The sequence below is a fragment of the Thiomonas sp. DCM-2 genome (assembly GCF_056820905.1).
The window spans coordinates 1,849,886-1,907,556 of record NZ_CM165962.1 but is presented as its reverse complement, the minus strand read 5'-3'; the positions used below and the strand labels follow the sequence as shown (position 1 = coordinate 1,907,556).

General features: G+C 64.8%; 44 protein-coding genes (2 of these 44 running past the window's edge). 26 read left to right on the top strand and 18 right to left on the bottom strand.

What is annotated here, in order from left to right; genetic code table 11:
* Together AC1ZQA_RS09140 and AC1ZQA_RS09135 are read right to left on the bottom strand one after the other, a co-directional pair.
* Window positions 1-954, bottom strand: the 5' portion of a protein-coding gene (locus AC1ZQA_RS09140; RefSeq protein WP_482676664.1) for an efflux RND transporter periplasmic adaptor subunit. 54 nt of this gene lie to the left of the window's left edge; the window shows 954 of its 1,008 coding nt (coding positions 1-954); its start codon is at window positions 952-954; its stop codon lies beyond the left edge, outside the window.
* A 6-nt stretch (window positions 955-960) separates the two neighbouring features.
* Window positions 961-2,379, bottom strand: coding sequence for a TolC family protein (locus AC1ZQA_RS09135; protein WP_482676663.1), 1,419 nt, complete (start codon window positions 2,377-2,379; stop codon window positions 961-963).
* Window positions 2,380-2,540: 161 nt separating this feature from the next.
* Here AC1ZQA_RS09135 and AC1ZQA_RS09130 point away from each other — a divergent pair, with 161 nt between their 5' ends.
* The gene (locus AC1ZQA_RS09130; protein ID WP_482676662.1) at window positions 2,541-3,218 is read left to right on the top strand and encodes a heavy metal response regulator transcription factor; all 678 of its coding nucleotides are present in this window, start codon (window positions 2,541-2,543) and stop codon (window positions 3,216-3,218) included.
* Window positions 3,208-4,743: a heavy metal sensor histidine kinase gene (locus tag AC1ZQA_RS09125; protein ID WP_482676661.1), complete on the top strand. Its 1,536-nt coding sequence runs from the start codon at window positions 3,208-3,210 to the stop codon at window positions 4,741-4,743. The genes AC1ZQA_RS09130 and AC1ZQA_RS09125 overlap by 11 nt, the downstream gene beginning before the upstream one ends.
* Before the next feature lie 32 nt (window positions 4,744-4,775).
* Here AC1ZQA_RS09125 and AC1ZQA_RS09120 read toward each other — a convergent pair whose 3' ends face one another.
* Window positions 4,776-5,324: a hypothetical protein gene (locus AC1ZQA_RS09120; RefSeq protein WP_482676660.1), complete on the bottom strand. Its 549-nt coding sequence runs from the start codon at window positions 5,322-5,324 to the stop codon at window positions 4,776-4,778.
* A 138-nt stretch (window positions 5,325-5,462) separates the two neighbouring features.
* Between AC1ZQA_RS09120 and AC1ZQA_RS09115 the strand changes: the two genes are divergently transcribed.
* The 3 genes from AC1ZQA_RS09115 (at window position 5,463) to AC1ZQA_RS09105 (ending at window position 9,118) form a co-directional block, all read left to right on the top strand.
* Window positions 5,463-6,977: a bifunctional hydroxymethylpyrimidine kinase/phosphomethylpyrimidine kinase gene (locus AC1ZQA_RS09115; protein ID WP_482676659.1), complete on the top strand. Its 1,515-nt coding sequence runs from the start codon at window positions 5,463-5,465 to the stop codon at window positions 6,975-6,977.
* Window positions 6,978-7,280: 303 nt separating this feature from the next.
* On the top strand, window positions 7,281-8,573 hold the full coding sequence (locus tag AC1ZQA_RS09110; protein WP_482676658.1) for an NAD(P)/FAD-dependent oxidoreductase: 1,293 nt from the start codon (window positions 7,281-7,283) through the stop codon (window positions 8,571-8,573).
* 20 nt (window positions 8,574-8,593) lie between these two features.
* A complete protein-coding gene (locus AC1ZQA_RS09105; RefSeq protein WP_482676657.1) occupies window positions 8,594-9,118 on the top strand; it encodes a helical membrane plugin domain-containing protein in 525 nt (174 codons plus the stop codon).
* A 34-nt stretch (window positions 9,119-9,152) separates the two neighbouring features.
* Here the strand turns inward: AC1ZQA_RS09105 and AC1ZQA_RS09100 are convergent, their stop codons facing one another.
* From AC1ZQA_RS09100 to fabI, 3 genes are all read right to left on the bottom strand, one after another.
* Window positions 9,153-10,793, bottom strand: coding sequence for a 3-(methylthio)propionyl-CoA ligase (locus tag AC1ZQA_RS09100; RefSeq protein WP_482676656.1), 1,641 nt, complete (start codon window positions 10,791-10,793; stop codon window positions 9,153-9,155).
* A 71-nt stretch (window positions 10,794-10,864) separates the two neighbouring features.
* Complete coding sequence (locus AC1ZQA_RS09095; RefSeq protein WP_482676655.1) at window positions 10,865-11,701, bottom strand: hypothetical protein; 837 nt, start codon at window positions 11,699-11,701, stop codon at window positions 10,865-10,867.
* Window positions 11,702-11,753: 52 nt separating this feature from the next.
* Complete coding sequence (fabI, locus tag AC1ZQA_RS09090; RefSeq protein ID WP_482676654.1) at window positions 11,754-12,563, bottom strand: enoyl-ACP reductase FabI; 810 nt, start codon at window positions 12,561-12,563, stop codon at window positions 11,754-11,756.
* A 56-nt stretch (window positions 12,564-12,619) separates the two neighbouring features.
* Between fabI and AC1ZQA_RS09085 the strand changes: the two genes are divergently transcribed.
* From AC1ZQA_RS09085 to AC1ZQA_RS09010, 16 genes are all read left to right on the top strand, one after another.
* A complete protein-coding gene (locus AC1ZQA_RS09085) occupies window positions 12,620-14,470 on the top strand; it encodes an extracellular solute-binding protein (RefSeq protein ID WP_482676653.1) in 1,851 nt (616 codons plus the stop codon).
* 97 nt (window positions 14,471-14,567) lie between these two features.
* On the top strand, window positions 14,568-15,626 hold the full coding sequence (locus AC1ZQA_RS09080) for a microcin C ABC transporter permease YejB (RefSeq protein WP_482676652.1): 1,059 nt from the start codon (window positions 14,568-14,570) through the stop codon (window positions 15,624-15,626).
* On the top strand, window positions 15,623-16,690 hold the full coding sequence (locus AC1ZQA_RS09075) for an ABC transporter permease (RefSeq protein WP_482676651.1): 1,068 nt from the start codon (window positions 15,623-15,625) through the stop codon (window positions 16,688-16,690). The genes AC1ZQA_RS09080 and AC1ZQA_RS09075 overlap by 4 nt, the downstream gene beginning before the upstream one ends.
* A complete protein-coding gene (locus AC1ZQA_RS09070) occupies window positions 16,687-18,300 on the top strand; it encodes an ABC transporter ATP-binding protein (RefSeq protein WP_482676650.1) in 1,614 nt (537 codons plus the stop codon). The genes AC1ZQA_RS09075 and AC1ZQA_RS09070 overlap by 4 nt, the downstream gene beginning before the upstream one ends.
* Window positions 18,301-18,671: 371 nt before the next feature.
* Window positions 18,672-19,244 carry a ribosome maturation factor RimP gene (gene rimP, locus AC1ZQA_RS09065; RefSeq protein ID WP_482676649.1) on the top strand — a complete coding sequence of 191 codons (573 nt, stop codon included), beginning with the start codon at window positions 18,672-18,674 and terminating at the stop codon, window positions 19,242-19,244.
* The gene (gene nusA / locus AC1ZQA_RS09060) at window positions 19,241-20,719 is read left to right on the top strand and encodes a transcription termination factor NusA (protein WP_482676648.1); all 1,479 of its coding nucleotides are present in this window, start codon (window positions 19,241-19,243) and stop codon (window positions 20,717-20,719) included. Before rimP ends, nusA begins: the two co-directional genes overlap by 4 nt.
* A 73-nt stretch (window positions 20,720-20,792) precedes the next feature.
* Complete coding sequence (gene infB, locus AC1ZQA_RS09055) at window positions 20,793-23,708, top strand: translation initiation factor IF-2 (protein ID WP_482676647.1); 2,916 nt, start codon at window positions 20,793-20,795, stop codon at window positions 23,706-23,708.
* A gap of 19 nt (window positions 23,709-23,727) precedes the next feature.
* Window positions 23,728-24,090 (top strand): 30S ribosome-binding factor RbfA, encoded by a 363-nt coding sequence (gene rbfA / locus AC1ZQA_RS09050; RefSeq protein ID WP_482676646.1) that lies wholly within the window; start codon window positions 23,728-23,730, stop codon window positions 24,088-24,090.
* Between the two features lie 33 nt (window positions 24,091-24,123).
* The gene (truB, locus tag AC1ZQA_RS09045; RefSeq protein WP_482676645.1) at window positions 24,124-25,140 is read left to right on the top strand and encodes a tRNA pseudouridine(55) synthase TruB; all 1,017 of its coding nucleotides are present in this window, start codon (window positions 24,124-24,126) and stop codon (window positions 25,138-25,140) included.
* Entirely contained in the window at window positions 25,137-26,963 is a 1,827-nt protein-coding gene (gene typA / locus AC1ZQA_RS09040; RefSeq protein ID WP_482676644.1) for a translational GTPase TypA, read from the top strand. The genes truB and typA overlap by 4 nt, the downstream gene beginning before the upstream one ends.
* A 39-nt stretch (window positions 26,964-27,002) precedes the next feature.
* The gene (locus tag AC1ZQA_RS09035) at window positions 27,003-27,905 is read left to right on the top strand and encodes a DMT family transporter (protein WP_482676643.1); all 903 of its coding nucleotides are present in this window, start codon (window positions 27,003-27,005) and stop codon (window positions 27,903-27,905) included.
* A 37-nt stretch (window positions 27,906-27,942) separates the two neighbouring features.
* Entirely contained in the window at window positions 27,943-28,839 is an 897-nt protein-coding gene (locus AC1ZQA_RS09030) for a spherulation-specific family 4 protein (protein ID WP_482676642.1), read from the top strand.
* 17 nt (window positions 28,840-28,856) lie between these two features.
* Window positions 28,857-30,443: a GMC family oxidoreductase gene (locus AC1ZQA_RS09025; RefSeq protein ID WP_482676641.1), complete on the top strand. Its 1,587-nt coding sequence runs from the start codon at window positions 28,857-28,859 to the stop codon at window positions 30,441-30,443.
* A gap of 246 nt (window positions 30,444-30,689) precedes the next feature.
* A complete protein-coding gene (locus AC1ZQA_RS09020; protein ID WP_482676640.1) occupies window positions 30,690-32,096 on the top strand; it encodes a TIGR03013 family XrtA/PEP-CTERM system glycosyltransferase in 1,407 nt (468 codons plus the stop codon).
* 21 nt (window positions 32,097-32,117) lie between these two features.
* Window positions 32,118-33,398: a nucleotide sugar dehydrogenase gene (locus tag AC1ZQA_RS09015; RefSeq protein WP_482676639.1), complete on the top strand. Its 1,281-nt coding sequence runs from the start codon at window positions 32,118-32,120 to the stop codon at window positions 33,396-33,398.
* A gap of 6 nt (window positions 33,399-33,404) precedes the next feature.
* Window positions 33,405-34,445 (top strand): SDR family oxidoreductase, encoded by a 1,041-nt coding sequence (locus tag AC1ZQA_RS09010; protein WP_482676638.1) that lies wholly within the window; start codon window positions 33,405-33,407, stop codon window positions 34,443-34,445.
* Window positions 34,446-34,505: 60 nt separating this feature from the next.
* Here AC1ZQA_RS09010 and AC1ZQA_RS09005 read toward each other — a convergent pair whose 3' ends face one another.
* From AC1ZQA_RS09005 to AC1ZQA_RS08995, 3 genes are read right to left on the bottom strand one after another with little or no spacing between them, the layout of a single operon-like run.
* A complete protein-coding gene (locus tag AC1ZQA_RS09005) occupies window positions 34,506-36,146 on the bottom strand; it encodes an NAD(P)H-hydrate dehydratase (RefSeq protein ID WP_482676637.1) in 1,641 nt (546 codons plus the stop codon).
* Between the two features lie 10 nt (window positions 36,147-36,156).
* Window positions 36,157-36,690 carry a chromate transporter gene (locus AC1ZQA_RS09000; RefSeq protein ID WP_482676636.1) on the bottom strand — a complete coding sequence of 178 codons (534 nt, stop codon included), beginning with the start codon at window positions 36,688-36,690 and terminating at the stop codon, window positions 36,157-36,159.
* Complete coding sequence (locus AC1ZQA_RS08995) at window positions 36,690-37,274, bottom strand: chromate transporter (protein ID WP_482676635.1); 585 nt, start codon at window positions 37,272-37,274, stop codon at window positions 36,690-36,692. Before AC1ZQA_RS08995 ends, AC1ZQA_RS09000 begins: the two co-directional genes overlap by 1 nt.
* 277 nt (window positions 37,275-37,551) lie before the next feature.
* On the opposite strand from AC1ZQA_RS08995, the gene aceA reads away from it, so the two are divergent.
* Entirely contained in the window at window positions 37,552-38,859 is a 1,308-nt protein-coding gene (gene aceA, locus AC1ZQA_RS08990) for an isocitrate lyase (RefSeq protein WP_482676634.1), read from the top strand.
* A gap of 81 nt (window positions 38,860-38,940) precedes the next feature.
* Here aceA and AC1ZQA_RS08985 read toward each other — a convergent pair whose 3' ends face one another.
* The 8 genes from AC1ZQA_RS08985 to AC1ZQA_RS08950 form a co-directional block, all read right to left on the bottom strand.
* Entirely contained in the window at window positions 38,941-39,387 is a 447-nt protein-coding gene (locus AC1ZQA_RS08985; RefSeq protein ID WP_482676633.1) for a DUF3617 domain-containing protein, read from the bottom strand.
* A 32-nt stretch (window positions 39,388-39,419) separates the two neighbouring features.
* On the bottom strand, window positions 39,420-40,721 hold the full coding sequence (locus tag AC1ZQA_RS08980; protein ID WP_482676632.1) for an MFS transporter: 1,302 nt from the start codon (window positions 40,719-40,721) through the stop codon (window positions 39,420-39,422).
* A 152-nt stretch (window positions 40,722-40,873) separates the two neighbouring features.
* Window positions 40,874-41,233 carry a hypothetical protein gene (locus tag AC1ZQA_RS08975; RefSeq protein WP_482676631.1) on the bottom strand — a complete coding sequence of 120 codons (360 nt, stop codon included), beginning with the start codon at window positions 41,231-41,233 and terminating at the stop codon, window positions 40,874-40,876.
* Window positions 41,234-41,235: 2 nt separating this feature from the next.
* Window positions 41,236-41,727, bottom strand: coding sequence for a dihydrofolate reductase (locus AC1ZQA_RS08970; RefSeq protein ID WP_482676630.1), 492 nt, complete (start codon window positions 41,725-41,727; stop codon window positions 41,236-41,238).
* Window positions 41,724-42,563 carry a thymidylate synthase gene (locus tag AC1ZQA_RS08965; protein ID WP_482676629.1) on the bottom strand — a complete coding sequence of 280 codons (840 nt, stop codon included), beginning with the start codon at window positions 42,561-42,563 and terminating at the stop codon, window positions 41,724-41,726. Before AC1ZQA_RS08965 ends, AC1ZQA_RS08970 begins: the two co-directional genes overlap by 4 nt.
* Window positions 42,564-42,630: 67 nt before the next feature.
* The gene (locus AC1ZQA_RS08960) at window positions 42,631-44,436 is read right to left on the bottom strand and encodes an ABC transporter transmembrane domain-containing protein (protein ID WP_482676628.1); all 1,806 of its coding nucleotides are present in this window, start codon (window positions 44,434-44,436) and stop codon (window positions 42,631-42,633) included.
* Window positions 44,437-44,494: 58 nt separating this feature from the next.
* The gene (locus AC1ZQA_RS08955) at window positions 44,495-44,989 is read right to left on the bottom strand and encodes a bactofilin family protein (protein ID WP_482676627.1); all 495 of its coding nucleotides are present in this window, start codon (window positions 44,987-44,989) and stop codon (window positions 44,495-44,497) included.
* A gap of 9 nt (window positions 44,990-44,998) precedes the next feature.
* Window positions 44,999-45,970, bottom strand: coding sequence for a M23 family metallopeptidase (locus AC1ZQA_RS08950; RefSeq protein ID WP_482676626.1), 972 nt, complete (start codon window positions 45,968-45,970; stop codon window positions 44,999-45,001).
* 195 nt (window positions 45,971-46,165) lie between these two features.
* Here AC1ZQA_RS08950 and uvrA point away from each other — a divergent pair, with 195 nt between their 5' ends.
* The 4 genes from uvrA to clpA all read left to right on the top strand — a co-directional run bounded on the left by uvrA (window position 46,166) and on the right by clpA (window position 56,278).
* The gene (gene uvrA, locus AC1ZQA_RS08945; RefSeq protein WP_482676625.1) at window positions 46,166-52,006 is read left to right on the top strand and encodes an excinuclease ABC subunit UvrA; all 5,841 of its coding nucleotides are present in this window, start codon (window positions 46,166-46,168) and stop codon (window positions 52,004-52,006) included.
* An 85-nt stretch (window positions 52,007-52,091) separates the two neighbouring features.
* Window positions 52,092-53,342 carry an NADP-dependent isocitrate dehydrogenase gene (icd, locus tag AC1ZQA_RS08940; RefSeq protein WP_482676624.1) on the top strand — a complete coding sequence of 417 codons (1,251 nt, stop codon included), beginning with the start codon at window positions 52,092-52,094 and terminating at the stop codon, window positions 53,340-53,342.
* A 289-nt stretch (window positions 53,343-53,631) separates the two neighbouring features.
* The gene (gene clpS, locus AC1ZQA_RS08935) at window positions 53,632-53,958 is read left to right on the top strand and encodes an ATP-dependent Clp protease adapter ClpS (RefSeq protein WP_482676623.1); all 327 of its coding nucleotides are present in this window, start codon (window positions 53,632-53,634) and stop codon (window positions 53,956-53,958) included.
* A gap of 10 nt (window positions 53,959-53,968) precedes the next feature.
* On the top strand, window positions 53,969-56,278 hold the full coding sequence (clpA, locus tag AC1ZQA_RS08930) for an ATP-dependent Clp protease ATP-binding subunit ClpA (RefSeq protein WP_482676622.1): 2,310 nt from the start codon (window positions 53,969-53,971) through the stop codon (window positions 56,276-56,278).
* 215 nt (window positions 56,279-56,493) lie between these two features.
* Here the strand turns inward: clpA and AC1ZQA_RS08925 are convergent, their stop codons facing one another.
* On the bottom strand, window positions 56,494-57,671 hold the 3' portion of the coding sequence (locus tag AC1ZQA_RS08925) for a phosphoheptose isomerase (RefSeq protein WP_482676621.1). The gene runs 331 nt beyond the window's last position; the window shows 1,178 of its 1,509 coding nt (coding positions 332-1,509); the start codon falls outside the window, past its right edge; it ends in the stop codon at window positions 56,494-56,496.

Below are 57,671 nucleotides of genomic sequence, written 5' to 3'. Positions count from 1 at the left end.
GAGCACCAGCCCGGCGCCTTGTGTCACCACGTCCAGCGCTGGCCAGCCCGGCTGCACATAGCCGCCGTGCAGCGGCCAGGCGGTCGAGACCTTGCGGGGTGTGAACCGCAGCGCGTGGCTGGCCGTGGATGTGGCGACGAACACCCCCGCCTGCCCGCCGCTCCACACCACCGCGCTGGCGGGCAGCCAGACGCCGGCCTGCGCCTGCGCCGATTGCACCGACGCCTGCAGACTCAACCCCGGCATCAGACCGTTCGTCGCGGGGGCGACGAGCACTTCGCGCAAGCCCTGCAACTGGCTGGATGCCGCCGCAGCCGGGCCGATCACACGGGCCGACACGGTGTGTGCGCCGCCCGGAATCTGCAGCCGTACTTGTGCCGCTGGGGGCAGCGTGCGGCCGGGTGGCAGACTGAGATCGACGATCAGCTCGCGCCCGTTCAGGATGGACTGACGCAGGCGCGCATCGTGCTGCAGCAGCAAAGTCAGGGCCGGGCCGAGATCGGCGGTGATCTGGGCCTGCGCCACACCGAAGGCCGCCTGCGCGCCGCCCACCTCGGCCCTGGCCTGCACCGCGCCGGCCTGCGCCTGCTGCACGGTGGCGAGCGCGACATTCTGCCCGGCGTCATACAGCCCCTCGGCACGCTGTGTCTGCAGTGTGGCGAGCTGAAGACGGCTTTTTGCGACCGCAATCTGCGCCTGCGCCGCCTCCAGTGCACTGAAGTCGCGCAACAGCGCAGCCGTGCTCCGCACCGTGGCGCTGGCGGTGAACTGCGGGCGATACGCCGCAGAAGCGCAGTGCTGAATCTGCAAACCCGCAGAGGCGCGTTGCGCCGCGGTCCACACCACCTCTTGCGGCAAGGCGGCATGCACCACAGCGGTGAGCAGCCCGGCGAGGAGCAGACCTGCCGTGAGCAGGACGCTTGTACGGGACAGTCGTTTGAAACACGCTTGCATTCGGATTCACTCCGTGCGCCAGACGACGCGGGACAGGTGGGTGGGGTTGGTCTCGGGGAGGGCGCCGGGTCGCCGTGTCTGCGTGGACGCAATGCGCAGCTGCAATGCGGCCTGCAGGGCCGAGAAGGCCTGCCATTGCGCGGCGTGCGCCTGCAACGCGGCCTGTTCCGTCTTCAGCAGCCGCATTTGCGCACGCAGCGTATGTACCGGGCCGATCAGCCCTTTGGCCTGTGCGGCGTTGTCGGCGGCCCACAGGGCGCGGTTCACGGCCATCAACTGTGCACTCTGGCGAGCCTGCTGCCGTGCCGCGCTCAGTGCGGCTTCGGCCTGCTCGATGTGGGCGAGCGCCTGCGCCTGTGCCTGCTGCAGCAGAGCCTGCTGCTGCGCGAGCCGGGCGCGTGCGGCGGCAATCTGTCCCTGATGCTGGTTGAACAGCGGCATCGGCACGCGCACGCCAACCATCAGCCGGTTCACCCCCTGATCGCGCTCGGCGCCCGGAGCGATGGAGGGCGGCACGCCATCGCGCAAGGCCTGCGCCACCTGCAAGGCAGCCTGCGCTGCCTGCACGCGCTGCCAGGCGGCGCGCACATCGTCGCGGCGTTCCAGCGCCGCGCGGCGCAGGCGGTCCAGGCGAGCGGCGTCGGGGTCTGGCGGGGCGGCGTGCAGCTCGAAAAAATCCAGGCGCGCGTGCTGCAAGGCGGTCTCCGGCACGCCGATGGCCGCAGCCAGCGCAATCTGCGCGGCATGGGCGATGCCGCGATCGCGGCTGACCTGCAGCGCGGCATCCTGCGCGGCCTGCTGTGCCAGTGCGGCGGCCAGCGGCGCGTCCAGGCCGGCCTGCGCCCGCGCCGCAGTGCGGCCCTGCAAGGCCAGCGCGGTGTCCAGCACCTGCTGTTGCAGGCGGAGTTGCTGGCGTGCGGCCCAGAGCGCGATGCCCGCCCGTTGCACTCTTGAGCGCACCTGCCAGCGCACCGCGTGCAGCAGCAGCTGCGCGGCGTGCACACCCGCCTGGGCCTGCGCCGTCTGCGCCGCGCGCTGGGCATGCGACTCCAGCAGCAGGCCAATGGCGGCACCCACCGTCCACGGGCTGGGCGCCATCAGCGTTGCGGCGCTGCCGTATTTCAGCCCGAGCTGCAGGCTGGGGTTGGGGCGCTGCCGGGCGATGCGCAGATCGGCTTCGGCCAGCTGCACACTGGCGCGTCCCACCCGCAGGCTGGGGTGGAAATACAGCGCGGCCAGACTCAGGCGCTGCAGCGTCCAGGCTTGCCCGGCCGCTTGTGGCGCTCCGGCCTGCGTGGCGAGAAAGCGCTGCAGGCCGGGATCGGACAGGCTGCGCTGCTCCAGCGCCTGCGCGCTCGCCAGCGGCGTGATCGCGGGCCGCGCGGGCGGCGCACTGGCGCAGCCACCCAGCAGGGCTGCGAGCATCACAGCCAGCAGAGGTTTGCGGTATGCAGGCCGGCAAGGGGGTGTTTCCATGCGCTCATGCTGCGCCGCAAAGTCTGGCGCCGACATGAACGGCGCATGACGATTCCGTCATGTTGCAGACGGATACGCCAGGTTGCCGCGCATCGATCGACAATCGCGCCATGCGCATTTTGATTGTCGAAGACGAAGCCAAGACCGCTGCCTATCTGAAGCGCGGTCTCGGGGAGAATGGTTTTGTCGCAGACGTCGCGGCCGACGGCATCGACGGCCTGCATCTGGCGCTGACCCATCCCTACGACCTCATCATCCTCGACGCCATGCTGCCCGGGCGTGACGGCTGGAGCGTGCTGCGTGAACTGCGCGCGCGCCAGACCACGCCAGTGCTCATGCTCACCGCGCGCGACGGCGTCGCCGACCGTGTCCGCGGCCTGGAACTGGGGGCCGACGACTATCTGGTCAAGCCCTTCGCGTTTTCGGAATTGCTGGCGCGGGTGCGCAGCGTGCTGCGGCGCGGCCCGGCGCGGCTTCCCGATGTGGTGGACGTGGCCGATCTGCGCATCGACCTGCAGCGCCAGCGCGCCGAGCGTGCGGGCCAGCGGCTGGCACTCACGCCCAAGGAATTCGCGCTGTTGTCGCTGCTGGCACGGCGTGCCGGCGAGGTGCTGTCGCGCACGTTGATCGCCGAGCAGGTGTGGGACATGAATTTCGACAGCGACACCAATGTGGTGGACGTCCACATCCGGCGCCTGCGCAGCAAGCTCGACGACCCGTTCACCGCGCCATTGCTGCACACCGTGCGCGGCGTGGGCTATGTCCTGGAGGCACGCGATGCGCAGTGAGGCAGGAGGAGACGCCCCTGCCTTCGCTCCCGCCCCGCTGGCGGGCAGGGCCGGGCAGGGGAGCGGCGCAGCGCGCTGGACCGAGTTTGCGCTGAACCGTCTGCGCCAGTACGGCCTGCCGCCGCGTTCGCTTGCGGCGCGCATGGCCAGCACCTTCGCGCTCACACTGGCGCTCATCCTGCTGGTCGCCAGCAGCTGGGTGTACTGGGGCCTGAGCGCGCGCATGATGCAGGAGGACCGTGAATCGGTGCAGCGCAAGCTCGACACCGTGGCCGCCCTGCTGCAGAACCTGCCGGTGCAAAGCGATGCGCTGCGGCAGGAGGCCGATCTCAAGCTGCCGCCGGATGCGCCACGCGATCTGTTCTTGCGGCTGCGCACTGCCGGTGGTGCGGTGCTGCTGCAGACGCCGGGGTTCAATCCGGCCCTGACCGCTGCAGACTTTCAATGGCCCGACGCGCAGGGTGTGCCGCAACTGCACAAGGCGCATCTGCCGCACGACCTGCATTTCCTTACCGCCATGCTGCCGCTGACCGCCCGCACCACGCCGGGCGCGGCGCCCGAGGCCATGCGCCTGGAGGTGGCGCTCAACCGCACGGCGGAGTCGCGCATTCTGGCTGATTACCGCTTGCGCCTTGCCGTGGTGTTGCTCGCTGCCATCGTGACTGCGGCGGCGGCGGGCTACGGCATTGCCTGGCGGGGCCTGCGCCCACTGCGCCACATGGCCGACGCGGCCCGCGACATCGGCGCGCAGGATCTGCACCGACGGCTGGACACCCGCCAGCTTCCCGATGAGCTGCAGACCTTGGCGCTGGCGTTCAACGCCACGCTGCAGCGGCTGGAAGAGTCATTCGGCCGCATTTCGCAGTTTTCCGCCGACATCGCGCATGAATTGCGCACGCCGCTCTCCAATCTGTGGGGCGGGCTTGAGGTGGCGCTGGGCCGTCCGCGCGAACCGGCGCAGTACCACGAGGCGCTGGAATCGGCGGTGGAGGAATGCGCGCGGCTGTCGCAGATGATCCAGGCCCTGCTGTTCCTGGCGCAGACCGAGCACCCCGATACCGCGCTGCGTCTGGAGTCGCTGGATGTGGAGCGCGAGCTGCGCGCGCTGGCCGAGTTCTTCGACGCCACGGCAGCCGAAGCCGGTGTGCGCCTCGCAGTTCACGCCGCGCCACAATGCATCCTGCAAGCCGACCGCATGTTGTTGCAACGCGCGCTGGCCAACCTCATCGGCAATGCGCTGGCGCATACCCCGCGCGGCGGAACGGTGACGCTGAGCGCCCATCCGCAGGACAGCAGCGTGCGCTTCGAGGTGGTCGACACCGGCTGCGGCATCGCCCCCGAGCACCTGCCGTTTCTGTTCGATCGGTTCTACCGCGCCGACCCGGCGCGCAGCCGAAGCCGCGGCGGACTTGGATTGGGTCTGGCGCTGGTGCGCAATATCGTGCGTCTGCACGGCGGCGAGGTTGGCGTGGAAAGCCGCCCCGGCCACGGCACCCGCATCCTGCTGGACTGGCCCCTGCGCTGAGGCGAGCGGCAACGGGCTGAGGCAGCCCTCACTCAGTGGTCATCACGGTCGTGACCGTGGCCGTGACCTTTTCCGTGGTCGTCGCCGTGACCCTTGCCATGCCCCCGGTCATGGCGATCCGGGCCGTGTCCAGGTTTGGGGCCTTCGGCCCTGAAGCGCCTCCACTGCGGATCACGGTCGTAGCGGTAGGCACGGTCTTGTGCGCGCTGCCAGTCGCGATCGTGGAACTTGCGCAGACCCGGGGGTATGCGCTCGGCAGGGTGCCACGGGCCACCATAGCCCGGGCCGACGTACCAGCGGCCGCCGCTGTTGTAGTAATACACGCCGCCCAGATAGAACAGAGGCTGGGCAATGCCCAGAGCGACATAGCCGCCAAATTCGGGCAGCCAGATCATGGTCGGCGGTGCCGACACGACCACCGGAGGCGGCACATAGACCGGCTGCGGCGCGACATAGACCGGCGGCGGTGGCGGCGTGCCGATGCTGAACTGGATGCTGACGGGTGGGCCTTCAGCATGCGCTGGCAAGGCCAGCGCACCGGCGCCGAGCAGAAGTGCGGAAAGGATCAGATTGGGTTTCATGAGGGCTTGAACGTCTTTGGGGTGAGAACGTTGACAGCAGGGCAAGGGCAAGACGCATGCACAGCCTACTTCAGTGCTGCCCAAGCCCGACGCAGCGCACGGCTTCCTTACACTGCGACAAACCGGGAGAAATGCGCCATGACAACGACACCCTATCTTCTGACCATTGCCGGGCACGACCCGACCGGCGGCGCGGGCCTGACAGCCGATCTGGCCACCTGGAGCGCGCTGGGCTGGCGTGGTGCCAGCATCACGTCGGCGCTGACCGCGCAAAATTCCTATGGCGTTCAGGCCGTGCAGGCAATCGATGTGGAGTTGCTGCGCAGCAGTCTGCGCACCCTGCTGGCCGACGGTGAGCCCGCTGCGATCAAGATCGGCATGCTGGGCAACGCGGCAGTGGCCGAAGAAGTGGCGCAGTTCATCGAGGCACGTGCGTGCCCGGTGGTGTGGGACCCGGTGCTGGCCGCCAGCGACGGCACGCCGCTGTGGACGCAGGCGCACGGCGGCGGGCTGGCCATGCGGCTGGCGCACCGCGCCGAACTCATCACCCCCAACCGGGTGGAGGCCAGCGCGCTGCTCGATCTGCCGGCCTGGGACATGGGGCCACCGCCGGCTGCGTGGATCACCGCGATCCGCAGCCGTTGGCTGGAGCCCGGTGCGCCGAACCGGGCGGTGGTGGTGAAGGGCGGACATGCCTGGGGAGCGCACAGCACTGACTGGTACATCTCCCGCAGCACCGTGCTGCCGCTGGTCAGCCGTCGCCTGCCGCGCAGCGCGCATGGTTCGGGCTGCGTGCATTCCAGCGTGTGCGCCGCCAGGCTGGCCGAGGACTGGAGCATGCTCGACGCCGCGACCGAGGCGCAGCTGCGTGTGCATGCCGGAATCGATCAGGCCGTCACCATCGGCCCGGGTCGTCCCAATACCCGCAGCGATGCGCAACCGAATTGCGATGATCTGCCCTGGCAGCCGCTGCCCGGCCAGGCAGAGGATGCCCCGCCCGAGTTCGCCCGACTGATCGGCCATCTGGGCTTCTATCCCGTGGTCCCGGATGTGGACTGGGTGCTGCGCCTGCTGGAGTGGGGTGTGTGCACCATTCAGCTGCGCATCAAGGATGTCGAGGGCGCTGCCCTGCGCATGCAGATCCGCACTGCGGTGCAGGCGGCACGCGAGGTGCCAGGCACGCAGCTGTTCATCAACGATCATTGGCGCGAGGCGCTGGACGTGGGTGCCTACGGCGTGCATCTCGGGCAGGACGATGTGCATACCGCCGACCTGCCCGCCCTCAACGCGGCGGGGCTGCGGCTGGGCCTGAGCACCCATACCCCGGCCGAGATGTCCCGCGCGCATGCACTGCGGCCCTCGTACATCGCACTTGGACCGGTGTTTCCCACCACGCTGAAGGTCATGCCTTATCGTCCGCTGGGTTTGGAGCGCCTGACGATGTGGCGGCAGTGGCTGTCACCGCGCTACCCGGTGGTGGCCATCGGCGGCATTGCGCTGAACCAGATGCCGGAGGTGCGCGCCACGGGGGTGTCGGGTGCCGCGGTGGTCAGCGCGGTGACGCAGGCCGCCAACCCGCGGCTGGCCGTGCGCGAGGCACTGCACATCTGGCCCGCCTGTGCGGACGAGGCGGTGGCGCAGGCGATGGTGTAGCCGCGTCGCAGGCCGACTGCCTGATGGGGTGTCTTTGTGGTGGCCTTCGGAAAAGTTCGCGCGATTCTGCTGTCAAAAAATGAAATCTCTCTGAAATCTTGCGTCTTCTTTCATCAAAAATGTGAAGCAACGTCGCTGATGCAAACAAATGCAATAGTTTGAATGTTTCGTTTGAAATGACATACCCGCAGGACTATGGTCGATTCAAGACCGGTTGCGACAAGGGTTGTCTGATTGGCGTTTCTGGTCCCCAGGGCGCGGAGGGTTCCGTCCTGGATCACCAACTCACTTCAGGAGAACGCCATGAGCACAAACAAGCCACGGGTTTTGATTCTGGGCGGCAATTTCGCCGGTCTGGGCAGTGCGCAGGAAATCCGCAAATATGCGGGTGATAGCGTCGACATCACCGTGATCGACCGCAAGCCCTATTTGCTGTACGTCCCCAACATTCCGGCTGAGGTGTTCGAGAACCGCAACCCGCAGCTCACCATGACCATGGACATCCTGGAGCCGCTGCACGACATCGGCGCACGCTTCATCCAGGGAGAAGTCACCGCGCTCGACGTGGATGCCAGGCGCGTCGACTATGTGCCGAGTGAGCGCCCGGGTGCGGCGCCCACGTCCACGACCTACGACTATCTGGTGGTCGCGCTGGGCAACCGGCTGGCCTTCGACAAGATCGAAGGCTTCGCCCAGTTCGGCCACACCGTCACCGACAACACCTACGGCGAAGCGCTGCGCCAGTACCTGATGCACGACTACAAGGGCGGGCCGATCGCCATCGGCTCGGCGCGCTTCACCCAGGGCGATGGTGCCAAGGGGCTGGCACCCTATCCTGGCGGCAGCATTCCGTCCGCCGAGGCCGCCTGCGAAGGCCCGCCGGTGGAAACCATGCTGGCCTGTGCCACCTGGCTTGGGCAAAACGGCAAGGGCGGGCCGGACAAGATCACCGTGTTCACTCCGGCAGCGCTGATTGCGGAAGACGCGGGTGAGAAAGTGGTGGGTCAGTTGCTCGACATCGCCAGCGGCATGGGCTTTCACTACATGAACAAGACGCACGACATCAAGCGGTTGACCAAGGAGGGCGTGGAGTTCGCCAACGGCCAGTCGGTCGAGGCCGAGCTGAAAATCATTTTCCCCGACTGGACGCCGCATGCCTTCCTCAAGGGGCTGCCAATCAGCGACAGCGAGGGCTTCATCATCACTGACCTGCTGATGCGCAACCCAAAATACCCCACCGTGTTCGCCGCTGGAGACTGCGCTGCCGTCACTGTGCCCAAGCTCGGCGCCATCGGCCACCAGCAGACCGAGATCGTCGGCAAACAGATCGCCAAGGACATGAAGCGCCTGACTCCGGAGCAAGCCGATGGCAAGCTGGAGCCGGTGGTGTACTGCATCGGCGACATTGGCAACAACCAGGCGTTCTATATCCGCTCCAACTCCTGGTTTGGCGGTGACACCCAGGTGCTCAAGCTCGGCCACATCCCCTATCTGCTGAAGATGCAGTACAAGAACCTGTTCTTCCGGTCCAAGGGAAAGATGCCGCCCTGGGGGCTGGATGCCGCGCGCATCATGGCGGAAAAAATCGCGGGCTGAGCCGCGCACGGGAGACCAAGATGAACATGACCGACACCCCGAACACGGCGCTGGCACCGGCAGCGCCGCAACTCAGCGCCACCCAATGGGCCGCGCTGGGCCGCATGGCCGACCGGTATGCCCAGGCGGAAGAACTGGGCAGCTTCGCAGTGAAGAACCTCGGCGCAGAAATGACCGAGGCGGTGCTCACTCTCACCGAACTCGTGCAAGACCCCAAGCTGTTACCCGCCGTGCGCGAGCTGCTCGCCACGCTGGTGACCTTGTACGAGGTGGGGGCGCTGCGCCAATTGCGCGACAACGCCATCCTGGCGGCAGAAGGCTTGCGCGATACCGATCTGAATTCCACCATGACTCAGATGCTCAAGCTGCCAGACAAAATCAGCGCGGTGATCGACCAGGCGGCGCAGGGCGCCTCGGACAAATCACTCGGCGGCTTCGGCGGCTTGATGCACATGCTGCGCGACAGGGAAGTGCAGCACGGCATCCAGACCCTGGCGCGCATGGCGGGGGCGTTGAATACGCCGACCACAAAAGAGGCGCACTGAACACGCGCACCGAGCGCGCCCGTCGTGTGCGGGTTCAGGCGCCTGGCTGCGCTGGGGGCGTCGCCTGCGCAAGCTGCTCGCGCAGCCGGTTCTTGAGCATCTTGCCCGTGGCCCCCAGGGGAATGGCCGGGACGAACACCACGTCGTCCGGGATCATCCATTTGGCCACCTTGCCCTGGTAGAACTGCAGCAGCTCGGCACGGTCGAGGGCGCTGCCCTCGCGTCGCACCACGACCAGCAACGGGCGCTCGCCCCATTTCGTGTCGGGCCGGGCGATGCACGCGGCCATGGCCACGCCAGGGTGCGCCATGGCGATGTTTTCCAGTTCGATCGAGCTGATCCACTCCCCGCCCGACTTGATCACGTCCTTGGTGCGGTCGGTGATCTGGATGTAGCCGTCGGGATCGATGCTGACCACGTCGCCAGTCGGAAACCAGCCGTCATGCAGCGGGCTGGGGTCGTCGCTGCGGTAATAGTTGCTGGCGATCCACGGGCCGCGCACCAGCAGGTTGCCGGTGCTCTTGCCATCCCAGGGCAGATCAGTGCCGTTGCCATCCACCACGCGCACGTCCACGCCAAAAATCGGCCGCCCCTGCTTGACCTGAATGGCGAATTGCGCCTCCTTGCTCAGTGCCAGGTGCTTGTTCTTCAGGCTGCACAGTGTGCCCAGAGGGCTCATCTCGGTCATGCCCCAGGCGTGCAGCACATGAATGCCCAGTTCCTCTTCGAACGCGCGGATCATCGCCGGGGCGGCCGCCGCACCGCCGATGATGGTGCGCTGCAGCGCGGGCAGCCTGAGCGCGTTGTCGCGCATGAAATTCAGCAGCCCAAGCCAGACCGTGGGCACGCCAGCAGCCAGGGTCACGCCTTCGGCCTGCATCAATTCAAACAGCGATTTGCCGTCCAGCGCCGGCCCGGGAAACACCAGCTTGGTTCCGGTAAGCGCCGCAGCGTAAGGCACCCCCCAGGCGTTGACGTGGAACATGGGCACCACGGGCAGCACGCTGTCGCGCGCGGACAGGTTCATCACATCCGGCAGCGCAGCGGCATAGGCATGCAGCACCGTGGAGCGGTGGCTGTAGAGCACGCCCTTGGGATTGCCCGTGGTCCCGCTGGTGTAGCAAAGCGAGGAGGCGGTGTTCTCGTCGAACACCGGCCAGGTGTACTGCGCGCTCTGCGCAGCGAGCAGGGCTTCATAGCTGAGCAGGCCGGGCAGGGCGGACAACTCTGCCGGCAGGGCTTCTGGCGCGCAGAGTGCAACCCAGTGCCCGACCCCTGGGCAACGTGGGGCGATGGCCGAAATGATGGACGCAAAGCTGAGATCGAAGCACACCACGCGGTCGTCGGCATGGTTCACGATCCAGGCGATCTGATCGGGATGCAGTCGTGGGTTGATGGTGTGCAGGATGCGTTCGCTGCCCGATACGCCGTAGTACAGCTCGAAATGCCGATAGCCGTTCCACGCCAGCGTGCCCACCCTGTCCTGCGCCTGCAGTCCCAGGGCGTCGAGTGCATTGGCGCATTGCGCGGCGCGGCGTTGCACCTGTGCATAGGTGGTGCGATGCACATCGCCTTCCACCCGGCGCGAGACGATTTCGGTATCACCGTGGTAGCGCGCGGCAAAGTCGAGCAGGCCGGAAATCAGCAGTGGATGGTCTTGCATCAAACCCAGCATCGGAGTCTCCTGTTGTTGTGGTAATGCATTGTGACACCGGATGACATTGCCTTGCCAGCCGGGCGCAGCGCTCAGGGCCGGGCTTCCACCAGCCACATCGAGCCGTTGGCCCGGACGCTTTTTTTCGACGACCACTGCGGGTCGAGCACCGTGCCCGCCGCGCCGACTCGAATCCAGGCATAGGCACCCGAGCACTGGTTGTAGCCGTTGTCGTTCTGTCCGCCCAGCGTCCAGCCCGGCGGGGCGAAATAGGGGTTGAGCGGATCGCGCGCCGAACCGCTGTAGTCTGCTGGCCCCCAGAACGACACCACCACGCTGTTCGCGGCCGTGGTGGTCAACGGGGTGCGCAGACCGTAGGGCGCGGTGTTGCTGAAGTCCCAGGCGCCGATGCCTCTGGCACCGCTGAGCACCACGACATACAGGCTGGCTTCGTCCGCACCATGGCCCTGCGCCTTGACCAGGCTCCAGGTCAGCGCAGGACCACCCTGAACGTGTTCGCTGACGTACAGAACGCTGCCCGCCTTCTGATCGGAATAGGTCTGCACCGCGCCGATGCGGCGGTAGACATTGCCGGAGCTGTCGTGGATGGCCTGCAGCGTGGCCGGGGTCTGGGTGAGCGCCTGCACCAGAACCAAAGCGTCTGGCGGCACCGGAAGCGGTGGCGTGGTCAGCACTGGCGAATCGGTGCCTGCCGAGTTGGCCACGAAAGCATGCGCCGCAACGGCGACCCGCCTTGCCGTGTCGTCCTGCGCTGTCGGCCTTTGCGGGCTGTAGGCCGTTGCGCCCACCATGATGTCGGGAACTCCCGTGGTGGCCGCGATGGAGGTGGCGTCGTGCCGCGGACTGCAGGCAGACAGCAGCAGTGCCGCCAGGGCCAGGGTGCCGCAGTGCAGCGGGTTGCATCTCATCCGCACGATCCCACCTCCTGCGCGGCGCGCAAGGGACTTGTTCAGTGTTGCCCTAATCGCCCAGCGCCGCCATGCCACCGACCACGGCGTGCATGCCGGCATCCACATGCAGGATTTCCGCAGTGATTCCAGCCGCCAGGTCGGACAGCAAAAATGCCGAGGCGTTGCCGACCTGCTCGGTGTCCACATTGCGGCGCAGCGGGGCGTTGGCCTCGTTGAACTTCAGCATCTTGCCGAAGTCGGCAATGCCAGATGCCGCCAGGGTCTTGATCGGCCCGGCGCTCACGCCGTTGACCCGCATGCCGCGCGGCCCGAGCGACTCGGCCATGAACCGCACCGTGGCTTCGAGCGCGGCCTTGGCCACACCCATGGTGTTGTAGTTGGGTACCACGCGCTCGGCGCCGAGATAGGTCATGGTGATCAGCGACGGCATGTTGCCAGCCTCGACCGACTTGCTCAGCAGCGGCAGAGCGGCCTTGGCCAGCGCCGGAAAGGAATACGCCGAGATGTCGTGCGCGACGCGGAAGCCCTCGCGCGACAGGCCGTCCATGAAATCCCCGGCAATCGCCTCGCGCGGCGCGAAGCCGATGGAATGCACCAGACCGTCGAGCTGCGGCCAGTGACTGGCCAGATCGCGGAAGGTCGCGTCGATCTGGTCGTCGCTGCTCACATCGCACTCGAACACCAGGCTGCTGCCGAACTCGGCGGCGAAATCGGTGATGCGTTGCTTGAAGCGTTCGCCCACATAGGTAAAGGCCAGTTCGGCGCCCTCGCGGCGGCAGGCCTGGGCGATGCCGTAGGCGATGGAGCGGTTGGACAGCAGGCCGGTGATGAGAATGCGTTTGCCTTGGAGGAATGCCATGATGGGGCGCTTTCGTGAGGATGTCTTGCAGGGCTGCCGCAGGGCTGCGGCAAGTCATGCAGAATTCTCGCATGGCCCATGCCCTGTCTCGTCCGCTGTCTGTCGCCCGCCGCCGTCTGCTGCAAAGTCTGCCGATGGGCTTGTTTGCATTCGCAGACGTCAGGGCCAATCCGCCGGAGCATCCCGCCTACGCGCTGTACGACCAGCCGAAGTATCCGCCGGGTTTCACCCATTTCGACTATGTCAACCCGCAGGCGCCGGTGGGCGGCAGTCTGGTGCTCACCCCGCCGACCGTGGGTGGCAGTTTCGACAAGCTCAACCCCTTCACCCTCAAGGGCAATGCCGCGCCGGGGCTGAACACCCTGGTGTTCGAAAGCCTGATGACCCCGAGCTGGGACGAGCCCAACACCATGTACGGGCTGCTCGCCGAAGACATCGCCGTGGCTGCCGACGGCTTGTCGGTGCAGTTCCGGCTCGACTCCCGCGCGCGGTTTTCCAACGGCGATGCGGTCACCGCGCACGACGTGGTCTACAGCTTCACCACCCTCACCAGCAGCGAGGCCGCGCCGCAGTTCGCCAGCCTCTACGCCGATGTCGCGCAGGTCTTGGCGCCGGATGCGCGCCATGTGCGCTTTACCTTCAAGCGACGCAACCACGAGTTGCCGCTGCTGCTTGCTGGGCTGCCGGTGTTCTCTCCCAAATGGGCGGCGGGGCGCGCGTTCAGCAGTGTGATCGACGCGCCGATCGCCAGCGGCCCGTACCGCATCGCGCGCACCTCGCAGCAGCGCGACATCACTTACGCGCGCCGCGCCGATTACTGGGGCTGGCAGCTGCCCACGCGTCGTGGCCAGTTCAACCTTGCCGAAATCACCTACAAGCTCTACCTCGACGGCACCGCGCGGCTGGAGGCGTTCAAGGCGGGCGAGTTCGACCTGCTGCAGGAATTCATCGCGCGCAACTGGGCGCGGCAATACCGCGGCCCAGGGTTCGACAGCGGCGCGCTCGTCAAGCTCGAGCTGCCCAATCACAACCCGGCCGGGTTTCAGGGATTCGTCGTCAATCTGCGCCGGCCGCAGTTCCAGGACGTGCGGTTACGGCGGGCGCTGGCTTTGGCGCTGGATTTCCAGTGGCTCAACCGCATGCTGTTCTACGGCGCCTACAAGCGCATCGAGGGGTATTTCGCCAATTCGCCGTTCGAGGCGCACGGCGCTCCCGCTGCGGACGAACTCGCGTTGCTCGACCCGCTGCGCGCGCAGTTGCCGGCCTGCGTGTTTGGCGCGCTGCCGCGCATGCCCAGCTCCGACCCGCCGGGCAGTCTGCGCGCCAATCTGCTCAAGGCGCGCGCGCTGCTCGAGCAGGCCGGTTGGCACTGGCGCGACGGCGCGCTGCGCAATGCGCAAGGTCAGGCGCTGGTGATCGACTACCTCGACACCCAGGGCGCGATGTCGCGCATCATCTCGGTGTACGCGCAGGCGCTGCAACGGCTGGGCATCACGCTGAACTACCGCCAGGTGGACTTTGCGCTCTACCAGCAACGCATGGATACCTTCGATTTCGACATGACCACCATCCGCTACGGCGGCAGCACCAGCCCGGGCAACGAATTGTTCGACCGCTTCGGCTCGCGCGCCGCCGGGGTGCAGGGGTCGGACAATGTCTGGGGGCTGCGCGACCCGGCGGTGGACGCGCTGATCGAAAAAGTCGTCGCGGCCACCACGATGCACGAGCTGCAGGCCGCGTGCCGCGCGCTCGACCGCGTGCTGGTGTGCGGCTGGTATTCGGTGCCGCAGTGGTACAGCGACACCTTCCGCGTCGCGATCGCCGCGCACAAGTTCGCCTGGCCGAAGACTCTGCCGCTGTACTACCAGCCCGAGTCCTGGGCGGTGCAGTGCTGGTGGGCTGTATGAAAGCCCTCACGCTCCAGCTTCGCCTGCGCTGCACCCCGCCTTGGGGCGGCCCTGCGGCGGGGTGGTTCTCCATCACAGTGGCGACAAGGGAGCACGCATGAACCTCTGGGCCTACATCCTCAAGCGCGTGCTGCTGATGATTCCCACGCTGCTGGGCGTGCTGACCCTCACCTTCGTCGTGGTGCAGTTCGTCCCGGGCGGGCCGGTGGAACAGATGGTGTCGCAGCTGCGTGGCAAGGACGGCGGCACGGCGGGCGAGGCGGCGACCGCGCAGGGCATCTATCGCGGCGCGCAGGGCATTTCGCCCAAGCAGCTTGCCGAGCTGCGCCAGCTCTACGGCTTCGACAAGCCGCCGCTGCAGCGTTATTTGGACATGCTGTGGCAGTTCGCACATTTCGACCTGGGGCGCAGCTACTACCACCACGAGGCGGTGTGGACGCTGATCAAGGAGCGGCTGCCGGTGTCGATCTCGCTGGGGATGTGGAATTTCCTGCTGACCTACCTGATCTCGATTCCGCTGGGCATCGCCAAGGCGGTGCGACATGGCAGCCGGTTCGACGTGGCCACCAGCATCGCCGTGCTCGTGGGGTATGCCATTCCGGGATTCGTGCTCGGCGTGCTGCTGCTGGTGCTGTTTGCCGGCGGCACCTGGCTGCAATGGTTTCCGCTGCGCGGGCTGGTGTCGGACGGCTGGTCGCAGTTCTCGCTCTGGCACAAGATCACCGACTATCTCTGGCACATCACCCTGCCGGTGGTCGCGTCCACCGCCGGCAGCTTTGCGGTCATCACCATGCTGACCAAAAACGCGTTTCTCGAGGAAATCCGTAAGCAGTACGTGCTGACCGCGCGCGCCAAGGGATTGAGCGAGCGCACCGTGCTGTGGCGGCATGTGCTGCGCAACGCGCTCATTCCCCTGGTCACCGGGTTTCCGGCGGCGTTCATCGGCGCGTTCTTCGCCAGCTCACTGCTGATCGAAACGCTGTTTTCGCTGCCCGGGCTTGGCTTGCTGTCGTATGAGGCGGTGATGCGGCGCGACTATCCGGTGGTCATGGGGTCGCTGTATCTGTTCACCCTGATCGGTCTGTTCACCAAGCTGGCCGCCGACTTGAGCTATGTCTGGGTCGATCCGCGCATTCAGTTCGGAGCGCTGCGGTGAGCGCAATCCTGCCGGCATCGGTGCCTGCGCCGCGCCATCCGTTTTGGTCGCAGGGCTGGGCGCGGTTCAAGGCGCATCGCCTGGGGCGTTGGAGTCTGTGGCTGTTTGCCCTGCTGTTCGGCCTGAGCCTGCTGGCTCCTGTGCTGAGCAACGACAAGCCGCTGCTGGTGCGGTATGACGGGCGGTTCTACCTGCCGCTGCTGCACGACTATCCCGAAACCACTTTCGGCGGCGATTTCCACACCCCGACCGACTATCTCGACCCCTACATCCGCGCCCGGCTGTCTGCACCTGGCAACTTCGCGATCTACCCGCCGATTCCCTATGGCCCCGACACCATCGACTACTTCGCGCAGCGGCCGTTTCCGTCCTCGCCGTCGGCGCGGCACTGGCTGGGCACGGACGACCGCGGCCGCGACGTGCTCGCGCGGCTGATCTATGGCTTTCGGCTCTCGGTCCTGTTCGCGCTGGCGCTCACCGTCACCGGCACCGCGCTGGGGCTGCTGATCGGCGCGGTGCAGGGCTATTTCGGCGGGCGCATCGATCTGACAGTGCAGCGCGTCATGGAGGTCTGGGGGGCGATGCCGGAGCTTTACCTGCTGATCATCTTTTCCGCGGTGTTCGCGCCAGGGCTGGCGCTGCTGCTCATTTTGCTGTCGCTGTTTGGCTGGATGGGTCTGGCCGACTATGTGCGCGCCGAATTCCTGCGCAACCGGCAGATGGACTATGTGCGCGCGGCGCAGGCGCTCGGCCTGTCGCACGGGCGCGTCATGTGGCGGCACATCCTGCCCAACAGTCTGACGCCCGTGGTGACGTTTTTGCCGTTTCGTATGAGCGGCGCGCTGCTGGCGCTGACCAGCCTGGACTTTCTCGGCCTGGGCGTGCCGCCGCCCACGCCCAGCCTGGGCGAGTTGCTCGCGCAGGGCAAGGCCAACCTCGATGCGTGGTGGATTTCGGCAGCGGCCTTCGGTGCGCTGGTGACCATTTTGCTGCTGCTGACCTTCATCGGCGAGGCGCTGCGCGACGCGCTCGATCCGAGGCAGTCTGGAGCGCTTGCCAGATGAGTGGCCAGACGGCAGAGCCTCTGCTGCGGGTGCGCGATCTGCGCGTGCGCTTTGGCGCGCAGACCGTGGTGCAGGGGGTCGATCTGGACATCGCCGCCGGAGAAAAGGTCGCCCTCGTCGGGGAATCGGGCTCGGGCAAGACCGTTTCCGCGCTGGCCCTGCTGCGCCTGCTCGACGGCGCGCAAGTCAGCGGCAGTGTGCAGTTCGACGGCCGCGATCTCGGCAGCTTGAGCGAGCGGCAGATGCGTGCGCTGCGCGGCAGGGACATCGCGATGATCTTCCAGGAGCCGATGACCGCGCTCAACCCGCTGCACCCGGTGGGGCGGCAGATCGCCGAGGTGCTGGAGCTGCACGAGGCGCTGCCCCGCCGCGCCGCATGGGCGCGTGCGGTGGAACTGCTGGCGCAAATGGGCATTGCCGATCCGGCGCGGCGCGCGCTCGACTATCCGCACCAGCTCTCGGGCGGCCAGCGGCAGCGGGTGATGATTGCCATGGCGCTGGCCTGTCGCCCGCGGCTGTTGCTCGCCGACGAGCCGACCACCGCGCTGGACGTGACCGTGCGGCACCAGATTCTCGACCTGCTCGATGCGCTGCAGGCCGAATACGGGCTCGCGCTGCTGTTCATCACCCACGATCTGCACCTGGTGCGCCGCTACGCCCACCGGGTTGCGGTGATGCAGCAGGGCAGGGTGGTGGAAGCTGGCAGGGTGGATGCGGTGTTCGACGCGCCGCAACACCCGTACACCCGCATGCTGCTGCAAAGCCGCCCGCGACGTCTGGTGTCGGCGGCGGCGACCGACGCGCCGCAACAAGCCCCGGTGCTGCGCGCGCGCGATCTGGATGTGCGCTTTGCGCAGAGTGCGGGATTTTTGCGCAAGCGCTGGCACCCGGTGCTGCAGGAGGTGTCGCTCGAACTGCCGGCACAGCAGACGCTGGGTGTGGTGGGCGAGTCGGGCAGCGGCAAATCCACCCTGGCGCTGGCGCTGCTCGGGCTGCTGCGCAGGCAGGACGGGGCGGTCGAGCTGCTCGGCAGCGACCCCGCCACGCTCGACCCCAAGGCGTTGCGCGCATTGCGCGCACGGGCACAGATCGTGTTCCAGGACCCGTTTTCCAGCCTGTCGCCGCGGCGCACCGTCGCGCAGATCGTCGAGGAGGGGCTCGAAATCCACCGCCCCGACCTCGGCGCGGCGCAGCGTCAGCAGCGCGCGCAGGACATGCTGGCCGAAGTCGGGCTGCCGCTGTCGCGCGCCGAAATGCAGCGCTATCCCCATGCATTTTCGGGTGGACAGCGCCAGCGCATTGCGATCGCCCGTGCGCTGATCCTCGAGCCGAACATCCTCATCCTCGACGAACCGACCAGCGCGCTCGACGTGTCGGTGCAGCAGCAGGTGCTGGAAATGCTCGCCGCGCTGCAGCGTCGGCATGGCCTGGCCTATGTGCTGATCAGTCACGATCTGGCGGTGATCGCCGCGCTGGCGCACCGCGTGCTGGTCCTGCACCAGGGACGGGTGGTCGAACAGGGACCGGTGGAGACGGTGCTGCACGCGCCGCAGCAGCCCTACACGCAGGCGCTGCTCGCCGCGTCGGATCTCGCCATTTCGGCACTGTGAGAGTCCTGCTGTTGCGAAAACACAAAGTTTTTCATACAATCCGCTTTTTCGCTGACAGCAATAAAACAGCAGAAATGCGGCAGAGATGTGCAGCAGGAATGAAAGCGTGAAAAAGAAGAGCAGTCGCTTGGTCGTGGTTTACAAGGCACAAAAATGCCTATTTTGATCGTTGCGTTGATCGCTGCGCGGACAGATCGGTGCTGTCCGAGGTGGTGAAGATGCTGAGGACGATGGAGTAGGTTTTTTATGCTGCGGGGCAACAATGCCCCGACGCGGCAAAGAGCACCAACTGGGCGACATCATCGCCCTTTTTTTTTGCGCGTTTTTGGCGGTGGGCGGTTGATGATGCAGGCGGAGTGGTTTGAACAGGCATGAGTGCAACACAGGCTATTGAAACGGCGGTCGCCAGTCTTGGGCTGGAACTCGTGGAGGTGGAACACCTTCCGCGCGGCTTGCTGCGCGTCACCATCGACCACACCGACGGCGCGCCGGTCACGGTCGAGGATTGTGAACGGGTGACGCGTCAGTTGCAGTATGTGTTCGAGGTGGAAAACGTCGATTACGGACGCCTCGAAGTGTCGTCGCCGGGGCTGGACCGGCCGCTGCGCAAGCCGCAGGACTTTGTTCGCTTCGCCGGGTCGGAAATCGACATCGTGCTGCGGGTGCCGTTCCAGGGACGAAAAAAATATCGCGGCGTACTGCTCGAAACCGCAGAGGGTGATGCGCAGGGACGATTTTCCGTGGTGTTGTCAGCGCCTGAGCCGACCACCCAGGCCAAGGGCAAGCCGGGTGCGGCCAGCAGGAAGAAGGCGAAGGCCGCGCGTTTGGCCGACGGGGTGAATCCGGACGCAGAAGACGCGCAGTCCGTCATGAATTTCAGTCTGGCCGAGGTGCGCGATGTGCGCCTCGTGCCTGTTGTCGATTTTGGGAGTGGTCGAAAATGAGTCGCGAGATTTTGATGCTGGTGGATGCCCTGGCGCGTGAAAAGAACGTCGATCGCGACGTGGTATTCGGTGCCGTCGAGGCCGCTTTGGCTTCTGCCACCAAGCGCCTGTACGAAGGCGAGGCCGACGTGCGGGTCCAGATCGACCGCGACACTGGCGAATACGAGAGCTTCCGCCGCTGGCACGTGGTCCCGGACGAAGCCGGGCTGCAACAGCCGGACAGCGAAATCCTGTTGTTCGAGGCCCGCGAGCAGATCCCGGACATCGAGGTGGGTGACTACATCGAGGAGCCGATCGAGAGCATCGCCTTCGGCCGGATCGGCGCGCAGGCGGCCAAGCAGGTCATCCTGCAAAAGATCCGTGATGCCGAGCGCGAGCAGATTCTCAACGATTTCCTGGCGCGCAACGACAAGATTTTCAATGGCACGGTCAAGCGGCTGGACAAGGGCGATGTGATCGTCGAATCCGGCAAGGTCGATGCCCGGTTGCGCCGCGGCGATCTGATCCCGAAGGAAAATCTGCGTGTCGGCGACCGGGTGCGCGCCGTGATCACCAAGATCGACCGTACCGCGCGCGGGCCGCAGATCGAGATTTCGCGGACCGCGCCCGAATTCATGATCGAACTGTTCCGCATGGAAGTCCCGGAGATCGAGCAGGGGCTGCTGGAAATCAAGTCCTGCGCCCGTGAGCCGGGTGTGCGCGCCAAGATTGCCGTGATTTCACACGACCGCCGGGTCGATCCCATCGGCACCTGCGTGGGCATCCGTGGCTCGCGCGTCACCGCCGTGACCAATGAACTCGGGGGCGAGCGGGTGGACATCGTGCTGTGGTCGGAAGACCCGGCGCAGTTCGTCATCGGTGCGCTGGCTCCCGCCAATGTGTCATCCATTGTGGTGGACGAAGAAAAGCATGCGATGGATGTGGCGGTCGACGAGGAAAACCTTGCGCTGGCCATCGGGCGCACCGGACAGAATGTGCGCCTGGCGTCCGAACTGACAGGCTGGAAGATCAATATTCTCAGCGCGGAAGAGTCCGACGCCCGCCTCACACAGGAGGCCGAAGGCATGCGCCGCCTGTTCGTCGAAAAACTCGACGTCGATCAGGAAGTGGCTGACATTCTCATCGCCGAGGGTTTCACCAGCCTGGAAGAACTGGCCTATGTGCCGATCAATGAAATGCTCGAGATCGAAGCCTTCGACGAGGACACGGTCAACGAACTGCGCGAGCGCGCCCGCAACGCCCTGCTCACGCAGGAAATCGCGCGCGAACAGAAGCTGGACGAAATGGACGCGGGACTGAAAGCGCTCGACGGGCTGAGCACCGATGATCTGGCGCTGCTTGCCGAGGCCGGAGTGCTCACGCTCGACGATCTCGGTGACCTCGCCACCGACGAACTTGCAGCCATTCTTCACGCCGACGACGCCCGCGCCGCCGATCTCATTCTGAAGGCGCGCGCGCACTGGTTCAACGCCTGACGGGTGTTCCACGATTCAAGCGCTCCACAGCCCGCCTTCACACGATTCAAGCCGTACCTAGGACACACCATCAATGGCCAGTCATACCGTCGCACAACTCGCAGCAGAACTCGGCAAACCCCTGACCCTCTTGCAGGAGCAACTGCAACAGGCGGGTGTCGGGCCGCGTGCTGCGGACGATGTCATCAGCGAGGGCGATAAGGCCCGCTTGCTCGACTACCTGCGCGCCACGCACGGAGGCGCGGCCAGCGGCGAGCGAAAGAAAATCACCCTGACGCGCAAGCAGACCAGCGAAATCAAGCAGGCAGACGCCACGGGCAAGGCGCGCACCATCCATGTGGAAGTCCGCAAGAAGCGCGTGTTCGTCAAGCGTGACGAGACGGCGCCCGCAACCGAGGCGCATGCACCTGCCGAGGCGGCAGAGGCCGTCATTGATGACGCAGAACTCCAGCGGCGCGAAGCCGAGGCGCAGCGCCAGGCCGATCTGCTGGCGCGTCAGGCCGAAGAACTGGCTGCGCAGCGCGCGGCCGAGCAGGAACGCCGGGCCGCCCAGGAATTGCGCGAGCAGCAGGCACGCGAGCAGGCCGAGCGTGAAATGCGGGAGGCACAGGCTGCCAAGGCGGCACAGGCCGTGACCGTGTCAGCCGACGCGCAGGCGACCCAGGTGACTTCCGAGCAGTCGCAAGAGGCCGACAAGGCAGCGCAGCAGGCCAGTGAGGCCGCCGCAACCCAGGCCAAGGCAGCGAGCGAGCGCATCGCCGCGCAGAAGAAGCAGGACGCCGAAGAGGCGGCCAAGCTTGCGCAGATTCAAAAGCGTCGTTCCGCCGCAGAGGCCGAGGCTGCCGCGATTCGCGACATGATGGCGCGACCGCGCACGGTGCTGCGGGCGGAGAAGCCTGCGCCGAAGACCACCGAGGCGGCCCCGGCGAGCGGCACCATCAAAGGCACGATTCACAAGCCTGCCGCAGGCACGGCGAAGCCCGCTGGTGCAGCAACCACGCCGGGCGCCGGTGCAGCGAAGAAGGACGACAAACAGGTCAAATCCGAGAAGCTGTCCTCGTCGTGGGCGGACGATGCCGCGAAGAAGCGTGGCGCCGCCATCAAGCCGCGCGGCAATCCGACCGGCAGTCCCGGCGGCTGGCGGGGCCCCAAGGTGGCCGCAGGCCGCCGCGGTGGGCGCAACGACCGTGGTGGCGAGCAGCAGGTGCAGGCCGCACCCGCGGAGATGATCGTGCGCGAGGTGCATGTCCCCGAGACCATCACCGTGGCTGAACTGGCGCACAAGATGTCGGTCAAGGCGGCGGAAGTGATCAAGAGCCTGATGAAACTCGGCCAGATGGTGACCATCAATCAGGTGCTCGATCAGGAAACCGCCATGATCGTGGTCGAGGAGCTGGGTCACAAGGCGATCGCGGCCAAGCTCGACGATCCTGAAAACTTTCTCACCGAAGACGGCGAAGCCGCGCACTCCAATGCGGAGCAGCTGCCGCGCGCGCCAGTCGTCACCGTCATGGGGCACGTCGATCACGGCAAGACCTCACTGCTCGACTACATCCGTCGCGCCAAGGTGGCGGCGGGTGAAGCCGGCGGCATCACCCAGCACATCGGGGCGTACCACGTCGAAACCCCGCGCGGCATCATCACCTTCCTCGACACGCCGGGTCACGAGGCGTTTACCGCCATGCGGGCACGCGGTGCCAAGGCGACCGACATCGTGATTCTGGTGGTCGCGGCCGACGATGGCGTCATGCCCCAGACCAAGGAGGCCATCGCCCATGCCAAGGCGGCCGGCGTGCCGATCGTGGTGGCGCTCAACAAGATCGACAAATCGGGCGCCAACCCCGATCGGGTGCGGCAGGAACTGATTGCCGAGGGCGTTGTGCCCGAGGAATACGGCGGCGATTCGCCCTTCGTGCCGGTTTCTGCCAAGACCGGGCAGGGCGTCGATGAATTGCTGGAGCAGATTCTGCTGCAGGCCGAGGTGCTGGAGCTCAAGGCGCCGATCGACGCGCCGGCCAAGGGACTGGTGATCGAATCGCGCCTGGACAAGGGGCGTGGCCCCGTGGCGACCATTCTGGTGCAGTCGGGCACGCTCAAGCGCGGTGACGTGGTGCTCGCAGGCTCGTCCTACGGGCGGGTGCGCGCCATGCTCGACGAAGTGGGCAAGGCTGTGACCGAGGCCGGGCCGTCCATCCCGGTGGAAATCCAGGGGTTGACCGAGGTGCCCAGCGCGGGTGAGGAGATCATGGTGTTGCTCGACGAGCGCAAGGCGCGCGAAATCGCGCTGTTCCGCCAGGGCAAGTACCGAGACGTCAAGCTGGCCCGCCAACAAGCTGCCAAGCTCGAAAACATGTTCGAGCAATTGAACGAAGGTGCGCAGAACCTGCCGCTCATCATCAAGGCCGACGTGCAGGGTTCGCAGGAGGCGCTGATCCACGCGCTGACCAAGCTCTCGACGTCCGAGATCAAGGTGCAGGTGGTCCACGCGGCTGTGGGCGGCATATCCGAAAGCGACGTCAATCTGGCGATCGCGTCGAATGCCGTGATCATCGGTTTCAACACCCGAGCCGATGCGGGCGCGCGCAAGCTGGCCGAGAACAACGGCATCGACATCCGCTACTACAACATCATTTACGAAGCGGTGGACGAGATCAAGGCAGCCATGTCGGGCATGCTCACACCGGACAAGAAAGAGGAGACCCTGGGTCTCGTCGAGATTCGTCAGGTGTTCCGCATTCCCAAGGTGGGCGCGGTGGCTGGCTGCATGGTGCTTTCCGGGCTGGTGCGGCGTTCGGCGCAGGTGCGCGTGCTGCGCAACAACGTGGTCATCCACACCGGCGAGCTCGACTCGCTCAAGCGCTTCAAGGACGATGCGCGCGAGGTCAAGGAAGGCTTCGAGTGCGGTCTGTCACTGAAGAACTTCCAGGACATCGAAGTGGGCGATCAGCTCGAAGTCTTCGAGATCAAGGAAGTGGCGCGGACCCTGTAAGGGCAACGGCCAGACCGAGATGAAGCGCGCAACGCCCAACCGTACCCAGCGCATCGCCGATCAGATCCAGCGCGATCTGGCGGAGTTGATCCAGCGCGAGCTGCGCAACCCGCAGCTCGGCCTGGTGACCCTCACCGATGTGCAGCTCACGCCGGACTACGCCCATGCCAAGGTGTATTTCAGTGTGATCGGTGCCGAGCCGGAAACTGCGCGCCAGTTGCTCAGCGACAAGGCAGGCTACCTGCACAGCCTGCTGTTCAAGCGCCTGCAGATCCACACCGTGCCCACGCTGCATTTCCTGTTCGATCCCACCACCGAAAAGGCGGCGGAGATGGACGGGCTGATCCGCCAGGCCTTGTCGCAACAGGCCAAAGACGACTGACCCGGCGCGGCGCGCGCGGGTTGTACCACCACGATGAATTCCAACAAAACGCCCTGGGAGGCGGTCAACGGCGTGCTGTTACTCGACAAGCCGCGCGGCCTGACCTCGCAACAAGCCCTGTTCCGCGTGCGCCGTGTGCTGCGTGCGGCCAAGGCCGGGCACGGTGGCACGCTCGATCCGCTGGCTGATGGGCTGCTGATGTTGTGCTTCGGCGCGGCGACCAAGTTCGCCCAGCGCCATCTCGAAGCGGACAAGCGCTACACCGCCGTGCTGCAGCTTGGCGTGCGCACCACAACCGATGATGCGGAGGGCGAGGTCGTGACGGCACAACAGCCAGTGCAGGTGGAGCGCAGCCAGGTCGATGCCGTGCTGCCCCGCTTCATCGGCGCCATTCTGCAGACTCCCCCGATCTACAGCGCGCTCAAGCGCGAGGGCAAGCCGCTCTATGCCTACGCCCGCGCAGGAGAGGCCATCGAGATCGCGCCGCGCTCGGTGCAGATTTTTTCCATCGAGGTGCTGGCCCTGCAGGACGGCAGGCTCACCCTCGACGTGCACTGTGGCAAGGGCACCTACATCCGCGCGCTGGCGCGTGACATCGGTGACGCGTTAGGCTGTGGCGCGCATCTGGCTGCGCTCACCCGGACCGCCAGCGGTGGTTTTGCGCTGTCGCAGGCGCTGGGTCTGGAGGCGGCCGAAGCGATGGGAAAGTCGGCGCTGTGCGACAGGCTGCTGCCGCCCGACGCGCTGCTGCAGGCTTTGCCGCGACAGACTCTCGATGCCGTGCAGGCACAGAGGTTTCTGCATGGCGGACGTCTCAGCGGCCTGCCTGTTCCGGCGCACGCGGACCGAGGCGAGGATGTGCGGGTGTATGGCCCGCTCGCCGAGGGCCAGTCCGCCGTGCTGCTGGGTCTCGGCGCCTGGGACGGCAACGTGCTGGCGCCGCGTCGTCTGCTTTGCGCCGATGAACTCTCCACCCCGGTTGTGCCGCAGGCATGGCCCCCGATTTCACAACTCCGAACCCAATTGATCCATCAGGACGCAACACCATGAGCAAATCCATTCGCAATATCGCCATCATCGCCCACGTCGACCATGGCAAGACCACCATGGTGGACCAACTGCTGCGCCAGTCGGGCACCTTCGCCGAGCACGAGAAAGTCGTGGACACGGTGATGGACAACAACGCGATCGAACGCGAGCGTGGCATCACCATTCTGGCGAAGAACTGTGCGGTGAGCTGGGAGGGCACGCACATCAACATCGTCGACACCCCGGGCCACGCGGACTTCGGCGGCGAGGTCGAGCGCGCCCTGAGCATGGTGGATGGCGTCGTGCTGCTGATCGACGCGCAGGAAGGCCCGATGCCGCAGACGCGCTTCGTCACCAAGAAGGCGCTGGCGCTGGGCCTCAAGCCCATCGTCGTGGTCAACAAGGTCGACAAGCCGGGCGCCAAGCCGGATGCCGTGGTGAATGCCGCGTTCGACCTGTTCGACAAGCTGGGCGCCACTGACGAGCAGCTCGATTTTCCTGTGGTCTATGCCTCGGGCATCAACGGCTGGACCTCTCTGGAAGAAGGTGCGCCGGGTGAGCAGTGGGGGCCGGACATGTCGGCGCTGTTCAACACCATTCTCAAGCATGTGCCGCCCCACAGCGGCGATCCGGCAGCGCCTCTGCAGCTGCAGATCTCTGCACTCGACTACAACAATTTCGTGGGCCGCATCGGCGTGGGTCGCATCAATGCCGGCACCGTCAAGCCCGGCATGGATGTGCTGGTGATGGAAGGCCCTGAGGGCGCGTCCTACAAGGGCCGGGTCAATCAGGTGCTGACTTTCCAGGGTCTCGACCGTGTGCAGGTGACCGAGGCCGGTCCGGGCGACATCGTGCTGGTCAACGGCATTGCCGATATCGGCATTGGCGTGACCCTGACCGACCCGCTCAATCCCACGCCCCTGCCCATGCTGAAGGTGGACGAACCCACGCTGACCATGAATTTCTGCGTCAACACCAGCCCGCTGGCGGGACGCGAAGGCAAATATGTCACCAGTCGCCAGATCTGGGATCGACTGCAGAAGGAGTTGCAATCCAACGTGGCCTTGCGCGTCAAGGAGACCGACGAGGACGGCGTGTTCGAGGTGATGGGCCGCGGCGAATTGCATCTGACCATCCTGCTGGAAAACATGCGCCGCGAAGGCTATGAGCTGGCCGTGTCCAAACCCCGCGTGGTGTTCAAGGACGTGAACGGCGTGCGCCATGAGCCGATCGAGCTGGTGACGGCCGACATCGAAGAGCAGCATCAGGGTGGTGTGATGCAGGCGCTGGGCGAGCGCAAGGGTGAACTGGTCAACATGGAGCCGGATGGCCGTGGTCGTGTGCGACTGGAATACCGCATTCCGGCGCGCGGTCTGATTGGTTTCACCAACGAATTCCTCAACCTGACCCGTGGTTCCGGCCTGATCTCCAATATCTTCGATGGCTACGAGCCGCACAAGGGCGAGATCGCCGGGCGCAAGAACGGCGTGCTCATCTCGATGGACGATGGTGAAATCTTCACCTACGCCCTGGGCAAGCTCGATGACCGCGGCCGCATGTTCGTCAAGGCGGGCGATCCGGTGTATGAAGGCATGATCGTGGGCATTCACAGCCGCGACAACGATCTGGTGGTCAACGCCACCCGCACCAAGCAGCTCACCAACTTTCGCGTCTCCGGCAAGGAAGATGCGATCAAGATCACGCCGCCGATCGACCTCAACCTGGAATACGGCGTCGAGTTCATCGAGGACGACGAACTGGTGGAAATCACCCCCAAGAGCGTGCGACTGCGCAAGCGCTACCTCACCGAACAGGAGCGCAAACGCGCTGGGCGTTCAGCCTGAGCGTTCGACCTGATCTGCTGCTGAACGCTGCTGCCCAGCATGGCTGCCGCAACGCATTCGCGCGCCGTGTTCGCCATGATCGGTGCCACGCTGCTGTGGAGTGTCGCAGGCGTGGTCACGCGCCACCTGCATCACCAGGACGGACTCGGTCTGGTGTTCTGGCGCAGCAGTTTTGCCGCCCTCGGTGTGCTGGCCTGGCTGCTCTGGCGGCAGGGGCCGTGTGTGCTGGCGCGTGATGTGCAACAGGCGTCCGGGCTGCTGTGGCTCTCGGCCGTGCTCTGGGGGGTGATGTTCACTGCCTTCATGGTTGCGCTGACCCTCACCACGGTGGCGCAAACCCTGATCGCGGAGAGTCTCAGTCCGTTGATTGCCGCGGTGCTGGGCTGGCTCGTCCTGCGTCAGGTCTTGCCCGGGCGCACCTGGGTGGCGATCGCTCTTGCGCTGTTCGGCATGGGCTGGATCGTCTGGCAAAATCTGCATCACCTCAGCGGCTCCACACAATTGCTGGGTCTTCTCGTGGCACTGGCGGTGCCATTCAGTGCAGCGGCCAACTGGGTGAGTCTGCGGCGCGCTGGAGCCCAGGTGCCGATGCAGGCCGCCGTGATGCTCGGTGCCGTGTTCTCGGTTCTGGTGGTGGTGTTGCCCGCATGGCCGGTGCGCGTGGATTTGCACGATCTGCTGTGGCTGGCTTTCTTGGGCGTGTTTCAACTGGCTCTGCCTGGGCTTCTGGCCGTCTGGGCGGCGCAGCGTCTGGCTCCGGCCGAGGTGGGCCTGCTCGGCCTGCTCGAAATTGTGTTCGGCATTTTCTGGGCCTGGATTGGCGCGGGTGAGCAACCGAGCAGCGGTACGCTGATCGGCGGAGTGCTCGTGCTTTCGGCGCTAGCGGGAAATGAACTGTTCGGTTGGCGCAGTACGCGTCAGGGAGTGCGGGTCGATGCATGAAACGAGATTCCTCTGGGGCGTTGCCCTTGTGGCAAGCATGCTGCTTTCTGCCTGCGGGGGTGGCGGTGCAAGCACTGCTGTCACGGCGGCCAGTCCAGCCAATGCTCAACCGGCCACCGCAGCGCCGAACACCCAATCGCCGACAGTTGCGCTCCAGCGCATCACCCCGATGGGGGTGCTCATTCCCCTGTATGGCTATCCGCTGGTGAGCAGCGGCAGCGGTCCCACGCGCACCACATCACCCAATCCGGCATGGACCACTGTTGCAGCAAATGCTGCCTTGGTGCCAACCATTGCGGTTGTCAACCCGAGCAATGGCCCGGTCGCCTGTACCACCCCGCCGTCGGTCACTCTCAGCGCGTTTCAGCAGGGCATCGCGCAATTGCATCAGGCGGGGGTGACCGTGCTGGGTTATGTCCACACGCTCTATGGACTGCGCGACCCGGCACTCGTCAGCCAGGACGTGCAGACCTATGCACAGTGCTATGGCGTGGATGGGGTGTTCTTTGACGAAGTGTCCAACCAGGCGGGGCTGGCGGCTTACTACTCCGCTGCTGCCGCTGTGGTGAGGCAGAACATCCTGCCCGCCAGCGGCAAGTCGGCCCTGGTGGCGATCAATCCAGGGACTTATCCCGCTGTGTCGATTGCCAACGCAGCAGACATCACGGTGATGCATGAGAGCGCCGACCTGAATCTGTCTCCTGTTCCACTCGCCCTGAGCAGTTATGCCCCCAGCAAGTTTGCCTATCTGGCTCTGGGTATTGGCAATTTGCCGCAGACCCAGACCGCTGCGCTGACCCGTCTGTTCCAACAGGGCGTGGGCTTTGTGGATCTCACCGATCAGGGCAATGGCACCGACCCCTGGGCGAACCTCAGCACAGAATATTCCAGCCTGATTCAGACAATTCAGACCTTGAATCAGACCCTCAACTGAGTTCCACTGATGGTGCCATGCAGTTCGACATCATCATCGTCGGTGCGGGGTCAGCAGGATGCGTGCTGGCAAACCGCCTCAGCGCCAACCCGGCGTGCCGGGTGCTGCTGATCGAAGCCGGCGGATCGGACTGGCATCCCTATATCCGCATGCCGGCCGGCATTGCCAAGCTGGCGGGACACAAGCGCTTCAATTGGGGCTACACCACCGAGCCCGAGCCCCAGTTGAACAACCGCCGCTTGTGGTGGCCACGCGGCAAGGTGCTGGGTGGGTCCAGCGCCATCAATGCCATGTGCTATGTGCGCGGCGCCCCCCAGGACTATGACCGCTGGGCAGAAGCCACCGGCGAGCCAGCCTGGTCCTGGGAGGCGGTGCTGCCGCTGTTTCGCACGATGGAGCGCAACACGCGCGGTGCAAACGCCTTTCATGGAAGCAGCGGCGAGCTTGGAGTCAGCGACCTGCGGCACCACAGCGTGCTGACCGACGCCTTCATCGACGCCGGAGTGTCCTTCGGCCTCGATCGCAACCCGGATTTCAACGGCGCTGCTCAGACCGGGGTTGGGCTCTATCAGGTGACGCAGCAAGGCGGTCTGCGCCACTCCAGTGCAGCCGCCTTTCTGGCTCCGGTGCGCCATCGGCCCAACCTGACCGTCTGGACACAGACCCTGACCGAGCGCGTCCTCATCGACAACGCGCGCGCGATCGGCGTTCAGGTGCGCACCCGCGGTGGCGCATCCCGCCGCATCGAGGCGGGAGAGGTTGTTCTCTGCGGGGGAGCGATCAATTCGCCGCACTTACTGTTGCTTTCCGGAGTTGGCCCGGCAGACCATCTGCGCGAGATAGGCGTCCCCCTTGCGCACCATCTGCCGTCCGTTGGAGAGAACCTGCAGGATCATCTCGACATCTGCACGCTGACGACCTGCACCCAGCCCATCACCTACGACAAAGTCAGCGTACTGGCAGCGGGCCTGCAATTCTGGCTGACGCGGCAAGGAATCGGCACCTCGAACGCGGCGGAAGGCGGTGGCTTCATGCGCTCGCGCTACGCCACAGACGACCGGTGCGATCTGCAATTTCATTTCGTGCCCGCCTTGCTGGATGACCACGGCCGGGGACGCCTGCCTGGGTATGGCTACACCCTGCATGCCTGTGTGCTCCATCCGAGAAGCCGAGGCCAGATTCGCCTGCGCAATGCCGATCCCACTGTGCATCCGCGCATCTTCGCCAACTACCTCTCGGACCAGGACGGATTTGACTTGCAGCGCATGGTCGAGGCTGTGCGCGTTTCGCGTGCAATCCTGGGGCAGTCGGCATTCCAGCCATGGCGTGGGCCAGAGATTTTCCCTGGGCAACACGTCAGCTCCGAGGCCGAGATCATCGAGTTCCTGCGCCAGAAGGCTGAAACCGTCTATCACCCGGTGGGCAGTTGCCGCATGGGGCAGGACGCCGACAGTGTGGTCGACCCACATCTGCGTGTGCGCGGCATTGCTGGGTTGCGCGTCGCCGATGCCTCCATCATGCCCGAGGTTCTGAGTGGCAATACCAATGCTGCCACCATGATGATCGGTCTCCAGGCAAGTCAATGGGTGGGCGCGAAGACCTGACAGCCCCTTTGAATTGGGGGGATCGCCCGGGCTCGGGGATAGACCTGTCACAGCGGATTGAGAACAATTCCGCAAGCCTTTCTCGAATGACCGCGATTCGTGGAAACTGCCAAAAATTTCACAGCACGATTTCAGGCGCCCGTTGCAGAATCGCCATCATGGATGGTTGTTAATGTCGATTCACTGCGCTTGGTTCCAGAGTCTTTGCGTCCTTGCAGCATGTGCCATTTGAGCTGAAAGCAAAAAATGTTCAAGATATTCAATCTTTACATTCCTGCGAGGGCGACGCTCGAACTGTTGATCGATATGGTCATTTCGGCATTGTCTTTCTCCCTGGCAACCTGGACGGTTTATCTCATCACAACGGGTCAACAGGGATTTTCTTACTGGGCAGGGCAGGCGATTTACCCTCTGATTCTTTATGTAGCGTTGAATGCAATCCTCTATACAGCCCTCGGCGTTTACAGAATCGAGGCAGAAAACAGCCTGAAAGACTTTCTGGGGCGAACATCGGTTGCCTTTGCTTTCACATTTTTCCCTGTCTACTGGTTCACACTGATGTTCACAGAGGCAGGCAGCTCATTCAGAGTGCTCGGCTTTGCCTATCTGTTTCAGATGGGATTCCTGATTTTCATACGCTACATCCTGTTGCGTCAGAGCGTCTTGTCGAGCATGACAAGAAAAATACTGATCGTCGGAAATGGTCGCGAGGCGCAGGCGCTTGCCAGACAGATCATCGAAAGACATAGCTCGGCATATTCAATTTCCGGGTTTTATCCCACGGAAAGTGCAGACCAGAATGCCATTCAGCTTCCGGGCAAGGTGTTTGATTCCAGCATGTCACTGGAGCAGGTTGTTCTCGATACCAAGGTCGATGAAATCATCGTCGCCGTGAAGGAGCACCGAGGCGGCGTGCTGCCGATACGCCAGTTGCTCGAATGCCGCATTCTGGGTACGCCTGTTCACAATCTGACGACCTTTTACGAAAGACTCAAGGGCGAAGTTCCGCTCGAGAGCATGAAGGCCAGTTGGCTGATTTACGGCACTGGTTTTACGCAAGGTCATTTGCGTTCCTTGGCAAAGCGCTTGTTTGACATTTTCAGCGCAGGCCTATTGCTGTTGCTCCTCTGGCCGATCATGCTGCTCGCAGCACTCGCCATCAAAATCGAGGATAGAGGGCCCGTTTTTTTCCAGCAGGAACGTGTCGGGCTCTTTGGAAAGACCTTTCTTTGCCTGAAGTTCCGCAGTATGCGCACAGACGCGGAGAAAGACGGGGTTGCGCGCTGGGCCAGCACGAACGATACCCGAATCACACGCGTCGGAAGCTTCATCAGAAAGACGCGTATCGACGAATTGCCGCAGCTCATCAATGTCCTGCGTGGAGAAATGAGCATGGTCGGTCCCCGCCCGGAGCGGCCGACCTTCGTGGACATGCTTGAGAAAGACATTCCTTTTTACGCCATACGGCACAGCGTCAAGCCTGGGGTGACGGGCTGGGCTCAGGTGCGTTATGCCTACGGCGCATCCATCGAGGATGCCAAGAGAAAACTTCAGTTCGATCTTTACTATGTGAAGAACAACAGCGTTTTTTTGGATTTCTTTATTTTGTTCGAGACGGTGCGTGTCGTGATTTTCGGCGAAGGCGCAAGATAATTTCATTTCAGGAAAAGAAAAATGACAGTCGTTGCAGTGGTCGGTTTGGGGTACGTTGGTCTGCCTTTGGCTGTGGAGTTTGGCAAGAAATACCGCACGATCGGTTTTGATCTTTCGGTAGAAAAAATCAACGCCTATTGCCGGCATGTCGATCCCACCGGAGAAGTCAGCCAGGAAAGCCTGAAACAAGCCGTCCTGCTAGAGCCCACGACAGACCCGACCAAGATCAAGGAAGCGGACTTTGTCGTTGTCGCCGTGCCGACTCCCGTGGATGAAGCGCACAACCCCGATTTCAGTCCCTTGATCGGGGCCAGCAAATCGGTTGGAAGGAACCTCAAGTCCGGCGCGATCGTTGTTTATGAATCGACCGTCTATCCCGGGGCAACAGAAGAAATCTGCGTGCCCATTCTTGAAAAGGAATCCGGTCTGAAATGGCAGAAGGACTTTTTTGTCGGCTACTCACCCGAGCGGATCAACCCAGGTGACAGGGAGCATACGCTGACCCGTATCGTGAAGGTTGTTTCTGGTGATACTGATCGCACACTGGATGTCGTCGCGGACACCTACGGGTCGATCATTACGGCAGGGGTTTACCGTGCGAGTAGCATCAAGGTGGCCGAAGCTGCAAAAGTCATTGAAAATACCCAGCGCGATTTGAACATTGCGCTGATGAATGAGCTCTCGCTGATTTTCCACCGGATCGGCATCGACACCCTCGAGGTGTTGAAGGCTGCAGGAACGAAATGGAATTTTCTCCCTTTCCGCCCTGGCCTTGTCGGTGGTCACTGCATTGGAGTCGATCCCTACTACCTGACCCACAAGGCGGATATGCTTGGATATCATCCGCAAGTCATTCTTGCTGGGCGTCGTATCAATGACGGCATGGGTAAATATATTGCTGAACAGACGATCAAGCAGATGAGTCAGGCGGGGATGCCAATCAAGGGAAGTCATGTGATCGTGCTGGGCCTGACATTCAAGGAAAATTGTCCTGATTTGAGAAACTCCAAAGTGATCGATGTCATCCGGGAATTGGACTCATATGGCGTCAACGTCGTCGTGCACGACCCCATAGCAGAGCCAAGCGAAGCCATGCATGAATATGGCGTGAAACTGGTTTCCTGGGATGATCTTCCGCAGGCGCATGCCATTGTTGCTGCTGTCGCACATAACGCCTACAAGGAGCTGCCGACCGAGGAGACTCTTCGAAAACTTCATTCAGGTGGCATTTTCATGGACATCAAGTGCCAGTACGATGCCGCCCAATTGCAGGCGCATGGCGCCCAGGTTTGGAGGCTATGAGGCATCATGCAAATTGACCAACTTCTATCCTCCAATCCGCGATGCTGGCTTGTGACCGGCAGTGCCGGGTTCATCGGCTCGCATCTGATCGAGACACTGTTGAGAAATGGTCAGTCCGTCGTGAGTCTGGACAATTTTTCCACTGGCCATCAATCGAATCTCGATGAAGTGCGGCAGCTCGTGGGAGAGCAAGCCTGGGCGCGTCACCGATTCATCCGGGGAGATATCGTCAACCTCGAGGACTGTCAACGGGCCTGCGAAGGTGTGGACATTGTTCTCCATGAGGCGGCGCTGGGTTCGGTCCCGCGTTCCATCGAAAACCCCTTGGGCACACACGCAGTCAACGCCACCGGTTTCTTGAATATGCTGGTTGCTGCACGCGACGCGGGTGTCGGCCGTTTTGTCTATGCAGCATCCAGTTCGACTTATGGCGATCATCCCGGCTTGCCCAAGGTGGAAGATTTGATTGGCAAGCCCTTGTCGCCCTATGCCGTGACCAAGTATCTCAATGAGCTGTATGCGGATGTGTTTTCTCGAGTCTATGGTCTGCAGACCATTGGACTGCGTTATTTCAACGTCTTTGGCACCCGACAAGATCCGAACGGGCCGTACGCCGCAGTCATTCCGAACTGGGCGAAGGCGATTCGCATGAATCAGCCTTGCATGATCAATGGAGATGGTGAAACAACACGGGATTTCTGCTATGTCGACAACGTCGTGCAGGCCAATATTCTGGCTGGCATGACATCTAACCCGGATGCAATCAATCAGGTTTACAACGTTGCCTATGGTGAACAGACCAGTCTGAATACCCTGCATCAGTTGCTGACGCAGGAAATCATGGCCCTCGATTCAAGTGTCACGGCAAAGGCGCCTGTCTACCGTGACTTTCGCAAGGGGGATGTCCGCCATTCCCTGGCCGATATTTCAAAGGCCAGGCGACTGCTTGGCTATCGGCCGGAATTCAGTGTGCGCGCTGGTCTGAATATCGCCATGAAGTGGTATGTCAAGCAGGATGTTGATGTCGCTGAAGTTCCAGCGCTGTAAGCGGGATCGCTCGGCGATAGATCGGTCAGTCGTGGCGGGGCAGAGTCAACAGGGGGCAAATCAGATCGGTGAGAGAGCTCCTGTGTGTTCCGTCCAGCAGTTTGCCATCCATCCGGCAAGTGTTTCTGCGCTCAGACCAATGGCGCCGCACCTGGTGGCATAACAATCTGCCGCTCGCCCATGCAGCCAGACTGCGGCCAGGATGGATTCCATTCCGGCGGTCGGGCTCTCTGGGCTATGCGGGGCTGCGGCCAGCCCTCTTGTGTCTTGCGGTAGGCGGCCAGGGCGCTGCCCTGCATTGGAAGCGCTCAACAGCGCGGCAATCGCGCCTGCCAACACGTCGCCACTTCCTGCGGTTGCCAGCAAACCATTGCCAGTGGAGTTGATCCAGATGGCTTGCTGCGGCGAGGCGATGACACTTCCAGCCCCTTTGAGCACGACCCAGGCGGAAAGGATTTGCGCAAGGGTTCGTGCGGCCTGCATGCGGTCGGCCTGAACCTGTTCCACAGCGATGCCAAGCAGGCGCGCCGCCTCCAGCGGATGTGGGGTGACGACGGTCGGTGCCGCGCGTTGCCGCAGGGCGATCTGCAGCGCGGAGCCTGGCCCGGCGCGTGCCAGCAGATTGAGGCCGTCCGCGTCCAGAACCAGCGGAGAGGTCTGGGCGAGTGCCAGTTCCAGAGCCTTGTGCGCAGGTGGATCGATTCCAGCTCCGGGACCGAATACGACACAGCCGACCTTGCGCGAACGCTGCAGCAATTCATCTGGCGGGCGCAGCATCAGCTCCGGCGCAACGGGGTCGAACCTGGGGCCTTCTGCATCGAGCAGCCCGACAAACACGCGGCCTGCGCCGAGCCGGGCTGCGGCGCGGGCCGCCAGCAGCGCCGCGCCGGTCATTCCTGCTGCGCCGCCGATGACGATCGCGTCGCCGCGCTGGCCTTTGTGCGCGGCTTGCGGCAAGTCCGGCAGCAGTGGACGCACCAGGTCTGCGCCGATCCGGATTGCAGTTGCGTTTGATGCCGTCGCCTCAGCCTCGGCCGGCAGGTCGAGGTCGTCGACCCACAACTCGGCGCACAGCGGAGCGGCAGGGCCGGTACATAAACCCGGCTTGAGCCCAAGCAGGCTCAGCGTGACCGTGGCACGCACGCAGGCATTGCCACAGGTGCCGCAGTCAGCGTCCAGGCCGGAGGGCAGATCCACGCTCAGAACGGGGGCGTGGGTCTGGGCGTTGAGGGCCTTGATCACCGACGCTGTTGTCTCGCGGACCGAGCCTTTGAGACCCATGCCCAGCAGCGCGTCGAGATACAGATCGGCCTCCGGCAGGGCATCGCCGAGCGTGTGCGCAGCGCATGCCAAGCGTTTGGTCCGGGCCGCGCCCCAGGCCCAGGCGGCATCCGGGGGAAGGCGGCTGGCCCAATCGTCCAGGGTGGTCGCACCGCAGGCCAGAACCAGCACATCGCGGGCCGCTTCTTGCAGATGCATGGCGGCAACGAGGCCGTCGCCGCCGTTGTTGCCGGCTCCAGCGAGAACAACGACGCGCCGCGCATGGGGGAAGCGCGCCTGCACCAAGCGAGCCACGGCCAGCCCCGCGCGCCGCATCAGGGTATGGGCAGGCAGGGCGTTCGCCGCAGCCCGTTCAAGGGAGCGCAGGGCCTGGGTGCCGTAAACAGGTTCGGATTGCAGCGAGGTCAAACGTTTGAGCATGATCTGGTCCTCAAATCAAGCCGAGCATGCCCAGAACGGCTCCGGCGAGCAGGAGCCACAGCGGATTGAGCCGCGTGCGAACCACCAGAACCACGCTGAGCAGGATGAGCGCCACACGTTGCCAGTTGGTCGCCTCTTGTCGGGCGAGCAGCCAGCCCGAAGACAGCAGCAGCCCGACGGTAATGGGCGCCATGCCGTCGTGCATGGCACGCACCCAGTGACGCTCGCTGTGCAGACGGCTGTAGCGAAAGTAGGCCAACGTGATCAGTGAAGACGGCAGAATCAGCCCGATGGACGCCAGAAGTGCGCCGGGCAAGCCCAGGATCTGCCATCCCAGCAGCGCCGCGAACAGAATCATGTTGGGCCCGGGCGATGCCTGTCCGAGCGCCAGCGCCGAGGTGAACTGGGCATCGGTGATCCAGTGCTGTGCCACCACGAGGTAACGGTGCATGTCGGGCAGCAGGCCGATGGCCCCGCCCACCGAGAGCAGGGACCACAGCAGGAAATGCCCGAAAAATGGCATGGCTACAGCAAGCGTGTGCATCAGCCCCTCCGAATACGCAACCAGGCCAGCGCCACTGCCAGCGGCCCCAGGGCCAGCAAGACCCACAGCAGATTCAAGCGCAGCAGACCCACTCCGGCAAACGACAGGGCGACCCAGCCCCAGTTGGGCCAGTGGTGTTGTACTGCGGGGAAGAGCTTGATCGCCATGGCAATCACCAGACCGGCGACCACGGCGGACATGCCCTGCAGCGCATGGGCCACCAGGGGCGTGTGTGCGTAGCTGGCATACGCGACGGCGACGATGAGAATCAGCACCAGCGGCGCTGCCAGCATGCCGGCCAGCGCCACCACGGCGCCGCGCCAGCCGAAGAAGTGCTGTCCCACCATCAAGGCCAGATTGATCAGGTTGGGGCCTGGCAAGACCTGGCCAAGGCTCAGCATTTCAACGAACTGCTCGGTACGCAGCCAGCGTTTGTCTTCCACCAGAATGCGCTGCGCAAATGGCAGCACGCCGCCCACACCCAGCAGGGTGAGGTGGTTGAACACCCAGAACAGCTCCGCCATGTGGCGCGGAGCCTGCGTGGGTTCGGCAACTGGGGGAACTCGGGGCGACGATTTGCGCATGGGGGAAGGGGGCTGTATGGGCCGGTTCATCGGGGATGTGGCGAGTCGTTTTCCACAATACGAAATTAAATCGGCGTGATATGAAATCATCCTGCTGCGATGCGGCTGTCCAGGCTTTCATTGAGCAAAATTTCATTTCGCATCGCAAAAATAAGAATCCAAGTCATTGATTTGAATGGAGATAAATTTATATCTTATATAAGACATAAGACTATGCTGCGCTGCAAAAGTCAACTATGCTGACGCATCGATTTTTCATTCACCTCTGGAGAAGCAGATGGCAAACCGCGAACAGCAAGTGGCACAGTTGGAACAGGATTGGGCGCAAAATCCGCGCTGGAAGGGCATCAAGCGCGGCTATGGGGCGGACGAAGTCGTGCGGCTGCGCGGCTCGTTCATGGTTGAGCATACGCTGGCGCGCCGCGGTGCGGATCGGCTGTGGAAGCAGATGCACGACATGCCCTTCGTCAACGCACTGGGTGCGCTCACCGGCAATCAGGCCATGCAGCAGGTCAAGGCGGGTCTGCAAGCCATCTACCTGTCGGGCTGGCAGGTCGCGGGGGATGCGAATCTCGCCGGTGAAATGTATCCCGACCAGTCTCTGTATCCGGCCAATTCGGTGCCCAGCGTGGTCAAGCGCATCAACAACACCCTCACGCGCGCCGACCAGATCCAATGGATGGAAGGCAAGAACCCGGGGGACGAGGGTTACATCGACTACTTCGCCCCCATCGTGGCCGATGCCGAGGCCGGTTTTGGCGGCGTGCTCAACGCATTCGAGCTGATGAAGGCCATGATCGAGGCAGGCGCCGCCGGTGTGCACTTCGAGGACCAGCTCGCCTCGGTGAAGAAATGCGGCCACATGGGCGGCAAGGTGCTGGTACCCACCCGCGAAGCCGTGTCCAAGCTCATCGCGGCGCGCCTGGCTGCGGATGTGCTCGGGGTTCCCACCGTGCTGGTGGCCCGTACCGATGCCGAGGCCGCCGATCTCATCACCTCCGATGTGGATGACAACGACAAGCCCTACTGCACCGGCGAGCGCACGGTCGAAGGCTTCTACCGGACCAAGCCGGGACTGCAGCAGGCCATTTCGCGCGGTCTGGCCTACGCGCCGTATGCCGACCTGGTGTGGTGCGAAACCGGCAAGCCCGACCTCGCCTACGCCAAGGCCTTTGCCGAGGCCATCCATGCCAAGTTCCCCGGCAAGATGCTGGCCTACAACTGCTCGCCGTCGTTCAACTGGAAGAAGAACCTCGACGACGCCACCATCGCCAAGTTCCAGAAGGAACTGGGCGCCATGGGTTACAAGTTCCAGTTCATCACCCTGGCCGGCTTCCACGCGCTGAATTACTCGATGTTCAACCTGGCCTACGGCTATGCCCGCAACCAGATGAGCGCATTCGTGGAATTGCAGGAGGCCGAATTCGCTGCGGCGCCCAAGGGCTTCACTGCGGTCAAGCATCAGCGCGAAGTCGGCACCGGTTACTTCGACGCCGTGACCACGACCATCGAGAACGAGGCCTCCACCGCCGCGCTCAAGGGCTCGACCGAGGACGAACAGTTCTTCGACCGCAAGGTCGCCTGATATTCGACAGGAGAAAAGCGGGCCCACCCGCCGAGGAGACACAGCCACCCAGCCAACTCGGGTGGCTGTTTTTTTGGCGATTTATTTCACCGAGCCACAGTCATCCCCCAGGCGCTTTCCGGTGACCTGCATCGTGGTCGCGGTGGTCGTGCCCGAGGGCAGGACAGTGTTGATCTGCCAATGGGAATCGAAGGTTTCCGGGCCGGTGGCGAAGGTCCCGGTCTGCGTGACCTTGGCGTCCGGCATATTGCAGTGGAAGGCCCACTGGGTCTGGCCATCCGCAAGGGTTTCATGGCTGCTGGTGCACTGCTTGCCTTCCGCGGGAACGACGACGGTTTCTGGTTTCTGTCCCGGCTTGATGCAGATTTTCATCTCGCGTTGCACCGGCAGAGTCAGGCTGGGGTCGACATGGGTTTCCCCCTGGATGTGCATGTTCCAGAGGCCCGGCCGCATCGGAGCGTCAGCCGCGTGGGCAGCCACACTCAACGCTGACGCCAGCACAAGTCCTGCAAACGGTGTTCGACGCATGTTCAGATCCTTTCAGGCGCGTGGCCGGATGATCAAACCAGAGGAACCCGGTCGGTTCGAGCCAGATCGCGGTGCCGAGTTTCACCCAGCCCGACAACGGCGAGCAGACTGACAAGGGCAGCCAGCGAAATGTAGCCGCCCACCCAGCGCAGGCCGCCGTGCGCCACCAGCACCTGCGCCACATAGGGCGCAAGCGATGCGCCGAGAATGCCGCCGAGGTTGTAGGCCGCGCCCGAGCCGGTGTAGCGCACCGAGGTGGGGAAGATTTCAGGCAGCATGGCGCCCAGCGGCGCATAGGTCATGCCCATGAGGAAGAGGGCGCCGCACAGGAAGATGCCGACCCCCGTGGTCGTTGCGGACCCCAACAGCGGTGCCAGGGTGAAGCCCCAGGCGATGGCAGCCGCCGCCGAGGCAATGAGCACGGCGCGGCGGCCGAGCAGGTCACTCGCCCAGGCCGAGACCACGGTGGCTGCGGCCATGCAGACAATGGCCAGCATCAGCCAGCCCTGCAAGGTGGGCTTGGGCAAATGCAGGGTGCCGACACCGTAGCTCAGCACAAACACCGCGCTGATGTAGAACAAGGCATAGCAGACCACGATGGACAGAGAGCCCAGGACCAGCGGCTTGAAGTGACGGCCGAACAACTCGGTCAACGGCACCCGCGTCGGCTTGTTCTCCGCGGCCTTGAACAGAGGCGTCTCGGTCAGTTTGATGCGGGCATACAGACCAATGAGCACCAGCACCGCGCTGACCAGAAACGGCATGCGCCAGCCCCAGGCCATGAACTGTTCATGGCTGAGCAACACCCCCAGCAGCAGGAACAAGCCGTTGGCGACGAGAAAGCCGATGGAGGGCCCCAGTTGCGGAAACATGCCGAACAGCCCGCGACGGTGGCTGGGCGCATTCTCGGTAGCCAGCAGCGCCGCGCCGCCCCATTCCCCACCCAGTCCCAAACCCTGTCCGATGCGCAGGATGACCAGCAGCCAGGGAGCAAGCTCGCCGATGCGGGCATAGCCCGGCAGCAGGCCGATGAGGGTGGTGCAGATCCCCATGGTCAGCAGCGTGGCGACCAGGGTGGACTTGCGTCCGAAGCGATCGCCGAAATGACCGAACAGGAACGACCCGACCGGCCGCGCGACGAACGCGATGCCGAAAGTGGCGAACGCATTGAGTGTCTGTGCCGTGGGCGATGCGCTTGGAAAAAACACCGGCCCGATGACCAGCGCAGCAGCGATCGCGTACACGTAGAAATCGTAGAACTCGATCGCGGTGCCGATGAAACTCGCGAGAGCGACATGCGAGGTTTTGTTGGCCGGGGAATGTGCGGTGTGCATCCTGTCTCCTGATTGTCTTTTCGAGCAGCCCCGGGGTCGGCTCGCCGACCCACCCCATTGAGAGGGTCAGGGAAAATCGGGGCGGTCCAGCGTTTCCCTGGAGGAATCTACCGGATGGCATGCGTCCGCCGTGTTTCAACATGCAAGTGCGGTCACAACCTTTTTTCCCTGCCAGGCTGTGGTCGGGACAAGCGCCAGATGGCGACGCCACAGCTGAGGATGATGATCATCGCCCCGACTGCCCAGGCCGTGTTGATCCAAGCAAGCCATTGCCGGGAGATGTCCATCCCGCTGCGCATCAGCCCTGTGCGTGACGGCAGCACAGCAGTCCCCGTCGCCCAGCCCGCACAGGCGATGGACAGCCCTTCGGTTGCCAGCCCCGCCACGCCGAGCAGCAGCAGGATCCAGGTGAATCGGGTGTTGAGGCGATAGCCCAGGAGCAGCAGGGCGAACAGGGTGGCGGGCAAACCAGCCCAGACGGCCACGCCCTGGAACAAGGTTGCGCAGAACACCATTACCCGGCTGTCTTTGCGGCGTAGCGGACGAAGTGATAGGACCAGCCTTCGGGGGCAGTGTGTGTCTGGCGCGCGGTTTCGACAAAGCGGCTGCGATCCCATGCGGGAAAGCGGGTGTCGCCGTCGAAGTCGTGGTCGATCTCGGTGAGTTCCAGCCCGTCTGCGAGCGGCAGTGCCTGGGCATAGAGCTGTGCCCCGCCGATGACAAAGGCCAGCGCATCCCCGGCAACGTGCTGCAAGGCCACGTCCAGCGAGTCGGCGTGCTCGGCGCCGTCGGCATGCCAGCCTGGCTGCCGACTGATGACAATGTTGCGCCGCCCCGGCAGCGGGCGGCCCAGAGAGTCCCAGGTGCGGCGGCCCATCAGGATGGGATGGCCGAGAGTGAGCTGCTTGAAATGCTGCAGATCGGCGGGCAGGTGCCAGGGCATGCCGCCGTCCTTGCCGATCACGCCATTGCGCGCCACGGCCGCGATGAGGATCAGCCGGGTCATACCGCGACCGGCGCCTTGATCGCCGGATGATGCTGGTAGTTGTTCAGCACAAAGTCGTCGAAGGTGTAGTCGAACAGACTCGCCGGCCTGCGCGCGAACTCCAGCGTGGGATAGGGGTAGGGTGCACGGCTGAGCTGCTCCTGGACCTGGGCGAAGTGGTTTCTGTAGAGGTGACAATCGCCACCGGTCCAGACGAAGTCACCGGGCAGCAGGTCGGTCTGCTGCGCGATCATCAGGGTCAGCAGGGCGTAGCTGGCGATGTTGAACGGCACGCCCAGGAAGATGTCGGCGCTGCGCTGGTAGAGCTGGCAGCTCAGTCGCCCCGGCTCGCCAGGCTGGCGCGGCGGGCCGACGTAGAACTGGAAAAACGCATGGCAGGGCGGCAGTGCCATCTCAGCAATCTGCCCCACATTCCACGCGCTGACGATGATGCGGCGCGAATCGGGCTGGGTGCGCAGTTGCCGCAGCACCTCGCTGATCTGGTCGATCGTACGGTGTGGATCGTCGGAAGTCGGCGCCGGCCAGGATCGCCATTGCACGCCGTAGATCGGCCCGAGTTCGCCGTCCTCGCGCGCCCACTCGTCCCAGATGGTCACGCCGTGCTGCTGCAGCCAGCGCACATTCGACTCGCCGCGCAGAAACCACAGCAGCTCAAAGGCGATGCTCTTGAAATGCACCCGCTTGGTGGTGATCAGCGGAAAGCCGGCCGACAGGTCGAAACGCATCTGATGGCCGAACACGCTGCGCGTGCCGGTTCCGGTGCGGTCGGTCTTGTCCTGACCGTGGGTGAAGACATGACGCATCAGGTCTTCGTAGGGAGTGGGAATGGTCGTCATGCACAAATCCAGGCGCGGGTCAGCCCGCAATGCTATCGGGTTGCCGTGCGCGGCAGGTGCGTGGGCATCACTGCATGAACTGCAATGCGGCCAAGCTGGCGTAGAGCCCGCCACGTTGCATCAGTTCGGCGTGGGTGCCGATATCGATGATGCGGCCCTGATCCATCACCACGATGCGATCGGCGCGTTGCACCGTGGCCAGGCGGTGGGCGATGACCAGGGTGGTGCGGTTGCGCATGGCGTGTTCGAGGGCAGTCTGCACATCGCGTTCGCTGGCGGCGTCGAGTGCGCTGGTGGCCTCGTCGAGCAGCAGCAGCGGGGCGTTTTTCAGAATGGCGCGGGCGATGCTGATGCGCTGGCGCTGCCCGCCCGACAGCCGCACGCCGCGTTCGCCCAGATAGGTCGCGTCGCCCTGGGGCAGGTCGACAATGAAGTCCTCGGCCTGCGCCGCGTGCGCGGCAGCCCGCACTTCGGCGTCGCTGGCGTCGGGGCGGCCGTAGCGGATGTTGTCGGCCGCACTGGCGGAAAAAATGACGGCGTCCTGCGGCACCAGGCCGATGCGCTGACGCAGCGCAGTGAAATCGGCCTGCTGCACGTCCACCCCGTCGATGCGGATACTGCCTTGCTGCGCATCGTAGAAGCGCAGGAGCAGTTGCAGCACCGTGGTCTTGCCCGCGCCGCTCGGGCCAACCAGGGCGATCGTCTCGCCGGGCTCGATGCGCAGCGAAAAGTCGTCGAGCGCCGGTCTGTCGGGCCGCGACGGGTAGAAAAATCGCACATGATCGAGCACGACTGCGGAGCCGCCGCGCACCGCTGGCAGGGCCACCGGATGCTCTGGGTTGCGCACTGGCGACTGCTCATTCAATAGTTCCATCAGCCGCTCGGTGGCTCCGGCCGCACGCAGCAGGTCGCCGAACACCTCGGCCAGCGCCGCGGCGGAACCGGCGACCAGGCCGATGTAGAGCACCGTCTGCCCCAGCGTGCCCGCGCTCATGCGGCCTTCCATCACCGAGACCGTGCCCAGATACAGGCCGTAGAGCAGGGCACCGAACATGGCGACGATGATGAAGGCGGTGAGCAGCGCGCGCACCTTGTTGCGGCTGACCGCGGTGCGGAAGGCGGTTTCGGCGGAATCGCGAAAGCGCTGCGCTTCGTCGGCCTCCCGCGCATAGCTCTGCACCACCGGCATGACGGCGAGCACCTCGCTGGCAATCGCGCTGGCATCGGCAATGCGATCCTGGCTGGCGCGCGACAGACCGCGCACCCGCCGTCCGATGAGCACCGCCGGAACAACCACGACTGCAATCACGACCAGCACGCCCAGCATCAGGCCGGGGTTGGTGATGATGAGCATGGTCATGCCACCCAGCAGCACGACCACGTTGCGCAGGCCCATGGAGAAACTGGTGCCGACCACGGTCTGTACCAGCGTGGTGTCGGTGGTCAGCCGCGAAATCACCTCGCCCGTCTGCGTGTGCTCGAAGAATTGGGGGCTTTGCCGCAGCACATGGGCATAGACCGCGCTGCGCACATCCGCAGTGACGCGCTCGCCCAGCCAGCTCACCATGTAAAAGCGCGCTGCGGAAAACACCCCGAGCGCCACTGCCAGCCCGAACAGCCCGGCGAAATGCCAGCCCAGCGCAGCGCGGCTGGCCTGGGCGTGCAGCATGCCGGCGTCGATCAACCAGCGCAGCGCCATCGGGAAGGCCAGCGTGCTGCCGGCAGCCAGCAGCAGGAACAGCAGTGCGGCCGCAATGCGTCCGCGATACGGACGCAGAAACGGCAGCAGCCCGCTCAGCGAACGCACGGAACGGCTGCGCGGACGTTTGTCGGTGAGGGGAAGGGCGCGGGACGAGGCGTATTCGGCGGACATGCATTCATTACAGCATGCCGCCTTTGCACCGTGCTGGATGGATGTCAAACCGTGGGCGTCAAGCGGCAGGTTGCGTCGCCGCGTCACCGAGGCCGCGCTCTGCGTCCTGTGCGTCATGGTCGATCTGCAGCACGTCCACCGGCTGTTCCACGCCGGTGCGGCTGTAGCCGATGAAATGCGCCCCGGCTTCGATGTCGAGCGATTGCGCCGTGACATCACCCTCCAGCCTGCCCCGGCCGTGAATGCGCAGTTGCTCGCTGGCATGCACCTTGGCCTTGATGCAGCCATGCACCAGCACGCTGCGGGCGCTGACGCTTTCGCCTTCCACCGAGCCGGTGGAGGAGACTTCGAGGTCGCCATCCACCTGTACCGTGCCGAAAATTGCGCCGTCCACGCGCAGGTTGCCCGCAGTGCGCAAATCGCCACGCACCTCGCTGCCTGCACCGATGTAGGTCAGCGCGGAGGGGCTGCTGGGCATTGCGGCAGCGGCCGTGGTCGTGTTGGCGTCCTTGGCCCAGACGTCGGTGGTCTTCGGAGTTTTCGGCTTGAACATGGGCAAGTCCTATCGTGTGGCGAGAAGGTAGGTGGCGGGGTCGAGCGTCTTGTCCCCGAAGAACACGGTGTAATGCAGATGCGGGCCGGTGGAGCGGCCGGAGTTGCCGGACAGGGCGATGACTTGCCCGCGTTGAATCGGGTCGCCCGGCTTGACCAGGATTTTGCTCAGATGGCCGAACAGGCTGCGATAGCCAAAGGGGTGGTCGATGACCACGCAGTTGCCGTAGCCCGTTTTCCACCCCGCGCTTTCGACCACACCGTTGGCGGTGGCGTGGATGGGGGTGCCGACGTTCACGCCGAAATCGACGCCGTTGTGAAACTCCAGCCCGCGGCCCAGCGGATTGGGACGCAGACCGTAATCGGAAGTGATGTCGGCGGAGCCCGGAACCGGCTCGCCCATCGGCCGCGCGGCTTCCAGTGCGGCCAGGTGTTGCGCCTGCGGCAGCAGCAGATTCAGTCGGGCGGCGATTAGGTCGACCTCGTCGTGCAGCATGGCCGGGGCATTGGCCAGATTCAGCGGCGCGGCGATGCCGCCCTGATTCCTGTTCCTTGCCTCCACCGGAAATTCCTGTGCGCGCTGCTGCACGAACCCGCGCATGGTGGTTGCCAGACTGTCCACTTTGGTTTTCAACGCAAGCAGATTGTTTGCCATGGCGCCGTTTTCGGCCTGGAGTCGGGCGTTGGCAGATTGGGTGGCCGCCGCTTGGGCTGCCAGCCGTTCGGCGCGCTGCCGGGCGTCTGCGCCGGACATCTGCGCCCAAGCCATGTAGAGCGTGATCGCCAGCCAGAGCGCCAGCGCCGCGCCGGCCCACAGCGCCACGCGCCGCAACGCGTCGAGATCGATGCGCAGGCTGTGCGCAGGGTGACCCGGCCGGGTGATGAGGATCTCCAGATGCCGCGAATGCGCCGCCGCACGCGCGCTCTCCGGCTTGCCGAACAGGGCAGAGAGCAGGGCGGGGCGCTTGGGCAGTCGCATCATCGGAAGTGCGCGGTCAAGAGGTCAGCAATTTTATCCATCGGGGGACGTCAACCCCCGCAAATGCAGGTGTCGTGCAGCAGACCAGAATGCTCCACCGGGCGCGGCCGAGGGGGGGCGATTGTGGTCTCACAACGCGGTGCACAAGGCCAAATCCCGCAGTACGCGGTCATCAAAACCTGACTGTATATTGCCTGGATGACAGCACATTCCCCCAACACAACGCCGAATTCCTCTGCGGGTAGCGACGCCATCCGCATCCACGGCGCCCGACAGAACAACCTCAAGAACCTCGACCTGGACATTCCGCTGGGACAGATCGTCGTGGTCACAGGGGTTTCGGGATCGGGCAAGAGCTCGTTGGTGTTCGACACGGTCTACGCCGAAGGCCAGCGGCGCTATGTCGAGACGTTTTCGCCGTACGCGCGACAGTTTCTCGATCGCATGGATCGGCCGCAGGTCGACCGCATCGAGGGCATCCCTCCGGCAATCGCCATTGACCAGACCAATCCGGTGCGCACCTCGCGCTCGACCGTGGGAACCATGACCGAACTGGCCGATCACCTCAAACTGCTGTTCGCCCGTGCGGCGCAGCTGGTTTGCCGCGGCTGCGGCGCGCCGGTCCGGCGGGATTCGGCGCAGAGCATCTCGGAGGACATCCAGCACCGCGCGCGGGAGCGGAGCGGCCTGCGATGTGCGGTGGTTTTTCCGGTCGCCATACCCCAGGGCATGACTGCCGAGCACATCACCCAGCAACTTGCCGCGCAGGGCTATACCCGCATCCTGGGCGAGCGGCAGACGGCGCAGGGCCTGGTGCTCGACGTAGTGCAGGACCGCCTGCGCCTGCCCGCGGACGACACCGCCCGGCTGAACGAAGCGGTGGAAGCCGCGCTGCGCTTCGGTCAGGGCCGCATGGAGGTGCGCGAACTCACCGGTGATTCGGCCGCGCCCGGCGCGCACTGGAAATATTCCGCCGATCTGCATTGCCCAGACTGCGACATCCATTACCGCGACCCGAGCCCCGGCCTGTTCAGCTTCAACTCGCCGGTCGGTGCCTGCGAGACCTGCCGCGGCTTTGGCCGGGTGATCGGCGTCGATCTCGACCTGGTGATTCCCGACCCGCGCAAGACCCTGCGCGCCGGCGCGGTCAAGCCCTGGCAGACGCAGAGCTTTGCCGAATGCCAGACCGATCTGGAGCGCTATGCGCCGCAGGCCGGGGTGCGGCTGGACGTGTCGTGGGCCGAGCTGACCGCGCGCGAACGCAACTGGGTGCTCGACGGCGACCCGGACTGGCGCGGCGACTGGCAAAAGCAGTTTTACGGCGTGCGCCGCTATTTCGACTGGCTGGAAAGCCGCGCTTACAAGATGCATGTGCGCGTGCTGCTGTCCAAATACCGCAGCTACACCGTCTGCCCGGCCTGCGCCGGGGCGCGGCTGAAAACCGAGGCGCTGCTGTGGCGCGTGGGCACGCGCCCGCAGGCGGACGCGGCGCTCGCGGGCGGCTATCAGCGGTTTCGCCCGGTCGGGGTGAACTGGAGCGAACCCACTCTGGCGGCGCTGCCCGGGCTGAGCCTGCACGACCTCAACAGCCTGCCGATTTCGCGCCTGCGGCAGTGGTTCGCCACACTCGCACTGCCCGGCGACATGGCCGCAGCGGCCAGCTCCATGCTGCTCGACAACATCCGCTCCCGGCTGGAATTCCTGTGCGACGTGGGGCTGGGCTACCTCACGCTGGACCGCCAGTCGCGCACCCTGTCCGGCGGCGAGGTGCAGCGCATCAACCTGACCACGGCGCTCGGCACCGCGTTGACGCAAACGCTGTTCGTGCTCGACGAACCGTCGATCGGTCTGCATCCGCGCGATCTGGACCGCCTCAGCGGGGTGCTGCAGCGGCTCAAGGACGCGGGCAACGCACTGCTGCTGGTCGAGCACGACCCGCAGCTCATGCGCGCCGCCGACTGGATGGTCGAAATCGGCCCCGGCCCGGGCGAGCGCGGCGGGCAGCTGGTGTTTCAGGGCACGGTCGCGCAGGCGCTGCAGGCGGACACGCTCACCGCACGCTACCTGCGCGGCGACAAGCGGGTGAGCGATGCGCTGCCGCGCCGCCGCACCCCGCGCCGCGATCAGGCCGGTGGGCTGCTCGCGCCGCGGCTCACTCTCGAAGGCGCACGCGAGCACAACCTCAAATCGCTCACGGTCGAGATTCCACTGGGCGCGATGACCGCGCTCACCGGCGTGTCGGGCTGCGGCAAGTCTACCCTGATCGGCGACGTGCTCTACCCCGCGCTGGCGCGTGCGCTGGGCAAGACCGCGCCCGCGCCCGGCGCGTTCGACCGGCTGCTCGGTGCCGAGCAGCTGGCCGACGTGGTGCTGGTCGACCAGTCGCCGATCGGCAAGACCGCGCGATCCAACCCGGTGAGCTTCGTCGGCGCGTTCGACGGCATCCGCGCGCTGTTCGCTGCGCTGCCTGCGGCGCGCGAGCGCGGCTACACCGCGGGCACCTTCAGTTTCAACAGCGGCGACGGCCGCTGCCCCACCTGCGGCGGCTCGGGTTTCGAGCATGTGGAAATGCAATTCCTCTCGGATGTCTATCTGCGCTGCCCAGATTGCGACGGCAAGCGCTACCGCCCCGAGGTGCTCGAACTGCGTCTGCCCGAGCAGGGCGGCTTTGGCGCGCTCGACATCGCCGAGGTGCTCGACCTCACCGTCGCCGAGGCGCTGCAGCGCTTCCGCGGCCACGCCGAGATCACCCGACCGCTGCAGGCTCTGGCCGACGTGGGGCTGGACTATCTGCGCCTGGGCCAGCCGACGCCGACGCTCTCCGGCGGCGAGGCGCAGCGCCTCAAGCTCGCCGGCTTTCTCGCCGAAGCCGCCAAATCGCGGCACGGACTGGCGCGCAAGGGCACGCTGTTCCTGTTCGACGAACCGACCACCGGGCTGCATTTCGACGACGTCGCCAAGCTGCTGCGCGCGCTGCGCAAGCTGCTCGACGCCGGGCACACCGTGGTGGTGATCGAGCACAACCTCGACGTGATCGCCGCGTCCGACTGGGTGATCGACCTCGGCCCGGAAGGCGGGGATGCGGGCGGCGCGTTGATCTTCGCCGGCCCGCCCGACGAACTCGCCGCCCGCGCCGCGTCGTTCACCGGCCAGGCGCTGGCGCGCGATGCGGCGGCACGCGACCACGCCCCACCCCGACCCTCCCCACAGTGTGGGGAGGGGGTTTTCACCTCCCCCACGCGTGGGGGAGGCCGGGAGGGGGAAGCAGCCAACGCGCCGCTGCTCCTCCAGGCCGCAGAGCCCGCTGCGGCGTACACCGACGCCGCCGGGCCGCACCTCGCGGCCGCGCTGCGCGCCGGCAAGTGCGGGTTCATCGCCATCCGCGGCGCACGTGAACACAATCTGCGCGGGCTCGATGTGGACATCCCGCGCGGGCAGATGACCGTGATCACCGGCGTGTCCGGCTCGGGCAAGTCCACGCTGGCGTTCGACGTGCTGTTCACCGAGGGGCAGCGGCGGTATCTGGAATCGATCAACGCCTACGCGCGGCAGTTCGTCCAGCCGGCGGCGCGTCCGGACGTCGAAGCCATTTTCGGCATCCCACCGACGGTGGCGATCGAGCAGCGCACCAGCCGCGGCGGGCGCAAGAGCACGGTCGGCACGCTCACCGAGGCGTATCACTTCCTGCGGCTGATCTACGCCAAGTGCGGCACGCAGTACTGCCCCGATTGCAACATCCCGATCGAGCCGCAGAGCGCGGACGCCATCGCTGCGCAGCTGCTGCGCGACTGGCGCGGCCAGCACATCGGCCTGCTCGCGCCGCTGGTGGTGCAGCGCAAGGGCTATTACACCGATCTGGCGGTGTGGGCGCGCAGCATGGGCCATACCCATCTGCGCGTGGACGGCGCCTTCGTCCCGACCGATCCCTGGCCACGGCTGGACCGTTTCAAGGAGCACAGCATCGAGCTGCCGGTGGGCGATCTGGTGGTGGGCCCGGACAACGAACCCGAGCTGCGCGCGCTGTTGCGCCGCGCGCTGGCGCTGGGCAAGGGCGTGGTGCTGGTGCTCGCCCCGCTCGATGGGTTGAAGGATGCGATGGCCAGCGGCCAGCCCGAGCCGGCGATGCGCAGCCTGCTGCTGTCGACCAAGCGCGCCTGCCCGGGGTGCGGGCGGAGTTTTCGCGAACTCGATCCGCGGCAGTTTTCGTACAACTCGCCGACCGGCTGGTGCCCGACCTGCTTCGGCACCGGCGAACTGATCGCCGGGTTCGACGCCGCGCAGACCGGCGAAGAAGCGGCCTGGACCGAGGTCGAGGGTGAGAAATCCGCACCGCGCAGCAAGGCAGGCAAGGGCTCCAAGCCGATTCCCGCAACCGAGGCGCCTGCGCCGACAACCTGCCCAAGCTGCCACGGCGCCCGGCTCAACCGCGACAGCCTTGCGGTGCAGTTCCGCGCGCAGTCCATTGCCCAGCTCGCCGCGCGCGATGTGGACACGGCCAGCGCCTGGTTCGATGCGCTGCAGCTCAGCCCGCGCGAGGCCGAGATCGCGCGCGATGCGATCAGCGAAATCCGCAGTCGCCTGGCGTTCCTGCGCCAGGTGGGACTGGGCTATCTCGGGCTGGACCGCGCCGCGCCCACGCTCTCTGGCGGCGAGGCGCAGCGCATCCGGCTCGCGGCGCAACTCGGCAGCAATCTGCGCGGGGTGTGCTATGTGCTGGACGAGCCGACCATCGGTCTGCATCCGCGCGACAACCGCATCCTGCTCGACGCGCTGGCCACACTCAAGGCCAAGGGCAACACCCTGGTCGTGGTCGAACATGACGAAGACACCATGCGCCGCGCCGATCATCTCATCGACATCGGCCCCGGCGCGGGCCGTCGCGGCGGGCAGGTGGTTGCCAGCGGCACCCTGCAGTCCGTGCTGGAGCAGGCCGACACCGCGACCGCCCGCAGCCTCCGTGACCCGATGCCCTGGCCGCTGCAACCGCGCCCGCTCACCAGCACGCAAACCCCTGCGCTGCATCTGCACAGCGCGCATCTGCACAATCTGCAGGGCCTCAGCGCACGGTTTCCGCGCGGGCGGCTGAGTGTGGTCACCGGCGTGTCCGGCTCGGGAAAATCCACCCTGGCACGGGACGTGCTGCTGCCCGCGCTGCGTCAGCGCCTTGGCGGCGATCGCTCCGATCTGCCGAGTGCCGCCGATCTCACCGGGTGGGAAGGCCTGGAGCGCGTGCTCGAAGTCGATCAGTCGCCCATCGGCAAGACGCCGCGCTCGTGCGCCGCGACCTATCTGGGCATCTGGGAAGCGATCCGCCAGCTGTTTGCCGACACCGAAGAGGCCCGCGTTCGCGGCTACACCGCCAGCCGGTTCTCCTTCAACACCGGTCCCGGCCGCTGTCCGACCTGCGAAGGGCAGGGCGCGGTGAAGGTAGCGATGAACTTCCTGCCCGACGTCACCGTGCCCTGCACCGACTGCAATGGTCTGCGGTTCAACCCGGAAACCCTGGCCGTGCGTCTGCGTGGCCGCAACGCCGGGGAGGTGTTGCAGATGGAAGTCGATGAAGCCGTGGAGTTTTTCGGCGCGCACCGCAAGCTGCATCACGCCCTGCAACTGTTGCAGGACGTGGGCCTGGGCTATCTGCAGCTTGGCCAGCCCAGCCCGTTTCTGTCGGGCGGCGAGGCGCAGCGCATCAAGCTGGTCACCGAACTCGCCACCGCCGGAACCCGGCCCACGGTGTATGTACTGGACGAACCCACGGTGGGTCTGCACAAGACCGATACCGAAAAGCTCATCCGCGTGCTGCACCGGCTCACCGACAGCGGCCACACTGTGGTGGTGATCGAACACGACCTCGACATGATGGCCAACGCCGATTGGCTGATCGACCTCGGCCCCGAAGGGGGCAAGGGCGGAGGGCGGCTGGTGAAGCAAGGCACAGTCAAGGATTTCCTGCAAGCGGGCGCTGCGGGCCACACCGCGCAGGCCCTGCGTGACGCCTGGGCACAGCACGCCGCTGGCGGGCAGCGGCCGGTCATCTGAGCAGTCTTATGTCATATACAAGACTGTTTCAGTCCGGCGTTGCAGCGGCATAGAATGCGCGGGTTACACCCTCAGGAGACCCCTCATGGATCAGCACATCCGCATTCCCGCCGGAGAAAAAATCACGGTCAACCCGGACTTTTCGCTCAACGTTCCCGATCACCCCATCATCCCCTACATCGAGGGCGACGGTACGGGCTTCGACATCACCCCAGTGATGATCAAGGTGGTCGATGCGGCAGTCGAAAAGGCCTACGGCGGCAAGCGCAAGATCGCCTGGATGGAAATTTTCGCGGGGGAAAAAGCCACCCGTGTCTACGGCCCGGACGTCTGGCTGCCTGAAATCACCCTGCAGATCCTCAAAGACTACGTGGTGTCGATCAAAGGTCCGCTCACCACACCCGTGGGCGGCGGCATCCGCTCGCTCAACGTGGCGCTGCGGCAGGAACTTGACCTGTATGTCTGCCTGCGCCCGGTGCGCTACTTTCAGGGCGTGCCCTCGCCGGTGAAGCAGCCGGAAAAGACCAACATGGTCATCTTCCGCGAGAACTCGGAAGACATCTACGCCGGGATCGAATGGGCGGCCGAGTCGGACGGTGCGAAGAAGGTGGTGCATTTCCTCATCAACGAGATGGGGGTGAAAAAAATCCGCTTCCCCGACACCTCGGGCATCGGCATCAAGCCGGTGTCGCGCCAGGGCACCGAGCGGCTGGTGCGCAAGGCCATGCAATACGCGATCGACAACGACCGCAAGTCCGTCACCCTGGTGCACAAGGGCAACATCATGAAGTTCACCGAAGGCGCCTTCCGCGACTGGGGCTATGGCCTGGCGCAGAAGGAATTCGGTGCCCAATTGCTCGACGGCGGGCCGTGGATGACCTTCAAGAACCCCAGGACCGGGCGCGATATCGTGGTCAAGGACATGATCGCCGATGCCTTCCTGCAGCAAATCCTGCTGCGCCCCGAGGAATATGACGTGATCGCCACGCTCAACCTCAACGGGGACTACATCTCCGACGCGCTCGCCGCGCAGGTGGGCGGCATCGGCATCGCGCCGGGGGCGAACCTGTCCGACAGCGTGGCCATGTTCGAGGCGACCCACGGCACCGCACCGAAATACGCCGGCAAGGACTATGTCAACCCCGGCTCGGAAATCCTCTCGGCCGAGATGATGCTGCGTCACATGGGGTGGTTCGAGGCGGCAGACCGCATCATTGCCAGCATGGAAAAATCCATCCTGTCCAAGCAGGTGACCTACGACTTCGCCCGCCTGCTGCCCGGTGCCACACAGGTGAGCTGCTCCGGCTTTGGGCAGGTGATGATCGACCACATGTGAGTTCGAGCCTGCGGAGCTCCGCGCACTCTCAGGGACACAGGGCCGCCCCAAAATTCCTTGACCCCCACGAGGGGCAGGTCGGCGAGCCGACCCAGGGGGGCTCAAAAAGAAGACCGCCCTGTGCGGTCTTTTTTCCTGGACGAACCGCATGCGGAAACACCCCCTCTTGCAATCCAGAAAGCCCCCCGCAAATGCATGGCTCGGCACCTGCCTGTCCCAACCTGCGACGCCCTGCGGAATTACCCTCGGAAGCAGACAGACAACAGCAGACCTCCCTACAATTTTGCTCATGGCTGCATCCAATCCAACCCCTCCAGATGACGGCGGCGCTGTCGTCGTTGAACGCCAGACGCTGCGGCTGAAGCCGCCGTCGATGTATCAGGTCATCCTGCTCAACGACAACTTCACGCCCATGGAATTCGTGGTTGTCGTGATTCAGCACTTTTTCAATAAAGACCGCGAAACGGCGACGCAAATCATGTTAAAAGTGCATCAGGATGGGCGCGGCGTTTGCGGGGTCTATACCCGCGACATCGCGGCCACCAAGGTGGAGCAGGTGATCGGTGCGGCCCGTCAGGCCGGTCACCCCTTGCAGTGTGTGATGGAAGCCATTTAGGAGGCTCGTGATGATTGCGCAAGAACTGGAAGTCAGCCTGCACATGGCTTTTGTCGAGGCGCGCCAACAGCGCCACGAATTCATTACCGTCGAGCATCTGCTGCTTGCACTGCTCGACAACCCCTCTGCTGCCGAGGTACTGCGCGCGTGTTCGGCCAATCTGGACGATCTGCGCAAGAGTCTCACCGCGTTCATCAAGGAAAACACCCCCATCGTGCCGGGCTCGGACGATGTGGACACCCAGCCCACGCTGGGTTTCCAGCGGGTGATCCAGCGCGCCATCATGCATGTGCAATCCACCTCCAACGGCAAGAAAGAGGTGACCGGCGCCAATGTGCTGGTGGCCATCTTCAGCGAAAAGGATTCGCACGCGGTCTATTACCTGCACCAGCAGGGCGTCACGCGGCTGGATGTGGTGAACTTTCTCTCGCATGGCATCCGCAAGTCCGAGCCGGTGGAGCCGGCCAAGTCGGCCTCGTCGCCCAGTGATGATGCGGATGAGAAAGAGGGCAAGGAATCACCGCTCGACCAGTTCACGCAGAACCTCAACCTGCTGGCGCAGCAAGGCAAGATCGATCCGCTCATCGGCCGGGAGCATGAGGTGGAGCGTGTGATCCAGGTTCTGTGCCGTCGCCGCAAGAACAACCCGCTGCTGGTGGGCGAGGCTGGCGTGGGCAAGACCGCCATTGCCGAGGGCCTGGCCTGGCGCATCACTCAGGGGCAGGTGCCCGCCATTCTCGAGAACGCCGTGGTCTATTCACTCGACATGGGCGCGTTACTGGCCGGCACCAAGTACCGGGGTGACTTTGAGCAGCGTCTGAAGGCCGTGCTCAAGCAGCTCAGGGAAAAGCCGCACGCGGTGCTGTTCATCGACGAAATTCACACCCTCATCGGCGCGGGATCGGCCTCTGGCGGCACGCTCGATGCCAGCAATCTGCTCAAACCCGCGTTGTCTTCGGGGCAGTTGCGGTGCATCGGCGCCACCACCTTCACCGAGTATCGTGGCATTTTCGAAAAGGACGCCGCGCTGTCGCGCCGCTTTCAGAAGATCGACGTGGTCGAGCCCAGTGTGCAGCAGACCGTTGAAATCCTGCGCGGCCTCAAGTCGCGGTTCGAAGAGCATCACGGGGTGAAGTATTCACCCGGTGCGCTGTCTGCTGCGGCCGAACTCTCCGCCAAGTACATCAACGACCGCCACCTGCCCGACAAGGCCATCGATGTCATCGACGAGGCCGGTGCGGCGCAGCGCATTCTGCCCAAGAGCAAGCAGAAGAAGACCATCGGCAAGATCGAGATCGAGGAAATCATCTCCAAGATCGCCCGCGTGCCGGTGCACAGCGTGACCACCGACGACCGTTCCAAGCTCAGGAATCTCGACCGTGACCTGAAAAACGTCGTGTTTGGACAAGAAGCCGCCATCGACGCGCTGGCCGCCGCCATCAAGATGGCCCGTTCCGGCCTGGGCAAGCCTGACAAGCCCATCGGCGCCTTCCTGTTCAGCGGCCCGACTGGCGTCGGCAAAACCGAGGTCGCCAAGCAGCTCGCGTTCACCCTGGGCGTCGATCTCATCCGCTTCGACATGTCCGAATACATGGAGCGGCACACCGTATCGCGCCTGATCGGCGCGCCACCGGGCTATGTTGGATTCGACCAGGGCGGCCTGCTCACCGAGGCTGTGACCAAGAAGCCGCATGCCGTGCTGCTTCTCGATGAAATCGAGAAAGCGCATCCCGATGTGTTCAACGTGCTGCTGCAGGTCATGGACAACGGCACCCTCACCGACAACAACGGGCGCAAGGCCGATTTCCGCAACATCATTCTGATCATGACCACGAATGCCGGTGCGGAAGCCATGCAGAAATCCACCATCGGCTTCACGACCAAGCGCGAGCAGGGCGACGAGATGGCCGATATCAAGCGGCTGTTCACTCCGGAGTTCCGCAACCGGCTCGATGCAACCATCAGCTTCAAGCCGCTGGACGAAACCATCATCCTGCGCGTGGTCGACAAGTTCCTGCTCCAGCTCGAAGGCCAGCTGGCCGAGAAGAAAGTGGACATCACGTTCTCCGACGCCCTGCGCAAGCATCTGGCCAAGGCCGGGTTCGACCCACTCATGGGCGCCCGCCCGATGCAGCGTCTCATCCAGGACACACTGCGCCGCGCGCTGGCCGACGAACTCCTGTTCGGCCGTCTGGTCGATGGCGGCCGGGTGTCGGTCGATATCGACGAAACCGCAGCCGACAAAGAGAAGATCAAGCTCGACATCACCCCGCCTGAACCACGGGCGAAGAGGAAAGAGGCAGAAGACGCCGCTGTGTGAGGGTTGTTCGTGCCGATTGAATTTGACGCGAGTCAAATTTCATTCGGCACAAGCAAACCATGTTTCACCGCGTGAACAGGTCTGCATCCGCCCGCCTTGCGGCGTGGGTTGTGCAGACCATCTCCAGGCCGTCGGCCGCTGATGCGCATCCAGTCGGGCAGGCCAGTCCATAGCCACGGCGCGACACCGTCATTCGGTGCTGCGCACAACTGGGTTCAGCCGCTGTGGGCGCGCAGGTAGTCGATGGAGGCAGCGGTTTCGGCGCTCAGGCCCTGAGCGTTCTGCGACAGCAGGGCGTTCTCGATTTTCGTTGCCAGGGTCTTGCCCAGTTCCACACCCCACTGGTCAAAGGGGTTGATGCCGTAGAGCCAGCCCTCAACGACCGTGCGGTGCTCGTACAGCGCCAGCAGAGCGCCCAGGTGATAGGCGCTCAGGCGTTCCATCCAGATGAAGGTGGAGGGGCGGCCCCCAGGGCAGGCGCGGTGGTGGGCGGCGCGCGCGGCGGCTTCCTGGCTCATGCCCTGCGACATGAGTTCGACCTGCCAGCTGGAGGCGTCCTTTCCGTTCCACAGCGCATCGGCCTGACCGAGCGCATTGGCCAGCAGCGCGAGGTGCTCGCGCAGATGTTTGTGCCACGGATGCGCGACGGCGACGATTTCGTGGAACACCGGCACAGCCGCCTGGTGCAGCAGCTGGAAATAGGTGTGCTGCACCGGAGTGCCCACGCCGCTGATCACCGCCGGGCCGCTGACGTGGACCGGCTGCATGCCGTCGGCGCTGGTGGATTTGCCCAGCGATTCCATCAGCAGTTGCTGCAGGTACAGCGGCATGCGCGAGAAGGCATCGCCATACAGGCCGATGGACAGCAGCGGCAGACCGAATCGCACGCGGTAGGCGTGCGACAGCCCGGCCATGAGGCCCGGCGCGCTGCTCTCCAGCGGGGTGTTGAGGAAGTGGGCATCCATCGCATGCGCGCCGGCGTGGAGCTGGGTGACCGTCTCGCGGCCAAAGGCCAGCAGCAACACCATGCCGTGGGTACTCCACAACGAGAAGCGGCCGCCGATCTCCGGCATGGAGCGGAAGATCTGATCGGCGGGCAGGCCAAAGCGCTGCAGCGCCAGCTCGGCGTTGGCGGTCAGCGCCACCAGCCGCTCGCGGGCCTTGTCGGCGCCGATCGCGTCTCCGAGCCAGCGCTGGGCAATATCGGCGTTGCGCATCACTTCCTGGGTGCGGAAGGACTTGCTGTTGATGAGGATCCAGGTGCATTCGGGAACTGCTGCAGCCAGCGCGGCGTCGATGGTGGCACCGTCGAGGTTGGCCACCCAGTGCACGCGGCAGCGGGGTGTCTGCAGCACCGACAGCGCGGTGTGGAGCGCGAGCATCGGAGTTTCGG

Bases quoted from the DNA above. Each gene is read 5' to 3' on its own strand.
- AC1ZQA_RS09135 (WP_482676663.1), bottom strand. From the start codon at position 2,379: ATGCTCGCAGCCCTGCTGGGTGGCTGCGCCAGTGCGCCGCCCGCGCGG.
- AC1ZQA_RS09130 (WP_482676662.1), top strand. From the start codon at position 2,541: ATGCGCATTTTGATTGTCGAAGACGAAGCCAAGACCGCTGCCTATCTG.
- AC1ZQA_RS09125 (WP_482676661.1), top strand. From the start codon at position 3,208: ATGCGCAGTGAGGCAGGAGGAGACGCCCCTGCCTTCGCTCCCGCCCCG.
- AC1ZQA_RS09120 (WP_482676660.1), bottom strand. From the start codon at position 5,324: ATGAAACCCAATCTGATCCTTTCCGCACTTCTGCTCGGCGCCGGTGCG.
- AC1ZQA_RS09115 (WP_482676659.1), top strand. From the start codon at position 5,463: ATGACAACGACACCCTATCTTCTGACCATTGCCGGGCACGACCCGACC.
- AC1ZQA_RS09110 (WP_482676658.1), top strand. From the start codon at position 7,281: ATGAGCACAAACAAGCCACGGGTTTTGATTCTGGGCGGCAATTTCGCC.
- AC1ZQA_RS09105 (WP_482676657.1), top strand. From the start codon at position 8,594: ATGAACATGACCGACACCCCGAACACGGCGCTGGCACCGGCAGCGCCG.
- AC1ZQA_RS09100 (WP_482676656.1), bottom strand. From the start codon at position 10,793: ATGCTGGGTTTGATGCAAGACCATCCACTGCTGATTTCCGGCCTGCTC.
- AC1ZQA_RS09095 (WP_482676655.1), bottom strand. From the start codon at position 11,701: ATGAGATGCAACCCGCTGCACTGCGGCACCCTGGCCCTGGCGGCACTG.
- fabI (WP_482676654.1), bottom strand. From the start codon at position 12,563: ATGGCATTCCTCCAAGGCAAACGCATTCTCATCACCGGCCTGCTGTCC.
- AC1ZQA_RS09085 (WP_482676653.1), top strand. From the start codon at position 12,620: ATGCAGAATTCTCGCATGGCCCATGCCCTGTCTCGTCCGCTGTCTGTC.
- AC1ZQA_RS09080 (WP_482676652.1), top strand. From the start codon at position 14,568: ATGAACCTCTGGGCCTACATCCTCAAGCGCGTGCTGCTGATGATTCCC.
- AC1ZQA_RS09070 (WP_482676650.1), top strand. From the start codon at position 16,687: ATGAGTGGCCAGACGGCAGAGCCTCTGCTGCGGGTGCGCGATCTGCGC.
- rimP (WP_482676649.1), top strand. From the start codon at position 18,672: ATGAGTGCAACACAGGCTATTGAAACGGCGGTCGCCAGTCTTGGGCTG.
- nusA (WP_482676648.1), top strand. From the start codon at position 19,241: ATGAGTCGCGAGATTTTGATGCTGGTGGATGCCCTGGCGCGTGAAAAG.
- infB (WP_482676647.1), top strand. From the start codon at position 20,793: ATGGCCAGTCATACCGTCGCACAACTCGCAGCAGAACTCGGCAAACCC.
- rbfA (WP_482676646.1), top strand. From the start codon at position 23,728: ATGAAGCGCGCAACGCCCAACCGTACCCAGCGCATCGCCGATCAGATC.
- truB (WP_482676645.1), top strand. From the start codon at position 24,124: ATGAATTCCAACAAAACGCCCTGGGAGGCGGTCAACGGCGTGCTGTTA.
- typA (WP_482676644.1), top strand. From the start codon at position 25,137: ATGAGCAAATCCATTCGCAATATCGCCATCATCGCCCACGTCGACCAT.
- AC1ZQA_RS09035 (WP_482676643.1), top strand. From the start codon at position 27,003: ATGGCTGCCGCAACGCATTCGCGCGCCGTGTTCGCCATGATCGGTGCC.
- AC1ZQA_RS09030 (WP_482676642.1), top strand. From the start codon at position 27,943: ATGCTGCTTTCTGCCTGCGGGGGTGGCGGTGCAAGCACTGCTGTCACG.
- AC1ZQA_RS09025 (WP_482676641.1), top strand. From the start codon at position 28,857: ATGCAGTTCGACATCATCATCGTCGGTGCGGGGTCAGCAGGATGCGTG.
- AC1ZQA_RS09020 (WP_482676640.1), top strand. From the start codon at position 30,690: ATGTTCAAGATATTCAATCTTTACATTCCTGCGAGGGCGACGCTCGAA.
- AC1ZQA_RS09015 (WP_482676639.1), top strand. From the start codon at position 32,118: ATGACAGTCGTTGCAGTGGTCGGTTTGGGGTACGTTGGTCTGCCTTTG.
- AC1ZQA_RS09010 (WP_482676638.1), top strand. From the start codon at position 33,405: ATGCAAATTGACCAACTTCTATCCTCCAATCCGCGATGCTGGCTTGTG.
- AC1ZQA_RS09005 (WP_482676637.1), bottom strand. From the start codon at position 36,146: ATGCTCAAACGTTTGACCTCGCTGCAATCCGAACCTGTTTACGGCACC.
- AC1ZQA_RS09000 (WP_482676636.1), bottom strand. From the start codon at position 36,690: ATGCACACGCTTGCTGTAGCCATGCCATTTTTCGGGCATTTCCTGCTG.
- AC1ZQA_RS08995 (WP_482676635.1), bottom strand. From the start codon at position 37,274: ATGCGCAAATCGTCGCCCCGAGTTCCCCCAGTTGCCGAACCCACGCAG.
- aceA (WP_482676634.1), top strand. From the start codon at position 37,552: ATGGCAAACCGCGAACAGCAAGTGGCACAGTTGGAACAGGATTGGGCG.
- AC1ZQA_RS08985 (WP_482676633.1), bottom strand. From the start codon at position 39,387: ATGCGTCGAACACCGTTTGCAGGACTTGTGCTGGCGTCAGCGTTGAGT.
- AC1ZQA_RS08980 (WP_482676632.1), bottom strand. From the start codon at position 40,721: ATGCACACCGCACATTCCCCGGCCAACAAAACCTCGCATGTCGCTCTC.
- AC1ZQA_RS08970 (WP_482676630.1), bottom strand. From the start codon at position 41,727: ATGACCCGGCTGATCCTCATCGCGGCCGTGGCGCGCAATGGCGTGATC.
- AC1ZQA_RS08965 (WP_482676629.1), bottom strand. From the start codon at position 42,563: ATGACGACCATTCCCACTCCCTACGAAGACCTGATGCGTCATGTCTTC.
- AC1ZQA_RS08960 (WP_482676628.1), bottom strand. From the start codon at position 44,436: ATGTCCGCCGAATACGCCTCGTCCCGCGCCCTTCCCCTCACCGACAAA.
- AC1ZQA_RS08955 (WP_482676627.1), bottom strand. From the start codon at position 44,989: ATGTTCAAGCCGAAAACTCCGAAGACCACCGACGTCTGGGCCAAGGAC.
- AC1ZQA_RS08950 (WP_482676626.1), bottom strand. From the start codon at position 45,970: ATGATGCGACTGCCCAAGCGCCCCGCCCTGCTCTCTGCCCTGTTCGGC.
- uvrA (WP_482676625.1), top strand. From the start codon at position 46,166: ATGACAGCACATTCCCCCAACACAACGCCGAATTCCTCTGCGGGTAGC.
- icd (WP_482676624.1), top strand. From the start codon at position 52,092: ATGGATCAGCACATCCGCATTCCCGCCGGAGAAAAAATCACGGTCAAC.
- clpS (WP_482676623.1), top strand. From the start codon at position 53,632: ATGGCTGCATCCAATCCAACCCCTCCAGATGACGGCGGCGCTGTCGTC.
- clpA (WP_482676622.1), top strand. From the start codon at position 53,969: ATGATTGCGCAAGAACTGGAAGTCAGCCTGCACATGGCTTTTGTCGAG.